Origin of the sequence: Kribbella sandramycini, assembly GCF_013131805.1 — a bacterium.
GTDB classification, from domain to species: Bacteria; Actinomycetota; Actinomycetes; order Propionibacteriales; family Kribbellaceae; genus Kribbella; species Kribbella sandramycini.
The window spans coordinates 1-54,733 of record NZ_JABJRC010000014.1 but is presented as its reverse complement, the minus strand read 5'-3'; the positions used below and the strand labels follow the sequence as shown (position 1 = coordinate 54,733).

Sequence of the window (54,733 nt, the reverse complement as noted above, 5' to 3'; positions counted from 1 at the left end):
ACGACCGCGATCGTCTGCGCGAACGTGTCGGCGTCGACCAGGAAGCGGTTCGACTTGCTCTTGCGGTTCGACCGGTGCGCGAGGGTCATCGCCTCGGCGGCCGCGGTGCCCTCGTCGAGCAGCGACGCGTTGGCGGTCGGCAGACCGGTCAGGTCGGAGACGACAGTCTGGAAGTTCAGCAACGCCTCGAGGCGGCCCTGGGAGATCTCCGGCTGGTAGGGCGTGTACGCCGTGTACCAGGCCGGGTTCTCGACCAGGCGGCGGACGATCACCGACGGGGTGAACGTGCCGTAGTAGCCCTGGCCGATCATCGAGGTGGCGACGTTGTTCCGGGCGGCGAGCTGGCGCAGCTCGGTCAGCGCGTCCACCTCGGAGGCCGGCTCCGGGAGCCGCAGCGGCTCCGAGATCCGGATAGAGTCCGGGACGGCGGCGTCCACGAGCGCGTCGACGTCGGCGTACCCGAGCAGCTGGACCATCCGGGCGACCTCGTCGGGGCGCGGCCCGATGTGCCGGTCGGCGAAGATGGCTGAGATTTCGGTCATCAAAGAGGCTCCGTTGCTAGTCGCTTCCGGTGGCCTCCCCCTCTGTCACGCGCGAACGCGCGCTTCAGAGTCGCCTGACGCACCCGGTCCATGGGCCTGAGAGGTTCCGGGGAGGAATTGCCCCTTCGGCGCCCGATTGCACGGGTCTCTCCCGAGTGCGGTGAACAGCTAGAGAGCAGCGTACCTCAGCCGGTCATCCGGGCCCGGCGGCGGGCAGCCAGCTCGTCGCTCGCGTGGGTGTCGGTCTCGTCCTCGCCGTGGCCGTCGGCGCGCTCGGTCGGCAGCTCGGACAGCGAGCCCTCGACCTCACGCCAGACGCCGCCGAGCGCGATACCGAAGACGCCCTGGCCGCCGGCCAGCAGGTCGATGACCTCGTCCGGCGAGGTGCACATGTACACCGAGGCGCCGTCGCTCATCAGCGTGATCTGGGTCAGGTCGTCGATCCCGCGCTTGCTCAGGTGGGCGATCGCCGTCCGGATCTGCTGCAGCGAGATCCCGGCGTCCAGCAGGCGCTTGATCACTTTCAGCAACAGGACGTCACGGAAACCGTAGAGCCGTTGCGTACCCGAGCCGGTCGCGGGGCGAACGGACGGGGAGACCAGGCCGGTGCGGGCCCAGTAGTCGAGCTGGCGGTAGGTGATCCCGGCCGCGGCGCAGGCCGTCGGACCGCGGAACCCGACATCCTCCGGCATCGGCCGCAGATCGTCGTCGAAGAGCAGACCCTGCACGCCGGCAGTGGCGGCCGCCGCGGCTCGTGCTTCGGACGTGGTCTGCGCCGTCAGATCCGTGTCGCCGGTGCGTGTCACGCCTGAGCCTCCCTGGATACCGACTGGAACGAGTTACCTCCGTGGAGTGACAGCACCCCACAACTCCTTCACGGTAAGCCGCCGACCAGAGAGGGTCAACGACAACCGCTCCGAGCCGCTAGCGTGTCGCGACTCCCACACGAATCGTTACCTTCCCGGTCTTGCCGGTACCCAACGCTGAAACCGGCTCAGCTTTTGTCGAAGTCCTCGGGGGTGACCTGGTCGAGGAACTCGCGGAAGCGCTCGACCTCCTCTTCCTCCTCGACCTCGTCGGCGCCGCCCTCGCTGTCCGGGACCGGGATCCCGGCCTCGGCGAGGATCTCCTCGGTGCAGAAGACCGGTGTGCCGGTGCGCAGCGCGAGGGCGATCGAGTCCGACGGGCGGGCGGAGATCTCGGTCTTGTCGTCGAAGACCAGGACCGCCTCGAAGACGCCGTCGGTCAGGTTCACGATCCGGACCTGGCTGAGAGTGTGCCCGAGCAGCCGGATGGTCTCGGCGAACAGGTCGTGGGTCAGCGGCCGGGGCGGCTCCATCCCCTGCTGGGCGAAGGCGATCGCACTCGCCTCGGCCGCGCCGATCCAGATCGGCAGGTACCGCTCGCCGCCGACCTCCCGGAGCAGCACGATCGGCTGACTCGAGGGCATCTCAACCCGGACTCCGACCACGTCGACTTCGCGCACTACTCCACCCTACTCCGGGTCGTTCAACGCGGCAGCCTGGACCGGACCAGTGCTGTATGCAACCGAACCGTGAGCGCTGCGAGCTGCTCGGTCTGCTCGGTCCGGCGCGGCCCGGTGACCTGCTCGATCAGGCCGACCTCGCGATCGGCCGCCGTCCGGAACGGGCGCAGGTGCCGCGGCTCGATCCCGTACGCCGCCAGCTCGGCCGCGGCCTGGGCGACGACGATCGCGTCCCCGCCGTAATGCTTGCCGTCGGCCACCACCAGGCCGTGGCTCTCCAGCTCGCCGAGCAGCTCGGCCGAGACGCCGGCCGCGGCCAGCAGCTCGGCGCGGGTCAGCCGCAGTTCGATGCCGGTGGCACCGAAGTCGTCGGCCCGCGGACCGGCGGACGGCGCGCTGGGCGCGACCGGCGGACCGGCCACCGCCGGTCGCAGGCCGCGGTCGATCGCGCCGAGATGCTCCTTGATCACCTTCAGCGGCAGGTACTGGTCGCGTTGCGCGGTCAGCACGTAGCGCAGCCGCTCGACGTCGTCCGCGCTGAACTTGCGGTAGCCCGACGCGGTGCGCGCCGGGCTCACCAGCCCTTCGGCCTCGAGGAACCGGAGCTTGGAGATCGTGACGCCGGAGAACTCGGCGCGCAGGATCCGCAGCACCTCGCCGATCGAGAGCTCAGGCTTGGCCACTGGCGTAGTAGACCAGCCGGTACTTGCCGATCTGGACCTCGTCGCCGTTGTTCAGCTGGACCTCGTCGATCCGGTCCCGGTTCACGTAGGTGCCGTTCAGGCTGCCGACGTCGCGGACCTTGACGCCGTAGCCGTCGCGGCGGAACTCGGCGTGCCGGCGGGAGACCGTCACGTCGTCGAGGAAGATGTCGCTGTCCGGGTGCCGGCCGGCGGTGACCACGTCGACGTCCAGCAGGAAGCGGCTGCCCGCGTTCGGGCCGCGCTGGACGATCAGCAGGGCGGACCCGGCCGGCAGCGCGCCGACGGCGGCCTGGTCGTCGGCCGACAGCGGCTCGCCCTGATCGAAGCGCTCGGTCTCGGGCTCGACCGAGATCGGCGTCAGCATCGCGGTGTCGGTGACACCGGGAGCCGGCGTCGCGGCGGCGGGTCGGTCCGCGCCAGGGAGCATCGCTCCGCACTGCGAGCAGAACCGGCTGCCCTCGGAGTTCTCGTGCCCGCACTGGTTGCAGAACGGCATGCTGTGATCCTCCCGATCGCCGTTAGGCGACGTTGATTGCGTAGACCCCGTGATAACAGTGTGGACCCGGGCCCCAACCCTCGATCAGCGGTTGAGGCCCGGTAAACCTATCAGCCGGTGCTCAGCTCGGGTCGAGCTGGCCCTGGTAGGTCTCGGCGTCCATCAGGGCCTCGACCTCGGCGGCGTCCTCGACCTGGATGTCGAGCAGCCAGCCCTCGCCGTACGGGTCGGTGTTGACCAGGTCGGGCTGGTCGGCCAAGGCCTCGTTCACCGCCGTCACGGTGCCGTTCACGGGGGCGAACAGATCGCTGACGCTCTTGGTCGACTCGAGCTCGCCGCAGGCGTCGCCGGCCCGCACCGCGCTGCCCACCTCGGGCAGCTGCACGTACACGATGTCGCCGAGCGCGTCCTGCGCGAAGTCGGTGATACCGATCCGCACGGGGGCCTCGCCGTCGGCCTTCACCCACTCGTGCTCGGCCGTGTACTTCAGGTCTTCGGGGTACACCTTCGTCCTCTTTCTGGAAAGTCTCGCGCGAAGTTACTTGGTCGGGCTGGGCGCCGGGCGAGCGTAGCGATGCTCTTCCAGCGGGTGCAAGGCGGTGATCGAGACACTGGTCTGCTCGGTCACCTCGGCGGTCCCCCCGACCTGCGGACCGGTCACCTCGCTGACCAGGCCGCCGGGGAAGTTGGCCGCCTCGGCCAGGTTGTGCGACTCGCCGATCGCCTCGATGACGTACGGCGAGTTGAGCTTCTGGCCGTCGACGCGGATCCCGGGGGTGTCGTCGATGAAATCGGTGCTGGCCACCACCCGGGCCGAGCCGTTGATCTGGATGGCCTCCGCGCCGGCGTCGCGCAGCTCCTCGATGGCGTCCAGCAGGTTGCCCGACGTCATCTTGCCCTCGGGGTCGTTCAGCGTGATCCGGACGCCGGGGCCGACGGCCGGCAGCGTGCCGGCCAGGATGCCGAGCGTGCGCACCTGGGCCTCGGCCTGGGCGCGCGCCGTCTCGGCCTTGTCCGCACTCGAGGACAGCGAGTTCTTCCGCTCCTCCAGCTCGGTGATCTCGCTCTCCAGCCGGCGGGTGTTCTGCCCGAGCCCGTCCAGGATCGCGATCAGGTCCTCACGGCGGGCGTTCTGGTAGCCGTCGTCGGCCCGGTTCACCCGCACCTGCACCACCGCCACACACGCGACCAGCGCCAGCACCACCGCAACGATCGCCTGCCCGCGCGACGGCTTGAACCCCGCCTTGAGCCGGTTCAGCGCCAGGTTCGGCGTCCGCGCCTTCTTCACCGCCGGCATCGGCGTCGGCGCCACCGGATGCGGCTGCTCCGCAGCCTCATCGGGCTTGGCCGCGGCCGGCGCCTCGTACCGCGGCGGCTTCGCATGCTCCGCTTTCGGCCGGGCCGGCGCCACCGGCTCCACCGCGGGAGTCGGCTGCTCCGGTTCTGCTGCCTTCTCCGGGGGGCCGGGTTCGGCGGACCACCAGTTGGCTGCGACGGTGGGATCGTCGTCGGGGGGTTCGGGTTTGTCGGTCATGTCAGGCCCTGAAGACGTGCCGGCGGATGGCGGCCATGTTGGTGAAGATACGGATACCGAGGACCACGACGACGCCGGTGGACAGCTGGGAGCCGACGCCGAGCTGGTCGCCCAGGTAGACGATGAGCGCGGCGATCAGCACGTTCGAGACGAACGAGACGACGAAGACCTTGTCGTCGAAGATCCCGTCCAGGAACGCGCGGAGGGCGCCGAAGACGGCGTCCAGCGCGGCGACCACCGCGATCGGCAGGTACGGCTGCGCCCACTCGGGGACGTCGGGGGCGACCAGCAGGCCGATCACCACACCGATGACGAGTCCGAGGACGGCGATCATCTCTTACCCACCTTCGCGTATCGCAGCGCGATGGTGGCATCGGCCGGCACCAGCAAGGAGTCCTCCGTCGTGGTCGTCATCCGGACATCGAAGTTGCTGACCAGGTACTGCACCCACTGGCCGCCCGAGCTCTGCGCGAACCGGGCCGGCAGGGTCGCGGAGTCCCCGATCGCGAGCACCGTGTACGGCGGCGTCAGCGAGCTGTAGCCGACCGTGATCGCACTGCCCGCGCCGCGGATCGCGGTCATCGACGTGAGCCGGTGCCCGTTCACCGAGATCGCCTCGGCGCCCGCCGTCCAGAGCCCGTTGACGAGCTGCTGGATGTCGACGTCGAGCAGCCGGCCCTCTTTGCCGGCGTCCTTGGCGTCGTCGACGACCACCTTGACCCCCGGCCCGGTGACGGCGATCGCGCCCGTCCGCAGCTCCAGGTCGTCGAGTTTCTGCTGCAGCGCGGCGCCCTGGCTGGTGTTGGCCAGCCCGCCGGCCTGCAGCCGGCGGACCTCGTCGGCCAGCTGGGTCTGCCGGGTGCGCATCCCGTCGAGGCGGTTGTCGGCCTGGTTGATCCGGGTGATCAGCTCCCGGCGCTGCTTCTCGGCCTCGGGCGCGCCGGCGAAGTTCTGCGAGGCGGCGACCGCGAGCAGGAAGCCGAGCACGATCGCCGCGGCGCCGAGCAGCACCCGGTGCCGCGGCCGGACGCGCTTGCCGTCCTGGCTCGGGCGGGTCCGCGCGGCGGCGGCGTACCCCTCGTCGATCGGGTGTGCCATCAGGTTGTTCAGCAGCGACATCGAGGCGTCGACGCGCCGGGGCTGCTGCTTCGGCGGTGCGGGTGGTGGCGATGCGCTCACGGGCTACCCGGGATCCTTGAGCGGTTTCACGGTCTGGATCAGGTGCCGCAGCTGGGCGAAGTACAGCGCGCCGGCCCAGTAGTACAGCGCGGTGCCCCAGATCGCGAACGCCCAGCCGAACACGCGGGCCAGCAGGTTCAGCGTGCTGTCGCCGTCGCCGAGCAGGAGCAGCGGGAACGCATAGAGCAGGCAGAAGGTCGCGGACTTGCCGAGGAAGTGCACCGGCAGCGCGTTGAAACCGCGGCGATGCAACGCCGGCAGCGTGAACGTGAGCAACAGGTCACGCAGCGGCAGCGCGATCGCCAGCCACCACGGGATGATGTCGCGCAGCGCCAGCCCGAGCACGGTCGCGAAGATGTACAGCCGGTCGGCGACCGGGTCGAGCATCTGGCCCAGCCGGGTCGTCTGGTTCATCCGGCGGGCGATCTGCCCGTCGGCCCAGTCCGTGAACCCGGAGATCGCCAGCACCAGCAACGCCCAGCCGTCTTCCTGCGGCCCGAGAACCAGCCACAGGAACAGCGGCACACCCAGCAACCGGAGGAAGCTGAGCGCGTTCGGGATCGTGACCACCCGGTCGGACACTTCCAAGTCCGGCACGCGCCCCCTCCTCTCTCACCCTGACACCGGTGGTAACTGTACTTGGGCCTTCGGTCCGGGCCATGCCCGGCCACGCTAGGGGCATGCCCCGACTTTCCTCTCCTCACCTGAACGCTTCTCAGTCTGAGCCGCTACGCATGCTATGAACCGGTGACCCGATCGATATCCAAGGGTGATGCTGGTTTTCGGAGGTGCGGTGTGAAGTTCCTGGTCCTGATCTACGGCAATCCGGAGTCGCGGGCGGTGTGGGACGCGCTGTCGGACGAGCAGAAACAGGAGGGCATGGCCGGGTATGCCCGGTTGCACGAGGCGCTGGCCGAGCGGAGCGAGCTGCTCGCGTCGGAGTCGCTGGACGACCCGGGCGCGACCAAGCAGGTCCTGGTACGGGACGGACGGCCGCTGACGACGGATGGGCCGTTCGCGGAGGTGAAGGAGCAGCTGGCTGGGTTCTACCTGCTCGACTGTGAGTCGATGGAGCGCGCGGTGGAGATCGTCGCGCTGATTCCGGAGGCACCGTACAGCGTGGTCGAGGTGCGGCCGGTGCGCGACTTGTCGGCGTACATGTGAGTGCGCTGGAGGAGGTGCTGCGGGCGGAGGCGCCTCGGGTGTTGAGTGCGCTGACACGCCGGTACGGCGATTTCGACGCGTGTGAGGACGCCGTACAGGAGGCGTTGCTCGCTGCGGCACAGCAGTGGCCGAAGGACGGCGTACCGGACAACCCGCGGAGCTGGCTGATCACGGTCGCGTCGCGGCGGCGGATCGAAGTACTGCGGAGTGCGGCGGCCCGGCAGCGTCGGGAGGAGGCTGTGGCGCTGGAGCCGGTGCCTGAGGTCGCTGCGGTCGACGACTCGTTGACACTGCTGATGCTGTGTTGTCACCCGGCGCTGACCGCGCAGTCGCAGGTAGCGCTCACGCTGCGGGCAGTGGGTGGGCTGACGACCGGTGAGATCGCGCGGGCCTTTCTGGTGCCAGAGGCAACGATCGGGCAGCGGATCAGCCGGGCGAAGGCGAAGCTGCCCGGTGCGTCATTCAGCTTGCCGCCTGCCGACGAGCTACCGGCGCGGCTGGCGGCTGTGCTGCATGTGCTCTATCTGATCTTCAACGAGGGCTACACCGCTTCGTCGGGTGATGCGTTGCACCGGGTCGAGCTGAGCGCGGAGGCGATCCGGCTGACCCGCCAGCTGCACAGCCAGCTCCCTGCGGAAGGGGAGGTCGCGGGGCTGCTCGCGCTGATGCTGCTGACCGATGCCCGGCGTCCGGCCCGGGCTACTGCCGAAGGGCACCTGGTGCCGCTGCCCGAACAGGACCGCTCCTTGTGGGACGCCGCAGCGATTGCCGAGGGCACCGAACTGGTCACCGCGACACTGCGCGCCGCGCCTGTCGGGCAGTACCAGCTACAGGCCGCGATCGCCGCCGTCCACGCGGCCGCTCGCCAGGCCGAGGACACCGACTGGCGCGAGATCCTGATGCTCTACGAGTTGCTCGAGGCCACCGCCCCCGGCCCGATGGTCACCCTGAACCGGATCGTCGCGGTCGCGATGGTGCACGGGGCAACCCGGGCCTTGGCCCAACTGGACGCCCTGCCCTTCGAGCACTACCGCGTCAACGCCGTCCGCGGGCATCTCCTCGAACTCGCCGGCGACGCGCCCGCGGCCCGGGAGGCGTATGCGATGGCGGCCCGGCAGACGGCGAGCGCTCCGGAGCAGCACTACCTCCAGTCACGCGCCGACGCTTTGTAGGGTCGCGGCGGTCTCCGCCCAGAGCGCGCGCTGCTTCTCCTCGGAGCGGCCGGGCTCGGGGCAGGTCAGCGGCCGGCCGTCGCGGGCGAAGTACCCACCGGTGACGCCGTCGTACGCCGGATCGATCGCCAGCGCGGTGATGATCGCGGCGCCGCGGCGCGGGTCGCCGATCCGGGCCGCGGTGAGGATGCGCTGGAGAGCGCCGGCAAAGGGCAGCTCACGGCCGAGGCCGGTGGTGTTGAAGCCGGGGTCGCAGCAGTTCACGCCGACTCCGGGGAGGCGGCGGGCCAACTCCTGGCTGAACATGATGTCCAGCAGCTTGGTCCACCCGTACCAGGCGCTGGAGCCGCGGCGCGTGTAGTCGTCGGTACGCCGGAGGTCGGACACCGGGTCGAGCGCGCCGGAGTGCCGCGAGGCCTGCGACGCGACCGTCACCACGCGCGTCGTCGGGCTCAGCAAACTGGTCAGCAGCCACGGCGCCAGGTAGTTGACCGCGACCATCTCACTGAAGCCCTCCCCGGTGATCCGCTGCGAGAACGCGTGGACGCCCGCGTTGTTGATCAGCACATCCACCGCCCGCCCTTCGGCGATCGTCTCGCCGGCCCGCCGCACCTCCCCCAGATTCGACAGCTCAGCCGCGCAGAACCCGACCGGACCATCAAGCTCCCGCCGCAGCTCCGCCACCTTCGCCCGGCTACGACCCACAACCGTCAGCTCCGCGCCCCGCCGCGCCAACTCCCCCGCAACCAACCGCCCCAACCCTTGCGTAGCCCCGGTGATCACCACGTGCACGACCTTCTCCTTTCCCTGAGGTACCTCACTAAATTACCATTTGCTGAGGCACCTCACGATTGGATCGGTTCATGGTCGACGCGACCCAGGTCGGATTGCAGTACCTCCAGCTGGCTCACCACATCCGCCGTACGGTCGACGACCAGCTCGCCGCCGACGGCGTTTCCCTGTCCCGCCTCAAACTCCTCCAGGCCATCGACCGCCTCGAACCCGTCAACCAGGCCCGCCTCGCCGAAGAGCTCGCCCAGGCCCCGCGCTCCATCACCCAGGCCCTCGAATCCCTCCAGCGCGACCACCTCATCCGCCGCCACCCCAGCCCCACCGACGCCCGCTCCAACCTCGTCACCCTCACCCCCGCGGGCCGCACCACTCTCACCACTGCCCTCGCCACCGGCAACACCGCTCTCCACAACCTCTTCACCCACCTCTCCCACCCCCAACTGACAGCCCTCCGCTCCGCCCTGACCACTCTCGAATCCGCCCTCCTTCAGTCGTAGGTGGCTTGGAGGTGCCAGGTGGTTCGGTGGAGGGTGAAGAGCCAGGCTCGGGTGTCGGGGGTGGTGAACTGGAAGCGGGCCTGGCGGGTGGCGGTTTCGGCGTCCCACCAGCGTTCGTCGCAGGGCCAGGGGCCGGCCCAGGCGGTGATCGGGTGGAGTTTGTTGCTGTCGGCAACTCGGGGGCCGGGGGCGAGGCGGAAGGCGGCGGGGGCGGCGGAGAGGTCGCCGCGGGCGGTGACCTCGACCTTGGCGCCGGCGGCGTCGTAGACCTCGGCGGGGAGCGGGTCGGGGAAGATCGTGGTGGGGGCGGGCGTGGGCCAGCGGGTGGAGCCGGCCAGCGCGCCGGGCCAGGGCTCGTCGGGTGCGCGGGCCGGCACCGGGCGGTCGCCCCACGGGACCAGCGTCTGCCGCTCGCCGAACCCGCGCCCGCCGCCGATCACCACCGACACGACCGCGCCGTGCCCAAGCATGCTCTGCACCCGCGACAACGCCCGGTGGACCCGCTCGTCGGGGCCGCCGCCCCACAACCCGTCCGCCTGCGCGCCGATCGGGTCGACCTGGGCGGGGACGAGCCGGACCCGGGTGACCGGCGAGGTGAGCCCGCTGGTCGCCGTACCGCTGCCCTGTAGCTGCCAACGCACCCGATCGACCACATCCGCCGCGGTGAACCAGCGCGGATGCAGCCACTCCCGCTCGTGGATCCGCCCGGACTCCGTCCCGATCTCGACCCGCAACGTCGTACAGACCCCGCCGAGCTCGGTCAGCCGATCGACCAGCTCATCGGCCATCGACCGGACGGCGAACGCCACCTGGTCGACCCGGTCCACGGGCGGCTCGAAGTCGAGCACCCGGGCGAGCTCCGGCGGCACCTCCCGCGCCACGACCGGCCGGTCGTCCACCCCGCGGGCGAGCCGGTGCGCGAACGCGCCCTCCGGCCCGAAGCGCGTCAGCACGTCGGCGGCGGGCAACTGCGCGAACGCGCCCAACGACCGCAGCCCGAGCCGCCGCAACAGGCCGGTCAGCGTGGGCTGTTCGAGGACGTCGACGCTCAGCGGCGCCAGGAACCCCGGCGACTCCCCCGGCGGCACCACCAGCACCCGCGTCTGCTCCGAACTCCCCCGCGCCGCCTGCTCGGCCGCGAACGGCCCATCCGCGATCCCGACCCGCCCGCCCGGTACGTCGTACGTCTCCAACCGGTCCAACAGCTTCGCCGCGGCCGCCGCCTCACCCCCGTAGAACCGCGCCGGCCCGCGCGCCTGCACCGCGCACATCCCCGGCCGGATCACCTGCACCCCCGGCGTCAACGCCTCCAGACACTCCACCACCGGCTCGAACGCCCGCGCATCCGCCTGCTGGTCGTACTTCAGCACCACCAGCTCCGGACACCGCGCCTGCGCCTCCCGAGCCCGCTGCCCCCGCCGCACCCCCTCCCGCCGAGCCGCCGCCGAAGTAGCCAGCACCCGCCCCTTCTCCAACACCACCACAGCCCCCACACCCCCCGCCGCCACCACCGGCCAATCCGGCACCCAAACCACCATCACCCGCACCAACCCACGCATCACCCCACACACCTCGAACCCGAGGTGGAAGGTGGAGTGGGGTGGGGGTGCATGTCAGCTGACTGCTTTGGTTTGCCAGGTGGGGGTTGGGGGGTGGGGGGCTGGGTTGTGGTGGGGGGTGAGGGGGATTTGGTGGTGTTGGGGGGTGGTGGTGCGGCGGGTGGTTACGCGGATGGTGGCTTGGCGGGTGGTGAGGAGGCCTTCGCCGGTGCCCAGGCCGGTCCAGGCGCTGGATTCGAGCTCGAGGCGGGCTTCGCTGCCGGGCCAGGGGGTGGTGGAGATGAGGACGGCGCCGCGGGTGCGGAGGCGGGCGGCGAGGCGGGCGGCTTCGCCGGGGGTCACTTCGCCGGGTGGGCGGACCACGACGACGGTGAGGGCGTCGACGAGGGCAGCGACGACGCTGAGCCATTCGGGGCCCGGGTCGGGGACCAGGACCAGGCGGTCGAGGTCCACGCCGAGGCCGCGCGCCGCCTCGGCGCCGAAGGTCGGGACGCCGACGACGCCGCACCAGGCGCCTTCGGCAGACGGGCCGGCCATCAGGGCCATCACCAGGGCGGTCGAGCCACGGACGGAGTAGACCGCTCCGGCGCGCAGCGCGGCGCCGCCGAGCAGGCCGGTCACCAGCGGCGAAGTCGGCAGGTCGCGCTCGACGGCTGCCGTGTCGAGCGCCTGCTGCAGGCGCGCCTCGGTCGCCCGCGGGCTGGCCCACCGCGCCGCAGAGCCCCCCGCCCAGCCCGCTGACAGCTCCCGAACACCCAGCAGCGTCCGGCTGCCCTCCGCCCGGCCCTCAGGCTCCCGGCTGCCCGGCTGCGCCGGCGCTTCCCCAGCGGCACCCTGCGACTTCGCCCGGGCCAGGAAGGCCCGAGCCTCGTCCAGCGCCGTGATCCCCGTCATGACCCCATGTTCGAACACCTGTTCGACTGTGTCAATCCGGCCGTCCACAACCCCCCGAACGGCTAAGGTCCAGACCATGAGCACCGCGTACGACGCCGTTGTGTTGCACCACGAGCGGCTGGCCGACTGGCTGGGTGGACGAGCGGAGCAGGAGGCGCTGCAGGCCTTCTACGCCGCGCACCATCCGGAGTTCACGTTGATCACGATCGATGGGGTCAAGCTGGGCCTCGACGAGCTGATGCGCTCGCTGAGCGGCGCGCACAACGCGGTGCCCGGCCTGAAGATCGGGATCGAGCAGTTCGAGGTGCTGGCCACCGCACCGGAGGCGACGGTGTGCAGGTTCCTGGAGCGGCACTCACCGGAGTCGGCGCGCTGGACGACCGCCGTGCTGAGCGCGGACGGGCAGTGGCTGAGTGTCCAGGAGACTCCGGTCCTCTGAGGCACACATAGGGTGGTGGCATGCCGAGGACTATTGCCACCAACACCAAGGTCGACCTCGAAGGACTGCTGGAGTTCATCCGGCCGCGACACCACATGTTGCTGATCACCACACGGGCGGACGGGACGCCGCAGGCGTCGCCGGTTTCGGGTGGGGTCGACGCGGAGGGGCGCATCGTCATCTCGTCGTACCCGGAGCGGGCGAAGAGTACGAACGTCGAGCGCAACCCGCAGACCAGCGTGGTCGTGCTGTCCGACCAGTGGGACGGCGCCTGGGTCCAGGTCGACGGCCAGGGTGAGGTCATCCAGTTGCCGGAGGCCGTCGAGCCGCTCGTCGACTACTACCGGTCCATCTCCGGTGAGCACCCGGACTGGGACGAGTACCGCGAGGCCATGCGCAAGCAGGGCAAGTGCCTGATCCGCATCACGCCGACCCGCTGGAGCCCGCTGGCCACCGGCGGTTTCCCGGCCCACCTGGCGGACTGACCAGCTCGCTGCCCGAAATCGTCAGCGGGCGGTACGGCGTTCCATCGTCTCGGTGATGCGCTTCATGGCGCCCTCGAGGTGGTCGCGCAGGGCCAGCTCGGCGCCGGCCTCGTCGTGGGCGACGCAGGCGTCGAGGATGGCCTGGTGCTCGCGGCGGGTCTGCTCGATGCGGGCCTTCGTCCGGCGCGAGCCGAACCGGTAGCGCTCGCTGTTCTGCCAGACGGGCTCGATCGCGCGCGGCAGCCAGCGGGAGCCGCCGGCACGGTAGATCGCGAAGTGGAACTCGGTGTGCGCCTGCCGGGAGGCGATGTTGTCGCCCAGCTTGGACAGCCGGACATGCTCGGCCAGCGCCGTCCGGGCGGCGTTCGCGTCGGCCTCGGTGAACCGCGTGGCCGCGGCGCGCACAGCCAGCGACTCCAGCGCCAGCCGCGTCTGGTGGGTGTCGCGCAGGTCCTCCACGGACAGCTCGCGCACCCACGCGCCCTTGTGCGGCACGATCTCGACCAGGCCGAGCGCGGCCATTCGCCGCAGGCCCTCGCGGATCGGCATCTGGCTCATGTCGAGTCGTTTGGCGAGCTCCTCGAGCCGCAGCGCCGTCCCGCTGGGCAGCTCACCGGACAGGATGAGCTCGTGCAGCTCGGCGGCGGCCTCCTCCGCGAGAGTACGACGTCCGGTCGGTCCCCCAGGAGTCAGCTCGAGTCGTCGGGTCATCAGGTGCGGGCTGCCTCTCTCCACGCATCAGTTACTGCTTGGGAGGTAACCGTACGGCAGGCCGGGCCGGTTGCGGGCCTTCGCCAACAGATTGCTCAGCGGAAAGTTCAGTCGAGGGCTGTCAGATCGAGCAGGAACCGTGTACTGGAGGCCGATTGCGCCAGCACCTCGTGCACCCGCCCGGCCGGTAGCAGCTCGACCTCCGGCCGCAGCCCGGCCGGTGCGATATCAGCCAAAGCCTGACCGACGTCGCCAGGCGCCAGCGTCGTCCGCTGCAGGTTGACCGGTAGCACTCGCAGGTCGCGGCCGATCAGCTGATGCAGGTCCAGCGTGGTGAACTCACCGGCTTTGTAGCCCAGTACGGCGAGCCGCCCGCCCGGTGTGATGTGTCCGAGCACCCCACTGGTCACCGGCCCACCCAGCGTATCGATCGCAACGTCGCACCACGGCAGCTCACGCCCCACCTGCCCCAGCTCATCCACACGGACAATCTGGTCGACCAGCCCAGCCACGTGGTCCACGGACTCCGAAACCCCGGCCAAACCGACCACCTTCGCCGCACCGGCCGCCCGCGCCGCGATTGCGCACAGCCGGGCAACCAGCCCAGTGATGCCGGTCACCACGACCGTCTGCCCGTCCCGCACCTCACCAACCCGCCGGACGGCGGCATGCGCGGTCAACGCGGGTGTCAGCAACGCCAACGCGGTCGCCGGCTCCATCGACGCCGGTACGACGTGCACAGCGGCATCCGGGACGACGGCGTACCGGCCCCACAACCCGGCCCGTGTCACACCGACGCCTTCACCACGAATCACCACACCGGCACCGGCTTCGGCCACGGAGGAGCTGACCACTACGCCGTACCCCTCGGAGCCCGGGACGAACGGCGCGGCGGGCTGCTTGCCGCCCAGCACCGTCCGGTCCTGCGCGGTGACCGCGCCCAGCCGCATCTCGACCAGCGTCTCCCCCGGGCCGGCGGTCAGCTCGATCGCCTCGGCCGCCAGCTCCGGCCCAGGTCCGTGCCGTCGCAGCACGGTGCCCTCCTGTGACCTCATGTCCCTACCCCGTTCCCCACATTTGATATCTGATCACATCTTGCTCCGACAGGCGCCGCCGTCTCACCCCGCGGTGACCTCCTTGGCCAGCGGCACGGTCAGCTCCCCGGCCGCGAGCGCGCGCTCGGCGGCCACCGCGTCACTGCCCATCGGGAACGGCCAATCGCTCCCGGCCAGCACATGCTCCGCGCCGAACGTCTTGTCGAGCAGCTCACGGACGCCGTCGTCGTGCACGAGATCGTCGACGTAGAAGCTCCGCAACGCCGCAGGCACGGACTGCGACAGCGGAGCGACCCCCGGCCGGGATGTGTCCACACCGCGCTGCCAGCGCCCAGCCACCGCTGCTGTCACCCCGCCCCCATGACACAAACAGAACCGAATCCCCGGGAACCGCCCCGGCACATCCGCGAAGACCAGCGCGGCCGCGGCCAGGCCGGTCTCGTACGGGTTGCCCAAGAGGTTCGACAAGTAGAACGAGCCGAGCCGCTTGTCGTCACTGTGTCCGGGATGAATGAGCGTGAACGCCGCCAGCTCGTGCAGGACCTGCCAGACCGGATCCAGACCCGAGTAGTCCGTCGTGCCGAGCGCGAAACCGCTGAAAACGCCCTCCCGCGCGAGTGCGGCCGCGACCTCCGGCGCCGCCGGGTCATGCAGCGGCAGCTGCCCCAACACGCGCAGCTGCGGAGTCGCCAGCTCGCGAAGCCCTTGGTTGACCAGCTCGGCCCACTCGAGACCGGCGTCGTACCTGAACAGCGCCGGCGGTACGGAAACTACCGCGCCATCCAGCCCCTGGCCGGCGATCCACTGCAGCAGTGCAGCCGGGTCGGCCAGCCGCTTGAGCGGCAGCCGGTGGCCGTCGATCACCAGCGAGCCGCTGTCGACCGACAGGCCGAACTCACCTCGATGCGCCGCCGTCAGCACGGTCGGCGGTATCAGGTGGGTGTGGACGTCCCAGCCGGGCATGTCAGCGCGCGTCTTCGTCGTTGTCGTAGAACGACGGTCGCTCCGGGTAGTGCGGCCCGTCGTACACCTCCAGCAGCACGGAGTCCTCCTCGGCGAGCGTCGGCCCGTGCACGCAGCCCTTCGGGTTCCAGTAGAAGCTGCCCTTGGTCAGCGTGACCCCGGTCGGCACGTACACGTACCGCCCACTCAGACAGAACATGAACTGGTTCGAGGCGTGCTTGTGCTCACTAGGGATGCCGGCGCCCTTCTCGAACCGCACCAGCGCGATCGACGCCTCGGTCTCCGGGTCGCGCCACAACATCTTGTGCGACAGCCCGGCCAAGGACTTCTCGACCCACTCCAGATCGTCCGTCTGCAGCAACAGCTCCCGCAGCGGCTCATCGAAACCGCTCATGGGACCTCCCGGCCAGTGACATGGGTGTAGAGCTCTTCGGCGACTCCGGGCCGCATCGGCACCACCGCAGCCACATGCCCGTCCGGCCGCAGCAGTACGACACTGTCCGCCGGTACGCCGTACCGGTTCGTCGCAACGCTGCCCGGGTCGAACAGGGCCCGGTCCCGCAGCCCGGAGTCGTGCGGCGCGTCCCACCGGGAGATCGCGTAGTGCTGCAGGGCGGGTGACTCGTTCCGCGGGATGTCCGGCCGGCGACGCACATCCGTGAAGTACAGCGCGACGAACGACTCCCGACAGAGGTCGTGGATCGTGACGCGCCCCTCCGGCCCCTGCAGCGACAGGTCCGGAGCACGGTCGCCTGCCCGCACCGCGGGCGGCTCAGCGGTCGTGGCCACCATAGACCAGTCCCCCATACCTTCAACATCCAACCGCACGCCGAGCAGCGTCCGCGTGTACGCCGTCGCCCAGTCACTCGTGTCCGCGGTGACCGCGCCACGCTGGTGGGACATGTACTTGCGGGCCGCTTCGGCCATCTCACCCGAGCCGTTGACAGCCACTGGCCGCTGCTCCTGCTCGTAACCGTCCAGCAGCGCGGGATCGGCCCAGCCGCGAAGCACCCAGGCCAGCCGCCACGGCAGGTTGGAGGCGTCCAGCGCGCCGGTGTTCAGACCCAACGCCCACATCGGAGTGATCAGATGGGCCGCATCACCCATCAGAAAGACCTTGCGATCCCGAGTCCACTCGTCGGCGACCCGGTGATGCACGTTGTAGATCACCGTGCCCAGCAGGTCGATCCGGTCCACCTCGCCGATGAACTGTTTCACCTTCACCAGCAGGTCTTCGTCGCCCGGCTGGTCGGCACCCGGCGCCAGCGGGAACAGGAACCGCCAGTTGTCCGGCTGGCGGATCAGCACCATCCACTCGGTCCGGTCCGCGAAGTAGGCCAGGTACGGGTAGTCGCGGGCGTTGTTGACATCCAGATCGACGGCAACGTCGATCAGCATGTACCGCTCGGGCAGCGTCTCCCCAACCACCTGAACACCGAGCGCATCCCGCACTCTGCTCCGGCCGCCGTCGCAGGCGAGCAGCTGAGACGCCTCCAACGTCTGCGGCCCCTCCGGCGTCTCCAGCTGCAGTACTACCCGATCATCGAGCACCTCGAACGACGTCAGCCGATGGTTCGTCCGGACGGTGTGCCCGGCACGCTCCAGACCGGCGGCCAGGATCGGCTCCATCCGCTGCTGCGGCAGGTTGATGACGAACGGGAACTGCGTGTCGTTGGTCAGCTCGGCCAGCCGCACCGACGCCCGCGGCGTGTTGGTGGCCCGGTCGATGTCCCCGATCTCGTCGATCCGGACCGCCGCCGCGAGGATCTCGTCGACGACGCCGTACCGGTTCCAGATCTCCAGGGTGCGACTCAGCGTCGTACCGGCCTTGGTGTCCGACGACAGCGTCGCGTCCTCCTCGATCAGGACGAACGGGACGCCGTAGTGCGCGAGACCGAGCGCCGTGGTGAGGCCGATCGGCCCGGCGCCCACGACGACAACAGGGAGCTGGTCAGCAGTCACAGGTCACCTTTCGGGAAGGCCCGCTCCCGGGTCAGCATCGAACCGGTCATCGTGGCCGCGTCGGACAGCAGGAACAACAGCGGGCCGACCACGTCGTCCGCCGCGCCGATCCCTATCGTCTCGCGCCAGTACTCGGCGTCCGCACCGGCGTTCGCACTACGGAACTGCTCGGTGTCGATAACCCCCGGCGCGACCACGTTCACCCGCACCCGATGCTCGGCCACCTCGGCCGCCAGCGACTTCCCGAAGGCGACCAGGGCCGCCTTGCTCGCCGCGTACGCCGAAGCGCCCGCGAAGCCCGTCGTCGCCAGCCCCGACGTGAACACCACCACCGACCCGGACCGCTGCGCCACCAACTGCGGGACGACGGCCTGACAGACCCACATCACGCCGTCCAGGTTCACCTGCAGCGTGCGACTCCAAACCGCCGGGTCGAGCTCCACCACCGCAGACCGCGGCTGGACCGCCGCGCCGGCGACCAGCCCATCGATCCGACCGTACTTCTCGACCACTGCGGCAACAGCTGCCACCACAGCCGCCCGGTCCGCCACGTCCACCGGATAGAAGTCGACAGCCGGGTCGGACGGCGCGACGACGTCGAAGACCACCGCCGTACCACCACAAGCGACGTACGCCGCAGCCAGTGCCGCACCGATGCCCTGAGCGCCACCGGTGATGATCACGACCTCACCGGTCGCGTCGAAGCGCACTCTCACGGCGCGTCTTTCTGCTGTGCGGAACCGCCTTCGGCCCGCCGCGTCATGGTTTCGGTGATCCGCTGGAACGCACCGGTCAGATGCTCATGCAGTGCGGACTCCGCACCGGCCGCATCCCGCGCAGCGCACGCGTCGAGGATCGCCTGATGCTCCTTGCGGTTCTGCTCGATCATCGCGTCGGTCTGGCGGCTGCCGAACCGATAGCGCTCGCTGTTCTGCCAGACCGGTTCGATGGCCCTGGGCAACCACTGCGAGCCGCTGGCCCGGTAGATCGCGAAGTGGAAGTCGGCATGCGCGTCCCGCGCACCGGCCAGGTCCTGCGCCTTCGACAACCGCAGGTGGTCGGCCAGCGCCCCCGCAGCCTTCTCGACGTCGGCATCGGTGAACCGCTCCGCGGCCGCCCGAACCGCCAGCGACTCCAGCGCCAGCCGAGTCTCATGGGTATCGCGCAGATCAGCCAGCGACAGGTCGCGCACCCACGCACCGCGATGCGGAATGATCTCGACCAGCCCGAGCGCCTCCAGCCGGCGCAGCCCCTCCCGGACCGGCATCTGGCTCATCTCAAGCCGATTCGCCAGCTCCACGAGCCGCAGCGGCGTACCGCTCGGCAGCTCACCGGACAGGATCAGCTGATGCAGCTCAGCAGCCGCATGCTCAGCCAGCGTCCGCCGCCCACCACGCCCGCCACCCGGCAACAGTTCCAATGGTCCACTCATACCTTCGTCACCCGATTACGCAGTTCGCCGAGTTTGTCGGAGCGCGTGACGACCACGTCGCCGTCCTGCAGGAACACCTGCGGCTCCCGTGCGTTGCCGATCCCGGACGGCGTGCCGGTCAGCAGCAGGTCCCCCGGGCGCAGTGTCATCCCGAACGACAGCTCGCTGATCAGCGTCGCGACGTCGAACGCCATCTGCCGCGTGGACGCGTCCTGCCGGAGCTCGCCGTTCACCAGGCACTGCAGCCGGACGTCCTGCGGGTCGCCCAGCTCGTCGGCCGTGACGATCCACGGCCCCAACGGCATGGTGTCGTCGATGCTCTTACCCTTCAGCCACTGCCCGCCGTGCGCCCGCTGCAGATCGCGCTGCGAGACGTCGTTGGCCAGCAGGTAACCCCAGACGTGGTCCAGCGCCTCGGCGACCGGGATGTTCTTCCCGGTCCGGCCGATCACCAGCGCCACCTCCGCCTCGTAGTCCCACTTCGCCGAGAGCGCCGGATCGAACGTGATGTCGTCGTACGGGCCGATCACCACATCCGGACCCTTGGTGAAGAACGTCGGGTGTTCGGGCGGGTCGACGTCCTGCCCCTCGCGTTTGCCCTTGCTCTCCTCGAAATGGTCCCAGTAGTTCCACCCGGTGCAGAGGATGTCCCGCCGGAACCGCCGCAGCGGCGCCCGCAGCAGCCCTTCGTCATAAGGGATCCGCTCGCCGGTCAGCGATGTCCCGGCCACGATCGCCTCGGTCAGATCCGTTGCCGCCAGCAACTGGATCGCGTCGCCGTCGAGCACGCCGGGCCGCTCCCGGCCGGCGTGCTCCACCATCACGTACCGCATCTCAGGTCCATTCGACGCCACGCATGAGCAACACCCCCAGGTCAGGCGATCACGGCGATCGCGTTGATCTCGATCAGGTAGTCGGGATGCGCGAGTTTGCTCACCTCGACCATCGTCGAGGCAGGTAGCGGCGGCGCGAAGAACTGCGCCCGGACCGCGTGGATCTTCGCGAAGTCCTCCATGTTGCGGACGTACACGTCGACCCGGCAGACATCCGCGAGCGTGCCGCCCGCGGCCTCGACCGCGGCCGCGACGTTCGCACAGACCTGCCTGGTCTGCTCGGTGATGTCGCCGACGCCCGCGATACTCCCGTCCGGACGGCGGGCGGTCATCCCGGAGACGAACACCAGCCGCCCGGTCGCCTCGATCGTGGTCGCCTGGGAGAACACGCCGTTCGGGCTGTGCAGCTCGGTCGTCGACACCTGCGTCTTCGGCATCAGTTCAACACCCCTCCGGCCGGGATGACGGCGCCGACCGCGCGTGCCGCGGCCAGCAGCCCATCCAGGCCCGACCTCTCGATCAGGACGCCGTTGCGTCGTTGCTGGGCCGCGCGTTCGGCCTCGATCTCTCCCGGCAGGTAGAGCCGGTCGACCCCCGGAGCGGTCGCGCTGCCGCGGACGCGCGCCGCCAGGCCGGAGGACCGGCGGCGGAAGCTCTCCGCGCCGCCGAGCAGCTCCGGGTCGATCGCGAGGAACAGGTGCGCGCAGTCGTTCGGCCGGTCCGGCTCCCGGTACAGCGGCCGGACCTGGTCGCCCCAGCCGCCGCCGCTCAGGACGCCGGTGAGGACATCGATCATCAGCGCCAGCCCGAACCCCTTGTGCCCGGCGGCCGGCAGCAGCATGCCGAGCACGGCCTCCTCCGCGTCCGTGGTCGGGGTGCCGGACGAGTCGGTGGCCCAGGTGTCCGGGATCGGCCGCCCGGCCGAGGCCGCGAGCCGGATCTTGCCCAGGGCAACGGCCGACAACGCCATGTCGAGCACGATCTCCGCACCCGCCGTGGTCGGCACCGCGATCGCCAGCGGGTTGTTGCCGACCAGCCGCTCCGCGCCGCCGGGCGCGGGCATCAGCGGCGTCGTGTTGGACATTGCGATACCGATACACCCGGCTAGCGCGGCTTGCATGGCCCAACGGCTGGCCGCGCCGAAGTGATGCGCGTTGCGGACCGAGACGAGCCCGATGCCGTACCGGCCGGCGCGCTCGATCGCATGTCCCATCGCCTGCGGGCTGGTCAGCTGGCCCATCCCGCCGCGGGCGTCGACGACCAGCGCAGCCCCGGCGTCCGAGATCACATCCAGCTCGCGCTCGCGCGTCACGCCGCCGGCGTTCAGCCGGTCGACGTACATCGGCACGAGCATGATGCCGTGCGAGCTGACGCCGCGCAGGTCCGCCTCGACGAGTGCGACCGCGATCCGGGCGGCGTCGTCCGGATCGAAGCCGACGGCGCTGAAGACGGCCGAGACGGTCGCCTCCAGCCAGGCCGGCCGGACCAGGACGCGCCGATCGGCGTCCGACGCCTGGGCGGTCACCGGTTCTCCTCGGCCCACGGCACCAGCAGGTGCTCGAGCCAGACCAGGCCGTAGAACAAGACGATGCTCATCAGGCTGAGCAGCGTGATGCCGGCGAAGGCCAGCGAGGTGTCGGCGCTCGCGCCGGACTGGGTGATCACGTACCCCAGCCCCTCGGTGGCGCCGACGAACTCGGCGATCACCGAGCCGATCACGGCCAGCGAGATCGCGACCTTCAGCCCGGTGAAGATCTGCGGCAGCGCGAATCGCAGCCGCAGCTTGAAGAACTCCTGCGTCCGGCTCGCGTTCAGCGAACGCATCAGCTCGACCAGCTCGGCCGGCGTCGACTTCATCCCCTGCGCGGTCGAGATGACCACGGGGAAGAAGCAGACCAGCAGCACCATCAGCACCTTGGGGCCCTGGCCGAAGCCGAACCAGATCACCAGCAGCGGCGCGACCGCGATCTTCGGGATCGAGTTCAGCATCAGCAGCAACGGGTAGACCAGCCGCTCCAGCAGCACCGACCGCACGATCAGCAGCGCGATCGGGACGCCGACCACGATCGACAGCAAGAACCCCTCGACCGTCTCCAGGAACGACACCCACAGCTGTTCCAGCAGGTAGGCCGGCTGCTCGAAGAAGGTCAGCGTGACGTCCTTCGGGGTCGGCAGCAGGTACTCCGGGATCGAGAACGCGATCACGGCCAGCCACCACAGGGCGATCGCCCCGATCAGACCGATCACCGGCAGCACGACCGCGGCCACCGGCGAATGCGCGACCCAGGACCGCTTCGCCGTCACCGCGACCGCACCTTGTCGGTCGGCCGCACGTCGTCCGGCGCGGTCTTCTCGGCGAGCAGGCCGTGCAGACGGCCGCTGATCCGGGCGACATCCTCGAGGTGCGCGTTCGGGCCGAGGGTGCGCGGCCGCGGGATGTCGATCTCGACGATCTCGCGCATCCGGCCCGGCCGCGGCGTCAGGACGACGGCCCGGTCGGCCAGCACGACGGCCTCCTCGATCGAGTGCGTGACGAAGACGATCGTGGTCGACAGCTCCATCTTGATCCGCTGCAGCTCCTCGGACAGCTCCGTCCGGGTGAGCGCGTCGAGCGCGGAGAACGGCTCGTCCATCAGCATCACCTGCGGGCTGCGGATCAGCGAGCGGCACAACGACACCCGCTGCTGCATCCCGCCGGACAGCTCATGCGGCAGCCGGCGTTCGAACCCCTGCAGCCCGACCATCTCGAGCAGGGTGTGCGCGAGATCCCGGTACGTCGTCCGGTCGCGCGCCTGCCGATCGAGCTCGACCGGCAGCAACACGTTCGACAGCACCGAGCGCCACGGCAGCAGGGCCGGGCGCTGGAACATGAACGAGACGTCGGCGCGCGGCCCGGTGACGGGCTCGCCCGCCACCTCGACCGTGCCGGACGTCGGCGGCAGCAGCCCCGCGATCAGCCGGAGCAGGGTGGACTTGCCACACCCGGACCGGCCGATCAGCGTGACGAACTCACCGGCGTGGACGTGTAGGTCGATCTTCTCCAGGGCCGTGATGCGGCCCTCGCGTCCGTCGAAGACCTGCCCTACGCCGTCCAGCCGGATCATCTGTTCCCTAGCTCTTCGGCGCCAGGCCGACAGTGACGACGTCGGCCGGCTTGAGCGTGCCCGGAGTGAGCGTGTCGGCCTCGGCAAGGGTGTCGAGGACCTTCTGCACGCGCTCCTCGTCGACGGCGCCGATCGTGTCGCCGGAGGTCGGCTGCACGTACGGCTTCATCAGCTCGAGCTCCTTGGTGGCGACGGCGACATCCGTCGTCGGCACGTACTTCTTCAGCGTCTCCGCCGCGGCGGCCGGGTCGGCGATGGTGTCCTGCAGGCCCTTGAGCAGCGCGGTGGTGAACTTCTTCACCTGGTCCGGGTGGTCCTTGGCGACATCGGACCGGGTCAGGATCGCGTTGCCGTAGAGCTGCGGCAGCTTCTCGCCGTACGGCAGCACGACCGCCTTGCGGCCCTGCCCGTCGGCCTTCTCGACCAGCGGCACGCCGACCACGAACTGGCCGATCGCGTCCACCTTCTTGGTCGACAGCACGGCCGGCAGGTTCTGCGGCGGCGACGGGATGAAGGTGACCTTCTTCTCGTCGATGCCGACGGCCTTGGCGTAGACCGGGAACATCACCTGGTTGGTGGAGCCCGGCTGGTCGCCGACACTCTTGTCCATCAGGTCCTCGGGTTTGGTGATGCCGTAGCCCTGCAAGGACACGATCGCCGCCATCGACCGCTGCTGGATCATCCCGACCGTGGTCACCGGCAGCTTCTGCTTGCCCAGGGTGATCGCGATCGCGGTGAAGTCGCCGATGCCGTAGTCGGCCTGCCCGCCGGCCACCTGCTTCATCACCTCGACGGTGCCGTTGCCCTTCGTGATCGTGACGTCGAACCCGGCGTCCTTGAAGTAGCCCTTCTCCAGCGCGACGTACGCGTAGGCCTCGCGACCGAACTGGCCGAAGGAGGTCAGGTAGTTGACCTTCTGCAAGTCCGAGCCGGAGCTCTTGTCGTCCCCGCTGCCACACGCGCTGACCAGGGCGAGCCCCAGGACCGCCGTCAGCGCGACGGCGGAACGCCTCAACCTCATATCGACCTCTCTCATCCGATATTTGATCAAACATCAAATATGGAAGGGTGGTCAATCGGCAGGCGGGGACTTCACAGTGACTTTACCCGCACTGCGCGTTTCCCACAGGTCCTGCCGGTGCCACCCGTCCTGGAGCCGTTCCCCTAGACCTGCCCGTACCGGACCGGCCTCCCGCCCCGACCACAGACCGTACCCGCCCGGACGACGGATCGCGACGCCACCGAGGGCCGGATCGCGGCGGCGCTGGTCAAATTTGCGTAAACCCTCAACTTCTTGTGACGCCGAGCACCTTCCCGGGCAGGGTTCCCTCCGGCGAGGGAGGTCCGGACCCCTGGGGTTTGACACCATGAGGGGGTGCTGAACGCCTTCGCGTCCCTGGGCCGGGCGTCGACGTACCTGCGCTGGGTCTATCTGCTGATCGGCGCGGCGCTGGTGCTGGCGTTCCTGATGGTGGGCGGCGCGCTCAGCTCGCTCGCCACCGAGCTGCAGCTGCCGGCCGCCCTGCGCACGGCGGCCGTGGTGCTGCTGATGGCCGGCCCGCCGCTCGTCCTCGGCCTGCTGCCGGCGGTCCGCGAGGTCGAGGGCATCGCGGTCTCGTCGCTGCTCGGCGTCGTGTTCGAGGAGCGGCCGCTGGGCCCGGCGCGGAGCTGGGCGCAGCGCCGCCGGACGGCGTTCTGGTTCGCCCTGCACCTGGTCGCGGGCGGTCTGGTCGGCGTCCTCAGCACGGTCGTCTTCGGCGCCGGGCCGGTGTTGCTCGCGGCCCCGTTCCGCGCGACCGGCCGGCACGAGATCGTCCCCGGAGTCGAGTACGACGTCACCGGCAGCTGGAAAGACGCCTGGATGCCGCTCGGCGTGCTGGCCGCGCTCGCGGCGCTGTTCTTGATCTCGGCCGGCGTCGGCGCGCTGCTCGCCCACCTGGCGCCGCGCATCCTCGGCCCCTCCCCCAGCGAGCGCCTCGAACTACTCGAACGCCGGACGGCGACCCTTGCCGAGCGCAACCGATTGGCCCGCGAACTGCACGACAGCGTCGGCCACGCGCTCAGCCTGGTGACGATCCAGGCCGCCGCGGCGCGCCGGGTGCTGGCCAGCGACCCGGAGTTCGCCGAGACCGCGCTCGGCGCGATCGAGACCTCGGCCCGGGCCGCGCTCGCCGACCTGGACCATGTCCTCGGGCTGCTCCGCGACGACCGCCGTCCAGGCTCGGGGACCGCGCCGCAGGCCACCCTCGAGGAGCTGGACCGGCTCGTCGAGGCCAGCCGCGCGGGCGGCATCACGATCACCGTCGAGCGGTCCGGCGAGCTGGAGCTGCTGCCCGCGGCCGTCTCCCGGGAGGCCTATCGGATCCTCCAGGAGGGGCTCACGAACGCGATCCGGCACTCGGGTCGCGCCCACGACGAGCTCAGCGTCGGCCTCGCAATCCGGCTGGACCACTCCGGTCTCCGACTGACCGTGACCAACCCCGTCAGCGGGGCGTCGGAGCACCCCGGCGGCGGCCGCGGCCTGGCCGGCATCCGGGAAAGAGTCGCCGTACTGCGGGGCACGGTCGCAGTCGGCCGCACCGACGCCGGCTGGCAGCTTGCCGTGACGCTGCCGGTCGCCATGACGACGAAGAACGAGGGAGTGACATGACGCTGTCCGTGGTCGTGGTCGACGACGAGCCGCTGATCCGCAGTGGTCTACGCGCGATCATCAACGCCGAGCCGGATCTCGAGGTCGTCGGCGAGGCGAGCGACGGCGCCGAGGTGCTGCCGGTGGTCCGGCGGACCGGGGCGGACGTCGTCCTGATGGACGTGCGGATGCCCGCGGTCGACGGCATCCAGGCGACCCGCCTGCTGCTCGACAGCCTGGACCCGGCGCCGCGCGTGCTCGTCGTGACCACCTTCGAGAACGACGACTACGTGTACGACGCGCTCCGGGCGGGCGCCTCCGGCTTCCTGCTGAAGCGGACGCCGCCGGACGACATCATTGCCGCGATCCGCACAGTCGCCGGGAGCGAGTCGCTGCTGTTCCCGGAGGCGATCCGGGCGCTCGCACTGGCGCACGCCGGCGCCCAGCCGGCCCAGCCCGGCGGGCTCGACGCCTACCAGCTGACCGAACGCGAGCAGGAGGTGCTGCGGCTGATGGCGCGCGGCCTGTCGAACGCCGAGATCGCGGCCGAGCTCGTTCTCGGTCTGCAGACGGTCAAGACCCATGTCGCGAACGTGCTCGCCAAACTCGGCGCCCGCGATCGCACCCAGGCCGTCATCAAGGCCTACGAATCAGGTTTCGTGCCGCTGCACTGATCAGGTGGTCGCGGGGTCGACACGCTCGTCGGCCAGCACACAGGCGTTGTGCAGCGGGTCGACCGCGTCGGCCTTGAGCGCGACGCGCTGCAGTAACCGGCGGAAGCTCTCCCGCTCGGCGTCGTCCAGGCTGCCGAGCACTTCGTCCTCGGTGGCGGACAACCGGCGCTCCAGATCGCAGAGCGTCTCGCGGCCTTGCGGCGTCGGCACGATCAGCCGCGCCCGCCGGTCGGCCGGATCGGGCTGCCGCTGGACCAATCCCGCCTTCTCCAGGTCGTCGAGCAGGTAGGTCATGACGGTCCGGTCGACGCCGAGCTGAGCGGCCAGATCGAGCTGGCGTTTCGGGCCCTCGGCATTCGTCGTCGCGAGCACCTGATAGCCGCGCGGGCCGCCGGGCACATCGGCGAGCGCCTCCCCCGAGGCCTTCGCATACCGCCGGAAGACGACGCCGAGCGCCCACCCCAGGTCGGACTCGACCGGGGCGCCGCTGGCCACCCGCGGCGACATACCGCGGGTCCGCTGAGCCTCGACATCGGGCGAAGTACTGGTCACCCGACCAGTCTACGTGGTCTACACCACGCGGAATACGATCTGACTTGAATATGTTCTGTTTTACAGACTATCTTGATGGAAGTTCATCTGAGCTGCCACTTAAGCCCTTCGAGGAGAGTACGAACATGACGACCTTGCTGCGTGTCGACGCCAGCATCCGGCTGCACGGATCGGTGAGCCGCGCCCTCGCGGACAGCGCCGAAGCGGCCTGGCGGGCCGAGCACCCGAACGGCGTGGTGGTCCGCCGCGACCTCGGCCGCGACCCGCTGCCCGCGACCGCCTGGCCCGCCCTGGCCAAGGCCCAGGTCGGCGAGGAGCCGGCCACCGCCGCCGAGCGCGACCTGCTGACCGAGTCCCGCGCGCTGGCCACCGAGCTGAGCGAGGAGCTGAAGAACGCCGACGCCGTCCTGCTCGCGGTCCCGCTCTACAACTACGGCATCGCCCAGCACGTGAAGGCGTGGATCGACCTGCTGCTGCTCGACCCGGCGTACCTGCGCGGGCCGAACCCGCTGGAGGGCCGCCCGGTCATCCTCACACTGGCCCGCGGCGGCGGCTACCAGCCCGGGACGCCGAAACACGGCTGGGACCACGCGACCGGCTACCTGGAGCGGATCTTCGGCGACGTCTTCGGGATGCAGGTCCGGATCGCGGCCGCCGAGCTCACCCTGGCCCCGGTCACCCCGGGGATGGAAGAGCTGATCGACCTGTCCAAGGTCTCCGAGACCGAGGCGCTGACCGCCGCCGAGGAGCACGCGATCGTGGTCGCGAAGGAGCTGGTCGGCAAGGCCGCCTGACCACCGCCGTCGACGCGATGCCGTGCTAGCCGGCGTTGCGTCGCCAGGTGGTGAGCGTGACCGAGAGGGTCGCGAGCATCGGGTCCGGGAGGACGGCGATGCGATTGGCCAGCTCGCCGGGTGCGATGTGCCGAGCGCTCGGCGTCATCAGCACCAACTGCTCCACCGCGGTGTGATCGAGCCGCATCGGCTCTTCGATCACCGTGCGTCCGGTTTCGGTGAAGGTCCCGGCGAGCGCTTCCTGGAGGCGGCGCTCCTTCTCCTCGTCGACCGACACCATGCCGAGGACGCCGACCAGCTCGGCCAGATGGGCCTGATTCGGGGTGACCACCAGCAGGACGCCGTCCGGGCTCAGGATCCGGGCCATTTCGGCGGCGTTGCGGGGTGCGAACACGTTCAGCACCAGGCCGGCCGCGCCGTCCAGGACCGGTAGTTGCTGCCAGGCGTCGCAGACGACCGAGCCGATCCGCGAGTTCACCTTGGCCGCGCGACGAGCGGCGTACCGGGAGACGTCGAGGGCCAAGCCGCGGCGGCTGCTGCCAGGGCCTACGACGCCGGCCAGATAGTAGCCCGTGCCGGCGCCGACCTCGACGACCAGTTTATCGCCGTCCGGCCGGAGGCTGCTCGCGCTCTGCAGGATCAGCGCGTCCCGGATCGGGGCGTAGTGGCCGCCGCCGAGGAAGACCGTCCGGGCGCCGATCTGGGCGGCGGTGTCGCCCTCGATCCCTTTCGATGCCGAGGGCAACAGGTTGAGGTACCCCTGTTTGGCCAGGTCGTACGCGTGCGCCTGGGCGCAGCGCGCCGTCCGGCCGGTCAGCGCGAGCGGCTCCGCGCAGACGGGACAGCGCAGTACGGCGACCAGGTCGGGATCCACCGCCCTATTGTCGTCAGACGATGTCGCGGCTGGTGATCCGGGCCCAGGCGGCGGCGTAGAACACGGTCAGGTAGCCCGCCTGGAGCAGCAGGTTCTTCCCGATCGCGCCCCAGTACGGCGGGTCGCGGAGCAGGTCGGCGAACGACGTCCAGCGGAACATCAGCAGCCAGGGGTGGATCACGTCGATCTGCGGGATCGCGGTCAGGATGCCGAGCACGATGAAGGTGCCGAAGGTGGCGGCCATCGCGGCCAGCGGCGTCGAGGTCAGCGACGAGACGAACAGGCCGATCCCGGCCAGGCCGAGCAGCGACAGCGCGATCACCACCGCGATCCCGAGCGCCCGGAGCAGCCCCTCGCCGAGCGGGATCGTCGTCCCGGACAGCAGCAGGACGTCGCCGACCGGGAACAGCGCGAACCCGACGATCAGCCCGGAGAGCCAGATCGTCAGCGTCGCGGCCAGGCAGAACACGATCAGTGCAACCATCTTCGCGGCGAGCAGCCGGGACCGCCCGGCGGGCGCGGTGAGCAGATTCCGCAGGGTTCCGAGGCTGGACTCACCGGCCAGCGACTCCCCCGCGATCACGGTCACCGCGGTCGGCAGGAAGAACGGCAGCGACAGCCCGAGGCTGGCCACGATCAGGAACAGCCCGTTCCCCGCGACCTGGCCGATGAAGCCTTCACCGCCGCCCTCGGAGCCGGACAGTTTGATCGCGATCCCGATCAGCAGCGGAACGCCGGCCAGGACGGCGAGCAGCACCCACGTCCGGGCGCGGCCGAAGACGAGCTGCAGCTCGGAGCGGAACAGGGCCAGCGGGTATCTTCCGGGCCGGGCGGCCGGCGCGACCGGCTCGGCGACGGCACTACTGGGCGACATCGAAACCCTCCCCGGTGAGCGCGACGAAGGTCTCTTCGAGGCTGGGCCGCTCCAGGCCGAAACCATGGATGCGGACGTCGGCCGCGACCAGCGCCGCGGCGAACTTCTCGATCGGCAGCTCGACGGCGTCGCCCTCGACGGTTTCGTCGGTCGTCTTGAGGTCGGTGACGCCGAGACTCTTCAGCGTCTCGGCCGCGATGCCGAGATCCGGCGTCCGGACGACGAGCCGCGGCCGCAGCTCGGCGCGCAGCTCGGCCACCGACGACTGCCGGATCAGTTTGCCCCGGCTCATCACCGCGGCATGGGTGCAGACCTGCTCGACCTCGGCCAGCAGATGGGTCGACGTGAAGATCGTCGTCCCGTCGCCGGCCAGATCCTGAATCAGGTGCCGGACCTCGCGGGTGCCCTGCGGGTCGAGCCCGTTGGTCGGCTCGTCGAGCACCAGCAGTTCACGGCGCTGCATCAGCGCGACCGCGATCGCCAGCCGCTGCCGCATGCCCAGCGAGTACGCGCGCACCTTCTTACCGGCCGCGTTCGACAACCCGACTCGCTCCAGCGCCTCCCCCGCACGCGCCTTCCGCGTGCGCGGATCCGCCGTACTGTCGGCCGCATCGAACCGCAGCAGGTTCGCCTGCCCACTCCAGAACGGGTAGAACGCCGGCCCCTCCACCAGCGCGCCCACCCGCGGCAGAACTCGCAGCTGCGCCTTCGGCATCGGCTCGCCGAGCAACTGCACCTCACCCGCCGTCGGCGCAATCAACCCCAGCAACATCCGGATCGTGGTCGTCTTCCCGGACCCATTAGGCCCGAGAAACCCGAACACACTCCCCGCCGGCACTTCCAGGTCCACCGAGTCGACAGCCACCTGCCCACCCCGGAACCGCTTGGTCAGCCCCCGCGTGACGAGCGGACTGCCCGCGGCCGGCTGCTGTTGGGTTTGTGTCACCTCAGCGGGGCGCCTTCGCTGCGGCGTCCTGCAGGGTCTGCGGGGTGACGAGACCGGCGAAGACGCGGCCGTCGTCGGTGAGGAGGACGTTGACCATCTTGCTGGTGACGATCTTGCCCTTGCCCCAGGAGCCCTGGACCTGCTGGGCGCCGGCCAGCAGCTGGTCGAGCGGGCCGTTGGCGCCGGTGAGTTCGGCGCCGCGGACGAGGACGACGGCGGACCAGCCCTCGCCGATCACGGTCGGCTCGTTACCCGCCTTGAGGTTGGGCTTGCCGGGGACCGCTTTCGGGTCGATCGGCTTGGCCGGGCGGTCGGGGCGGGTGGTCGGGGTCTTCGGCTCGGTGACCTTGACGCCCTTGGGCGGGGTGAAGGCGAAGGTGCTCGCGGCGGGGACGTCGAACGAGACCTGGCTGAAGCCGACCTGGACGGCCGGGTCCTTCCCGGTGCGCGGCAGGACAGTCACCTGCAGCGGCACCCAGGTCTTCGAGTCGACCGCCAGCGTCACGGAACCGACCGTCGTCTGGTCGGCGCGCGGGATCAGCCGCAGCTTGTAGGCGTCGCGCCCGGCGACCTTCTCCGTCCCGCTGACGTCGACCTTCGTACTCGGGTCGATCGCATCCAGGAACTGCTTGGCCACCGACTGCGGGTCATACGACTTCGGCGTCCCGGCGGCGGGTTTGCCGGGCTGGTGCGCCGGGAGGTTCAGCTTGACCGCCTCGCGCTCGGCGGAGTCGTAGGCCCAGGCGGACTTGCCGTCCATCGTCCAGACCCGCTCAGCCATCGTGTCGAGCACCGAGACGCGCGCCTTGTCGGGCGCGGCGAACGCGACCCGCGCGGTGTGCTTACCGCTGAGCAGCTCGGTGACGGCGCCACTCGGCGAATCGCTGCCGCCGGCGACCCCGGGCAGCGCGGGCAGACCGAGATCCGCCGACGACTGGACCGTGCCGCTCAGGCCGTCGACCTTCGCGGTCTGCACCTTGGCCAGCAGCTCCTGCGCGGAGATCCCCGGCAGCTTCGGCGAGGCATCCGCGACCACCGGCCCCAGCGTCCCCACTCCGGCGACCACTGCCACTGCCGCGACCGGAACCAACCACCGTCGACTGCGCTGCGTTGCACCCATGCTGTCAAGCCTCGCACCACCGGCAGCCCCAGCCAAGGGCCCTCAGGGTGAGTTCACCCGAAAGAGTGAGTACGGCGTACGACCGTGGTCGTACGCCGTACTTCGGATCAGCGGCTCTGGAGGGCGTCCAGGGCGACCGTCATGGCGGCGGCGACGCGGAAGTCGAGGCGCTGGTCCTGGACGGAGACGCGGTAGCGGTCCCGGATCGACATCTTGCGCTCGACCGACAGGATCGGCCGGCCGTCGGCGCGGTCGGTGAAGTCGAAGTGGAAGATGAACGGCAGCGGGATCTCGCCGATGAACGGGACGAAGTCCCAGACCCGGCGCAGGATCGCGATCCCGGCGCTGCGCTCGGTGCCCGCGGCGTCCAGGCCGTTGCCGCTGAGCAGCCAGCTGGACCGCAGCAGGCTCTTGCCGAACTCCTTCTTGAACCAGCCGATCGGCTGACCGGCGGCGTCGAACACGTCGTACCCCGCGCCCAGGTCGATCCGCTTGCGCGCCTTGAACGAGAAGACCACCTGCGTCTTCGCGTCGTCGGTGTAGAACGTGACCTCTTCCTTGAAGGCCATCCGCTTCTGCTGCGCGAACGCCAGCAGCTGCCCGTCCGACCCGTCCGGGTTGGTCGCGATCAGCTCGTACTTGTTGGCCATCAACGTGATCCGCTGCTTCATCGAGAACGCGGGCACGTACATGGATCCCCCACCGGGTGACTCAGTCATGCGGAGGAGTCTGGCATCTCCCCCGGCTCATCCCGCCACTCGGCTCCACAAGCCGCCGCCCCGACCCGCAGCCCGCGCGCCACTCCGGCCGCCGCGACCGACTCCTCGACCACCCGGACGGCGATCCGCCCGGCGCCCTGCAACACGAGGTCGCGGACCAGCTCGACGCCGACCTCCACCCCGTCCGCCTCCGACGACACCGGCCGCCACAGCACACCGAAGTCCGCCGCGGGCCGTTCGCCCAGCTGCACCACCAGCACGTCGGGATCATCCAGGTAGTCGGCTGGGTTTCCACCGACGATCACCCGAACGGTCTGCTCGCTCCGCAGCGCCTCTGCGGTCGCCGCCGCGGCTTCGGCGTCCGCCACGATCGACGTCGGCTCAGCCCCGGGCAGGCCGCGGTTTCCCCATGACTCCTGATGGACCGCCCACGCCAGCGGTCTGCGCATCGCCCAGCCGCTCTGCACGAGCTCGGGCGCTTCGGGGAACTCCTCCACCGGCCCGACACACAGATAGCCGACCAGCTCGACATGGGCCGGCAGGCCCAGCACGGCCGCCACCTCACCCGGCTCGAAGAACGAGACCCAGCCGACGCCCAGGCCCTCGGCGCGCGCCGCCAGCCAAAGATTCTGGACGGCGATCGCCGCAGAGAACCACACCGTCCGCGGATCCGCGTGCCGCCCCAGCACATGCCGCCCGCCGCGCCCCGGATCGCAGGTCACCGCCACATTCAGCGCCGACTCCAGAATCGCCTCGACCTTCAACCCGTCGAACCGCTCCCGCCGCCCCGCCGGCAGCGACCGCGCAAACGCGTCCCGCTGCGCCGCCGCCAGATCCCGCACCTTCCGCCGCGTGGCCACGTCGCGGACCACCAGAAAGTCCCAAGGCTGACTCAACCCCACACTCGGCGCCCGATGCGCGGCCCCCAGCACCCGCTCCAACACGTCATCCGCCACCGGCAAATCCACAAACCCCCGCCGAACATCCCGCCGCTCCCCCAGCACCCGATGCACCACCGCCCGCTCCCCCGGCGAGTAAGCCGGCGCAGCGCCCAATTGCCCGACCGCTACCGTCGCACCCGCGGACATCCGTTTGGTGACGATCAGCTCGGCGCCGGTGGTCAGTACAGCGGCTTCGGCGACGCTCGGCGTACCGGCGAGGCGCTCGACGACTGTGCTCGGGGTGGGGGCGTTCTGCTTGCTGAGTTCGGATTTGGGGACGGTTTGGAGTTCGGCGTTCAGGGTGGCCGCGAGACGCTGGACGGCGGGCTCTTGGTGGCGGCCTTCCACGGTGATGAGGATGCGGACTCGACCGCCGCCGGCTTCGGCGACCGCAGCCGAGACGAGATCGCGCAGTTCGCGGTACGACGTCCCGGAGCGCAGGCCGACGCCGACGACCAGGTTCACTTCTCGAGCCCGGCGTGGACGCGAGCGGCCGCGACGAGACGGGCGGGGACGTCGGGGCTCGCCGTCCAGTGCAGGTGCAGGTACGACGCGTGGACGCGCGGGCGGGCGACGCCCTCGGTGCCGGCCGGCAGGTACCAGGCCGGGTCGACGGCGTCGTCGAGGGTGACCGCCGTCCGGTGGAACTCGTGGCCGCGGACCCGGCGGCCCTCGTCGAAGAAGGCTGTCGTGGTGGCGGCGATCGCCGTCCGGTAGCCGAGCGTCAGACTGCCCGTCATCCGCGCGGCCGCCGGGAGGACGCCGGTCATCGGGTGCCCGTCGAGCTCGCGGCACAGGTACAGCAGCCCGGCGCACTCGGCGATCACCGGCAGCCCGGCCGCGATCTCGCTCGCGACCTGCCGCCGCAGCGGCTCGTTCGCCGACAACGCCTCCGCATGCAGCTCAGGGAAACCGCCGCCGAGACACAGCGCTGAAGTTGCCTCAGGCAACGGATCGCGCAGCGGGTCGAACCGGACGACGTCCGCGCCGGCCGCGGTCAGCAGCTCGGTCGTCTCGGTGTAGTGGAACGAGAACACCGGCCCGCCCGCCACCGCGACCACCGGCCGCCCCTCCTCGGCCGGAGTCACCTCGGCATCCGCGTCCCACGCCGTCGTCACCAGCTCACCCGCACCGCGGGCCGCCGCGACGAACGCCTCCAGATCAACCCCCTGCCGGACCAGCTCCGCGGCCGCATCCACCGCCAGCTCGGCCTGCTCGCGCTGCTCGTCGGCCGGCACCAACCCGAGATGCCGGCTCGGCACCGTCACCCGCGTGTCCCGCCGCAGAACGCCGAGCACCGGCACGCCCGTCGGCGCGACCCCCGCACGCACCTCGGCCTCATGCCGATCCGACCCGACCTTGTTCAGGATGACGCCGACGATCCGCACTTCGGTGTCAAAGGCAACGAACCCCTGGACGACGGCGCCCACACTCCGCCCGGCCGCCGCCGCGTCGACCACCAGCACCACCGGCGCCCGCAGCAGCTTCGCCACATGCGCCGTCGACGAGAACCCCTCCGTCCCGAGCGCGCCGTCGTACAGCCCCATCACGCCCTCGACCACCGCGACATCCGCGCCCTGAGCCCCATGCGCGAACAGCGGCGCCACCCGCTCCTCGCCACTCAGCATCGCGTCCAGATTCCGCCCCGGCCGCCCCGTCGCGACTGCGTGGAACCCCGGGTCGATGTAGTCCGGCCCCACCTTGAACCCGGCCACCACATGCCCGGCCCGCCGCAGCGCAGCCATCAATCCGACCGCGACCGTCGTCTTCCCAGCCCCCGACGACGGCGCCGCCACCACAACCCGCGGAATCACCACTCGATACCCTTCTGGCCTTTCTGGCCGGCGTCCATGGGGTGCTTGAGTTTGGTCATCTCGGTGGCGAGGTCGGCGGCCTCGAGGAGGGCGGGGTGGGCGTTGCGGCCGGTGATGACGACGTACTGGTGGCCGGGGCGGTTGACGAGGGTCTCGACCACCTCGTCGACGTCGATCCAGCCCCATTTCATCGGGTAGGTGAACTCGTCGAGGACGTACAGGTCGTGGGTCTCGGCGGCGAGCCGGCGCTGGATCTCCCGCCAGCCCTCGAGCGCGTCGGCGGCGTGGTCCTCCTCGGTGCCGGCCTTCCGCGACCAGCTCCAGCCCTCGCCCATCTTGTGCCACTCGACCGAACCGCCCTGACCGGTCGTCTCGTGCAGTTTGCCGAGCGCCTTGAAGGCCTCTTCCTCGCCGACCTTCCACTTCGCGCTCTTCACGAACTGGAAGACCCCGAGATTCCAGCCCTGGTTCCAGCCGCGCAGCGCCATCCCGAAGGCGGCCGTCGACTTTCCCTTCATCTCGCCGGTGTGCACCATCAGCAACGGCCGGTTCCGCCGCTGGCGCGTGGTCAGGCCGTCCTGCGGCACCACGCTCGGCTGTCCCTTCGGCATCAGGCCGCCCGTTCCGTCACCGCGCGCACGAGGTTGCCCGCGGCAACTTCCCCGAGGTCGAGGTATTCCGCGCCGAGATCGGCCGCGAGCTCACCGGCCAGCCCGAGCCGCACCCCGCGCCGCGGCTCACAGTCGACCACCACGGTCGCGATCCCGCGCTGCGCCAGCCATGCCGCCGCCTGCCGTGCCTTCGCGAACGCGTTCTCCCCGTGCGTCGCCCGGCCGTCGGTCACCAGCACGAGCAGCGGACGCCGCCGCGGGTCGCGGATCGCCGCGATCCGCAGTACGTCGGCAGCCCGCAGCAAACCCTCGGCCAGCGGCGTCCGGCCACCGGTCGGCAACGACTCCAACCGGCGTACGGCGGTCTCCACACTCCCGGTCGGCGGCAGCGCGACCGTCGCCTCCGCGCCGGCGAACGTGACCAAGCCGACCGTGTCACGCCGCTGGTACGCGTCGAGCAGCAGCGAGACGATCGCCGTCTTCACCTCGCCCATCCGCTTCTTCGTCCCCATGGAGCCGGAGGCATCCACGGAGAACAGCACCAGGTTCCCCTCGCGACCCTCCCGCACAGCGAGCCGCACGTCTGTCGGTCGCACGGTGAGCCCCGCACCCGACCGCCCGCGCGCATGCTGGTGCGGAGCGGCGGATCTGATCGTCGCCAGCAGATGCGGCCGCCCCGACTCACGCCCCACCCGAGCCCGGTCACCCACGACCCGACCGACCTCGGTAATAGCCCGCGACCGCCGCCCGGCAACACCCGCGCCCGCAGCCTGCACGCTCAGCAGCCGCGCCTTGTAAGGCTCAGAACTGCCGACAACCTCACCCGCAGGCGCCGGACCGGGCCGTACCTGCTCTTGACTGCTCTGTTCGTCCTGTGATGCTTCTGGTCCGTCAGCCGGCGGCGGGGTGTCGGGGGTGTCACCACCGCCGGGCCCGCCGCCGTCGGGGTCGTCGTCCGGCTCCTCGGGCGGGGTGCTGTTCTGGATGGCTTGTTCGAGCTGGTCCTCGTCCATGCCGGGGGCGTCGAAGGGGTTGCGGCGACGACGGTGCGGCAGCGCGAGTTTGGCGGCGGCGCGGACGTCGTCCACCTCGACGACCGTGCGTCCGGACCAGGCCGCGTGGGCGACCGCCGTCCGCGCGGTGACCAGGTCGGCGCGCATGCCGTCGACGTCGAACGAGGCGCAGATCTCGGCGATCTGCCGCAGCGCGGAGTCGGTCAGGATGACCTCGCCCAGCAGGTCGCGCGCCTTGACGATCCGCTCGGCGAGCTCGCGCTGCGGGCCGTCGTACCGGCTCACGAACGCCGCCGGGCCGGCCTCGTACGCGAGCCGCGCGCGCATCACCTCGACGCGGACGGCCGGATCCCGGCTGGCGACCACGTCGACGGTCAGCCCGAACCGGTCGAGCAGCTGCGGCCGCAGCTCACCCTCCTCCGGGTTCATCGTGCCGACCAGGACGAAGCGCGCCGGGTGCGTCACCGACACCCCGTCGCGCTCGACGGTCGCTCGGCCCATCGCGGCGGCGTCCAGCAGCACGTCGACCAGGTGGTCGTGCAGCAGGTTGACCTCGTCGACGTACAAGAGCCCACGGTGCGCGGCCGCCAGGAGACCCGGCTCGTACGCCGTGACGCCCTCGGCCAGCGCCTTCTCCAGGTGCAGCGACCCGAGCACGCGGTCCTCGGTCGCACCGACCGGCAGCTCCACCAGCCGCGCGGGGCGACTGGCCGCCTCCGGCGCGGCGTGCGGCCCATCCGGACAGTCGGCGGCCGGCTGCGCCGGGTCACACGAGAAGCGGCAGCCCGGGACGACGTCGACCGGCGGCAGGATCTCGGTCAGCGCGCGGACGGCGGTCGACTTCGCCGTCCCCTTCTCGCCGCGGATCAGCACCCCGCCGATCGCCGGGGAGATCGTGGCCAGGATCAGCGCGAGCTGGAGGTCTTCCATCCCGACCACGGCGGTGAACGGAAAACCGGTCGGGGGTGGCGCAGGCCGCATCGGCGTCCCTTCGTCAGCGGGTGTCCACGCCCGCTTCGGCAGCTGGTACGCCGCACCGCGGCGGACAGAACGTGAAGTTCCTGGCTCCCGGTCGCCCGGTCACAGTGGCGGGACCGCCCCGGACTCCCGGTCTCCCGGTCACCGGCGTTCCTCCACACCTGTCCCCGCCATCCTGGCACACCCCGCCGCCCCCGGCCGCGACCAGGTTCACACCTACGCTGAGCACATGATCAAGGCCTGCCTCAACGGTGACCGCACCCGCGCCGACCACCCCGGCGTACCGATCACTCCCGCCGAACTGGCGACGGCCGCCGCGGCCGCCGTCCAGGCCGGCGCCGACGCCATCCACATCCACCCGCGCGGCGCCGACGAACGCGAGAGTCTGCACTGGCCCGACATCCGCGCCGCCGTGGACGCCGTCCGCGCCGCCTGCCCCGGCGTACCGATCGGCGTCTCCACCCGCGAGCCGATCGTCCCCGACCTGACCGAGCGCCTCCGCCTGCTCGCCGAGTGGAGCCCCGGCCCCGACTTCGCCAGCGTCAACTTCCACGAACCAGGCGCCGCCCAAGTGGCCGACCTGCTCATCTCCCGCGGCATCGCCGTCGAAGCCGGCCTCTTCACCCCCCAAGCCGCCGCCACCTATCTGGCCTGGTCCGGCCCCACCCTCCGCATCCTCGTCGAAGCCATCCCCGGCATCTCCCCCACCCCCGACCCCGCCCAGCAGATCCTCGCCGCCCTCCCCGCCGACACCCCAGCCCTCGTCCACGGCGAAAACGACTGGGCCTGGCCCACCCTCCACTGGGCCCGCACCCACAACTACGACACCCGCCTAGGCTTCGAAGACACCCTCACCGGCCCCACCGGCCAACCCGTAACCACCAACGCCGACCTCTTCGGCTGGCTGTCGGCAACGACATGAGGTAGTCCCAAGCAACAGGCCCGGTCCGCTCAGCCGAAGGAGCGTCTGCCCGGATCGGCACACCTCCTCATGTCCTTACCGACGCCTGTGGACAACTCCAGCCCCGCTGCCGCGCGATCCGGCAAGCTCAACCGGTGGATTCCCTCGTCGATGTCCTGGCCCGGCTCGGTGGTTCGGCCTACGCAGCACAACTGCTTCAGCTGACCACCGAGCGGAAGCTGCGTGCCGCGGTCAGGCGAGGCGAGCTGGAACGCGTCGCCCGTGGGCACTACGCGCTGCCGTCGCTCGGGCCACACCGCCTCGCGGCGCTCGCCTACGACGGCGTCGCCTCCCACCTGAGCGCGGCTGAGCTACTGGGGTTGCCGCTGCTCAAGGCACCTGACAAGCCACACGTCACAGTCCCCGTCACGCGGCGCTCCCGGCGCGGCCGTCCCGCGGTGCTGCATTGGGCACCGGTCATGCCGGACGAACGCTACGCCCGGATCACCACGATGCTGCGCACTGTCCTCGACTGCTCACGCATCCTGCCGTTCGGCGAGGCACTCGCCGTCGCCGATGCGGCTTTGCGGACCGGTCACGTGAGTGCGAGCGAACTCGAAGCAGCCGTGGTCAGCATGCGTGGAGTCGGTCGTCCGCTGGCAGCGCGAGTCGCCGCAGCTGCAACACCGTTGGCGGAAAGCTTCCTGGAGTCGATGCTGCGGAGCTTGCTGATCGATGCCGGCATGACCGGGCTCGAGCCTCAGGTCGTCGTCCAGGACGGCGGCTTCGTCGCTCGCGTGGATCTCGGCCACCGCGCGCTACAGATCGCCATCGAGGCCGAGGGGTACGCCTTCCACGGCTCCGCCGCCGATTTCGCCGCCGACTGCCGTCGGTACGACGATCTGGTCGCTGCCGGCTGGCTCGTGCTGCGCTTCACCTACCAGCAGGTCATCTCGGATCCCGTGTGGGTGGTCGACCGAGTAATGGCGGCGATGTCGCTAAGAACAGGAGGACTGGCGCTTGGCGGGGCCGACACCGGCCATCCGGAGCGGCCGAGCTGGGCGGCCTAGCAGCTACCTCATGTCCTTACCGACGACAGGAACGCCAGGACGACGTCGGTGTAGTGGTCTGGTTCTTCGAAGTGGGGGAAGTGGCCGGAGCGGGTGAAGGTGATGGTGCGGCCTGCGCGGGCGGTGTTGCGGTAGGCGGCGACTGATACCGGGTCGGTGGCGGGGTCCTGGATGCCCTCGATGAGGAGGGTTGGCTGGGTGAGGCGGGCGAGGAGGGGGAGTTTGGAGGTGTAGAGGTCTCTCAGGGTGGTGAGGTGGCTGTCGGAGCGGGACCACATTTCGTCGGTGAAGCCGGCGGCGCGGCCGAGGGCTTCGAAGGCGGGGCGGTCGGCGGGGTCGAACCAGGAGAAGTTCTGGAAGGTGTCGCCGAGGCCGAAGGCGAGTTCGTAGGTCTTGTCGTCGGCGGTCAGGCGGCGTGGGAGGGCGGCCAGGGCGCGGCAGCGGGCGGCGGAGGCCGGGGCGCCGGCCTCGTCGTACCAGCGGGCGAAGAGCGGGAGGCGGTGGCGGTCGTTGGCGTCGAAGTCCCAGCAGGGGCAGTCGAAGACGACGGCGGAGACGGCTTCGGGGTGGCGGACGGCGTACTCGGTCGCGTAGTTGCCGCCCGCGGAGTGGGCGATGACGGCCCAGCGCTCGATACCGAGCCGGCGCCGCAGCTCCTCGAAGTCGGCGAGCAGCACCTCCATGGTGATCTCGACGTCGGCCGGGTCGGAGCGCAGGACGCCGCGCTGGTCCGGCGCGATCACCCGGTACGCCGATCCGAGTCGCTCACCTTGGCACTGCGTCCAGTGATACCCACCGCCGTGACCGTGGATGAACAACACCGGCGGCGAGTCGGCCACGCCGTACTGGGCGACGTACAGGTTCGTGCCGTTGATCTCCATCAGCGGTACGCGGACAGGCGTTTGGCGAGGGCGTAGGCGGCGTCCTGGTCGGGGAGGGCGCGGATGCCGGTGAGGGGGGTGACGGTGACGTAGCCGGCGTGGAGGAGGGCTTCGTCGGTGCCGGCGGGTGGGTTGGGGTCGGCGGGGCGGGTGGTGATCATGGGCTCGCCGGTGGGGGCTGTGGTGGCGATGAGACGTTCGCGGGTGATGGGGGTGAGGGTTGCGTGGCGGACGCCGGCCAAGCGGTCGAGGGGTAGGTCGGGGACGTTCAGGCTGAGGACGGCGCCGACGGGCTCGGTGGCGATCCAGGCGAGGGCCTCGCCGGCCATAGTGGCCGCGGTGGCCCAGTGGGCCGGGGCGGCGCCTTCGATGCTGACCGCGACTGCCGAGATGCCCTGGCCCGCCGCGGTGAGGGCTGCCGCGACGGTGCCGGAGTGGAAGATCGGGACGCCGATGTTGTGACCGCGGTTGATCCCCGACAGGACCAGGTCCGGCGCCGGGCCGAAGGCGCCGACAGTGGCCAGGGTGACGGCGAGCGCCGGTGTCCCGGCGACGCCGCGGTAGCTGACGCCGTCCTGCTCCTCGACGACGGTCCGGATCGGCCGGTTGACCACCCCGGCGCGGGCCGAGCCCACGCCGCTCTGGTCGTCCAGCGGGGCGACGACGACCACGTCGTGCCCGAGTTCGGCGATCACCGGCGCGAGCGCGCGGATCCCGGGGGCCTGAAAGCCGTCGTCGTTCGTGATCAGGATCCGCGCCATATCGACAACCCAATCAGCCGCGGTCCTCGATGTCACCCTCCGTCTCGAGGACGGCGTTCCGCAGCGTCTCCAGCGCCTCGTCGGACGGCGCCGCCCAGAGACCGCGCTGCGCGGCCTCGAGCAGCCGCTCGGCGATCCCGTGCCGGGCCCAGGGGTTGGACTTGCGGAAGAACTCGGCCATCTCCGGGTCCGCGACGTACTCCGTGGTCAGCGTCTCGTACATCCAGTCGTCGACGACGCCCGCGGTCGCGTCGTACCCGAAGAGGTAGTCGACGGTCGCGGCCATCTCGAAGGCGCCCTTGTAGCCGTGCCGGCGCATCGCGGCCATCCAGCGCGGGTTGACGACGCGGGCCCGGAAGACCCGCTTGGTCTCCTCCTCCAGCGTCCGGGTCCTGACCTGCGCGGGGACGGCGGAGTCGCCGACGTACGCCTTCGGGTTGGTCCCGGTCAGGTGCCGGACCATCGCGATCATGCCGCCGTGGTACTGGAAGTAGTCGTCGGAGTCCATGATGTCGTGCTCACGGGTGTCCGCGTTCTTCGCCGCGACCTGGATCCGCGCGTACGCGCGCTCCATCGAGCCGCGCGCCTCGGCGCCGTCCAGCCCCTTGCCGTACGCGTACCCGCCCCAGACCGCGTACACCTCGGCCAGCTCGGCGTCGGTGCGCCAGTTCCGCGCGTCGACCAGCGGCAGCAGACCGGCGCCGTACGAACCGGGTTTCGACCCGAACACGCGCGCCGTTGCCGACCGCACGTCGTTGCCCTCGGCAACATCGGCGTCGACGTGGGCGCGCAGGTAGTTGGACGCCGCGTCCTCGTCCAGCGCCGCCACCGTGCGCACGGCCTCGTCGAGCAGCGCGACCACATGCGGGAAGGCGTCCCGGAAGAATCCGGAGATCCGGATCGTGACGTCGATCCGCGGCCGGCCGAGCTCCTCGAGCCCGACGACCTCGAACCCGGTCACCCGCCGCGACGCGTCGTCCCAGACCGGGCGGCAGCCGAGCAGCCACAGCACCTCGGCCAGGTCGTCGCCCTGGGTGCGCATCGCCGACGTGCCCCACACGGTCAGACCGACCGAGCGCGGCCACTCCCCCGTGTCGGCACGGTGCCGGGCCAGGAGCGAGTCGGCCAGCGCGACACCGACGTCCCACGCGTTCCGGCTCGGGATCGCCTTCGGGTCGACGGCGTAGAAGTTCCGCCCGGTCGGCAGCACGTTGACCAGACCGCGCGTCGGCGACCCCGACGGGCCGGCCTCGACGAAGCGGCCGTCGAGCGCGCGCAGTACGTTCGTCAGCTCGTCGGAGGTCCGCGCCAGCCGCGGCACGACCTCCTCGGCGGCGAACGTCAGCGAGGCTTCGACACTCGCGGACGACCGGCCGATCACCTCTTGCACGACGACCGGGACCTTGGCCGCGTCCCAGCTCAGCGTTTCCATCGCGACGACGAGCTTGCGCGCGACCGCCTCCAGGATGTCGACGCCGTCCGCGCCGCTCACCGCCGGCAGGTCGGTCAGCGTCGCCAGATCGCTCAGCTGGGCGCCCAGCCCCGGGTTGGCGAGCAGCTCGGCCTCGTCGACGCCGAAGGTGTCGCCGAGCGCCGTCCGCAGCCCCGGGATCGAGTACGAGCCGCCCCACAGCTGCCGCGCCCGCAGGACGGCGAGCACCAGGTTGACCTGCGCTTCACCGGACGGCGCGCCACCCAGCACGTGCAGCCCGTCGCGGATCTGCACGTCCTTGATCTCGCACAGGTAGCCGTCCAGGTGCAGGACGAACTCGTCGAAGTCGTCGTCCTCGGGCTTCTCGTCGGTGTGCAGGTCGTGGTGCAGTTGCGCGGCCTGGATCAGCGTCCAGATCTGCGCCCGCAGCGTCGGCACCTTCTCCGGGTCGAGCGCCTGCACCGTCGCGTACTCGTCGAGCAGGTACTCCAGCTTGGCCATGTCGCCGTACGTCTCGGCCCGCGCCATCGGCGGCACCAGGTGGTCGACGACGGTCGCGTGGACGCGGCGCTTGGCCTGCGTGCCCTCGCCCGGGTCGTTGACGATGAACGGGTAGACCATCGGCAGGTTGCCGAGGACGGCGTCCGGCGCGCAGTCGGCCGCCATACCGATGCCCTTACCCGGCAGCCACTCCAGCGTGCCGTGCTTGCCGAGGTGGACGACGGCGTGCGCGCCGAACCCGCCTTCGGACTGCGCAGCCTCCAGCCACCGGTACGCCGCCAGGTAGTGATGCGACGGCGCCATGTCCGGGTCGTGGTAGATCGCGACGGGGTTCTCACCGAACCCGCGCGGCGGCTGAATCATCAGTACGACGTTGCCGAACCGCAGCGCGGCCAGTGCGATCGCCGGCTCTGGCCCTGAGGTGTCGACGTACAGCGAGCCGGGCGCCTCCCCCCACGCCTCGGTCATTGCCGCCTGCAACGTTTCTGGGACGCCGCCGAACCACTCCGCGTACGTCGACAGCGGGATCTTCGCCACCGCCGTCGCGAGCTGCTCGTCGGTCAGCCAGTCCACATCGTGCCCACCGGCCGCGATCAGCCGGTGGATCAGCCCGTCGGCGCCGTCCGCGCCCTGTAGCTCGCTGAGGTCCAGCCCGCCGAGGTCGTAGCCCGCGGCCGCCAGTTGCCCCAGCAGGACCACTGCGGACGCCGGGGTGTCCAGACCGACCGCGTTGCCGATCCGGGCGTGCTTGGTCGGGTACGACGACAGCACCAGCGCGAGCCGCTTCTCGGCGACCGGGACGTGCCGCAGCCGCGCGTGGGCGACGGCGATGCCGGCCAGCCGCGCGCAGCGCTCGGCGTCCGGCGCGTACCGGGCCAGGCCGTCGGCGTCGTACGACTTGAACGAGAACGGGATGGTGATGAGCCGGCCGTCGAACTCCGGGATCGCGACCTGGGTGGCGGCGTCCAGCGGGCTGATGGCCGCGTCGCTCGCCTCCCACTGCTCGCGGGTCGAGGTGAGCGCGAGCCCTTGGATCAGCGGGATGTCGAGGGATGCGAGCGCACCGGCGTCCCATGCGTCGTCCGCTCCGCCTGCACTGGCGTCAGCGGCGACCGAACCGCCCGCTGCGAGCAGCGTGGTGACCAGTACGTCGCATTTGCGCAGCAGCTCGAACAGCTCGGCATTTTCGGCGCTGTTCGGGTCCAGACCGCGCAGGGTGCCGCAGTACACGGCCAGCGGCTGTGCACCGGCTGCTTCGACTGCTGCGGCCAGAGTGTCCACGAAGGCGGTGTTTCCGGCGATTTCGTGCGCCCGGTAGTAGACGATGCCGACAACCGGCCGCTCGTCCGCGACGAACGTGCCGCGGACGCCGTACGTCGGGAGCGCACGCGGCGGGTCGAACTCGTCGCCGGTGAGCAGAATCGTGTCGCGGAGGAAGCCCGCTAGGTTCCGCAGGTTGTCGGAGCCACCTTCCCGCAGGTACGCCAGCGCCTCGGTCACCGCGCCCGCGGGCACAGTCGAGAGCGACATCAGCTCGGCGTCCGGTGCGGCCTCGCCACTGACCACCACGGCCGGCTTGCCCGAGGCGAGCACGGCGTCCAGCCCCTCCTCCCAGGCGCGCTTTCCGCCGAGCAACCGGACCACTACGACGTCAGCAGCGTCCAACAGCCCGTTCAGAGCCTCCAGCTCGAGCCGGGCCGGGTTCGCCACCTTCCACCCCGCACCCGCCTCCGCAGCCGCAAGCAGGTCGGTATCGGCAGTCGAGAGCAGCAGGAGGTTCGCGGGCATGCGCGACCGGTCCTTCCTCGGGGTGTCCACGCCCCGTCCGGAGGTGCGCCGGCAGCAGTTCCTGACTCCCCGCAGCGCGGGTCACAGTGGCGGGACCGCCCCGGACTCACACCGGGTTCCTGCACAGCCGTCGCTTGACGCCTGGACTCTATCCGACCCCCTCCCTTGGCAGGATGCGGCACATATCACCCTGCACAGGAGAGGCGGCAGAAAGTGGCATCGTGGCGGGACACTGCCTCGGAAGAGGCGCAGGAAACACTCGACGGGCTGTTCAGCACCGCGCTGGACCTCGCCGAGCAGCAGATCGGCAAGCAGGGCGGCTTCGCGCCGTTCGCGCTGCACGTCACGGCGGAGGGTGACGGATCGATCGAGATGGCCGACGAGCCCGACAGCGACAAGGCGCTGGAGATTCTGTGGTCGGGAGCCCGCGAGCAGCGCGACAAGTTGGCCGCGGTGGCAGTCGTGGTCGACGTATCGCTACCGGACGACGGGTGGGCGGACGGGATCCGGGTGGAGGCCGAGCACCGGGAGGGCGTCGCGTTGATCGTGGTGGCGCCCTACCGGCGCAAGCGGCTGCGACGGAGTGTCGAGCTCGGACAGTTCCGCTCGGTGCCGGGCGAGCAGCGCGTCTGGTGACTCAGCGGTGGAGTTCGTAGTGGGCGGCTAGTAGGTCGGTGGCCCAGTCGGACTGGTGGGAGCGCCAGACGGAGTGGATGTGGTTGGCGTCGCTCTGGGTGTTGTCGTATTCGGCCAGGAAGGTTGGGCCGGCGATCGAGTAGTAGTGGCGGTGGCCGGGGCCTGGGGTGGTTTCACCGGCCCAGGCGAAGGTCAGGTGCTCGAGACCGTGTTGGGTGAGGTCTTGCCAGGTTTGGAGGCCGATCGGGCCGGCGGCGCGGCCGACGTACTGGCCGATCAGCAGGCTGAGCAGCTGGCGCTGATCGGCGGTCATGTCGCCGTAGGCGAGGCCTCGGTGCAGGAGCGACGGGTCGGCGACCGGGTCGTGGCGGGTGAGGATGTCGTCGGGTGCCTCTGGGGAGACGACGGCGACTGCGCGTTGACCGGAGTCGAGCGCGTCGAGCAGTTGGAAGCCCAGGTCGGTCTCCCCCGCCAGAAAGCGGCGGCCGGTCTGTGGGCCGGAGCGGACCTCGGCCGGGTTGGAGCCGATGAACGACGGGGTGAACGAGATGGCGCCGTCGACGAGTGCTACGTGGACAGCCAGGTGATGTCCGTTCAGCCGCCAGGCCCAGGGCTCGAAGCCGGTGGGGTCACCGAGAATGCGTAAGAAGTAGCGTTCGCCGAGGACGGAGCCCTCCCAGTCCCCCGAGGCGGGCAGCTCGGGGATGCCGCGCAGAATCACCTCAGCGTCCAGTACGGCGAGCACATCCACCGCACCGCGTTCGCTGAGCCCGAGTGTGATCAGTCGGAGCGCCAACTGCTGTTGCGCCGGGTTCAACTCGGCCAGCGGCAGCCCAGGCCGGTCTCCCGGCAGGTAGGTCCACTCCTGATGGTCCGGGGTGTCGAACGGCGCCTGCAGCTTGCTGACCTGCTCCGGGCGCAGACTGCGCAGCAGGTCGATGGCCGCTTGCCGGGTCTGCTCTACAACCACGCTGCGCGCTCCAAGTCTGTGGGCTCGTACTCCGTCGACCAGCGCTCGAACGGCCGGTCCAGCTTGTAACGGTAGTCCGGCTGCCGTAACAACACCCGAGTCTCGGCGTTCCCCGGGTTCCGCAGCGTTTCGAAGTACTTCACCGACCAGTGGAACCAGCGCATGCAGAACAGCCGCATGGTCAGCCCGTGCGAGACCAGCAGCACGTTGCGCGGCGCGTCTGCCTGCTCGAAGTCCCGGTGCATCGTCTCCAGGAAACTCGACACCCGGTCGTAGACGTCCGACCCCGACTCGCCGTGGGTGAAGCGGTAGAAGAAGTGCCCGTACGAGTCCCGCAGCCGCTCCTGGCGCTCGATGTCCTCGGTGTCCTGGAAGTTGGCCCAGTCCTGCTCACGCAGCCGCGGCTCCTCCCGGGCGATCCCGATCAGGTCGTCCAGGTTGAGCCCTTTCAGCGTCTCCAGCGCTCGCAGGTACGGCGACACGTACACCCGGATGGGCTCGTCCTCGAACAGCTCCCGCAGCTCCCGCCCGGCCTTGGCCGCCTGCTCCCAGCCATGCGCGGTCAGCGCCACGGAATGGTCCGGCACGCGCTCGTAGATGGACTTGTCCAAGTTGGCCTCGGACTCACCATGTCTGATCAGCGCAATCCGCACCGGTCGCCGGCTCAACCCCATGTGCGCCCCTTCCTGACTGCAGCCAGCATCGCCGCCACTCCGACCGCGGCGAATCCGACTCGCCGGGCCAACACCGCAGTACGCCGTACGTCGCCGACAGCCGGCGTCGGACCATCGCCCAGCGTCCCGCGGTCCTCCTGGTAGCTGCCGTAGCTGTTGGTACCGCCCAGCGACAGGTCGAGCGCGCCAGCGAAGGCAGCCTCAACCGGACCGGCGTTGGGACTCGGGTGCTGCGGCGCATCCCGTTTCCAGACCCGGCGAGCCGCGGCAAAGCGCCCAGCAGTCACACCGGTCAGCACAGCGCACACCCGGGCCGGTAGTAGGTTCACCAGGTCGTCCAGCCGCGCCGACGCCCAGCCGAAGTTCGCGTACTTGGCCGACTTGTAGCCGACCATCGCATCCAGCGTGTTGATCGCCCGGTACGCGAGCAGCCCGGGGACGCCGAGCGCACCGCCCCACAGCAGCGGCGCGACACAGGCGTCCGAGGTGTTCTCGGCGATCGACTCGACCGTCGCCCGAGCGAGCTCGTCAGCCTCCAAATCGGTCGCGTCCCGCGCACACAGATGGCTGAGACGCTGCCGAGCACCCGGGATGTCCTTCTCGTCCAGCAGCGTCGCCATGGTCTCGGCCTCGCGCTCCAGACTCCGAGCGCCCAGCACGGTCCAAGTCGCCGCCGCGGTGACGAGGGTGTGCGCGATCGGCCGGTCCCGGGTCAACCGCTCCGCGGCCACGCCGACGACCGCCGTCGTACCGACCAGCGCAGCTGTGTACGCCGCCCCGGCCGCGCGCGAGTCGGCGTACCAATGGGACTCCAGCCGGGACGCTGTCCGGCCGAAGCCGGCGACCGGGTGGAACCGCCGCGGATCGCCGAGAACCCGATCGGCGGCGAAGCCGAGCAGCAACCCGAAAGTTGTGGACACCCTGGCAAGTCTGCCAGGAAAGATATGTGCGAGGGTGACGGGTATGGGTATCGCGGAACTGCTCCACGCGGTCGACGGGAGCGGCGAGTTCGGGGTGTGGCTGGGCGGTCTGGACGGTAAACCGGTCTTCGAGCATCGGTCCGATCGCACGCACTACTCGGCCAGCACGATGAAACTACCGGTCGCGATCGCGCTGCAGCGCAAGGTCGCCGCGGGTGAGCTGACGCTCGACCAGCCGGTCACCGTGCACAACGACTTCGCTTCCGAGGCCGGTGGCCGCTTCGGCGTCGATCCGGCCGAGGACGAGGCGCCCGCGACCTGGAGCCGGATGGGGACCGACGTCCCGCTCGGCTGGCTGACGGCCGAGATGATCACGCTGTCCAGCAACCTCGCGACCGACCTGGTCCTCGAACGCGTCGGGATCGCCGCGGCGCATGCCGTCCTCGCCGAGTACGGCGACGGCCGCAGCGCGATCCGGCGCGGGATCGACGACCGCGCCGCCCAGGCGGCCGGGATCAGCAACGAGATGAGCCCGGCCGGGCTGGCCGGCGTCCTCGTCGCGGTCGGCAACCAGGAGGATGCCTACCTGCGCGATCTGCTGGCGGCCAACCAGTGGAACGGCGAGATCCCGGCCCGGCTCCCGGCCGGCACTCGCGTCGAGCACAAGAACGGCTGGGACGTCCGGATCCGGCACGACGGCGGCGTCGTCCGGCCGCCGGACGCCGATCCGTTCGTTCTGGTGGTCTGCACGACCTCCGACCTGCCTGACGCGCGCGCTCAACAGCTGATCGCGGAGATCGCGCTGGTCGCCTGGGAACACCGGCACGACCTGGGAGCGATCCGATGAAGCTGACCACGCATCTGATCTCCGCTCCCCTGCACACCCCGTTCGTGACCGCGCTGCGGACGGCGACGCGCGCCGATTCGCTGCTCGTCGAGCTCAGCGACGGCCCGCTGAGCGGCTGGGGTGAGGCACCGCAGGTCTGGAAGGTGACAGGTGAGTCGCGGGCCGGCGCCCAGGCGTGTATCGAGGGGCCGATCGCGGCCGCGCTCGAAGGTCTCGGCCCGGACGACTTCACCGAGGCCCTGCGCCGGATCGAGAATGCGACCGCCGGCAACTTCGGCGCCAAGGCCGCCGTCGACGTCGCCCTGCACGACCTCGTCGCCCGCCGGCACGGGGTCAGCCTGCACGGCTTCCTCGGTTCCACGATCGACACCGTCCAGACCGACGTCACGCTGTCGGTCGGCGATCCGGACGCGCTCGCCGACGCCGCGACCGCACGGGTCGCTGACGGGTTCGGCGTCCTGAAGCTGAAGGTCGGCACCGACGCGGTCGCGGACGTCGAGCGCGTCCGCAGGGTCCGGGCGGCGGTAGGCCCCGGGCCGCGGCTGCGGCTGGACGCGAACCAGGGCTGGTCGCGCCGCGACGCCGTCACGGCGATCCGCGCCCTGGAGGACTGCGACCTGGAGCTGGTCGAGCAGCCGGTGGCTGCCGCCGACCTGGAGGGGATGGCGTGGGTGACCGACCGGGTCGGGACGCCGATCCTCGCGGACGAGTCCGTGTACGGCGTCCGCGACCTGGTCAACGTCATCCGCCTCGGGGCGGCCGACCTGGTGAACGTGAAACTGGCCAAATGCGGCGGCCTCGCAGCGGCTCGTACGCTGCTGGAGCTGGCGCGCGCCCACGGCGTCCGGACGATCGTCGGCTCGATGATGGAGAGCCACGTCGGCGTCGGCGCGGCGGCCGCGCTGGTCGCGGCGTACCCGACATCGGCGGTGAACGATCTGGACGCCGCCTGGTGGCTGCGCGACTCCCCGGTGGTCGGCGGGATCCGGTACGACGGCGCGCTGATCCGCTTGCCGTTTGAGCCCGGCCTCGGCGTGACAGGCTTGATCGCATGAAGCTTGTCGCCGCCAAGGTCCCGATCAGCACCGTGTGGACCGCGCCGGACGCGCCTCGCGACGTCGACGCACCCGCTACCGCCCCGCAGCCCGACGTACCAGCCTGGGCCGCCGCCATGGATACCGAGAGCCGCCTGGGGCTGCATGGACGGACGCTGACGCAGCTGCTGTTCGCGGAGCCGGTCCTCGTCCGGTCGGAGCGGGACGGCTGGTCCGAGGTGCTCGCGCCGTGGCAGCCGTCGTCCGGCGATGCGCTCGGGTACCCGGGGTGGGTGCCGTCGAGCCACCTGGGTGAGCTGCCGGGCAGTGCGACCGATCCGGTCGCGATCACCGTGCCGAACGCGCCACTGCTGGCAGAACCGGCTGCGGGCATTCCGGTGCTGACGCTGTCGTTCGGGACCGTGCTGGCGTCCGTGGAGCGCGACAAGGGGTACACCCGAGTCGCCACCCCGGACGGCGGGAGCGGCTGGCTCCCTGACCACGTACTGCGGCTTGCGTCCGAGCCGTCGACGCCGGACGACCGGCTGCGGCTCGGCCGGCTGTTCCTCGGTCTCGAGTACCTGTGGGGCGGGACGTCGGCGTACGGGCTGGACTGCTCAGGTCTGACACACACGGTCAGCCGCGTGCTGGGGATGCGCATCCCCCGGGACGCCCACGACCAGGCCGCCACGCTGCGGAACATCCCGATCGAGGATGCGAAACCTGGCGACCTGTACTTCTACGCGCGGCCCGGCAAACCGGTGCACCACGTCGGCTTCGTCTCCCCCACCGGGATGCTGCACGCCTCCGAGACCGGGAAGCGGCTGGAGGACGAGCCGATCCCGGCCGACCGGCGCGCAACGCTGGTGGCTGCGGCCCAGCTCGCATGACAACGGCCCGGATCCTGACCAGGATCCGGGCCGCTCTGCACTGACTCAGGCCTTGTTGGCGTCCGACTCCTCGGGCTCCGGGACGACGTCCTGGACCGGCTCCTTGGTCACCGTGTTGCGCGACTTGGCCAGGCTGGCCACGGTCGTGATGCCCAGCGTGATGATGATGAAGCCCAGCGAGAACCAGATCGGGATCTCCGGGGCCCACTCGATGTGGTGGCCGCCGTTGATGAACGGCAACTCGTTCACGTGCATCGCGTGCAGGACCAGCTTCACGCCGATGAAGGCGAGCACGACCGAGAGACCGATCGACAGGTAGATCAGGCGCTTCAGCAGGTCGCCGAGCAGGAAGTACAGCTGGCGCAGACCCATCAGCGCGAACACGTTCGCGGTGAAGACCAGGAACGGCTCCTGCGTCAGGCCGTAGATCGCGGGGATCGAGTCGAGCGCGAAGAGCAGGTCGGTGGTGCCGAGGGCGATGATCACGATCGCCATCGGGGTGACGAGCCGCTTGCCGTTCTTGATCACGGTCAGCTTGACGCCGTTGTACTCGTCGGTCGCGTTCAGCCGCTTCTTCGCGAACCGGATGACGGCGTTCTCCTTGTAGTCGTCATCGTCGTTCTCACCCTGGGAGGCCAGGTGGATCGCGGTGTAGACCAGGAACGCGCCGAACAGGTAGAAGACCCAGGAGAACTGGTTGATCGCCGCGGCGCCGACCGCGATGAAGATGCCGCGGAAGACCAGCGCCAGGATGATGCCGATGAGCAGCGCCGTCTGCTGATACTTCCGTGGTACGGCGAACCTCGACATGATGATCAGGAAGATGAAGAGGTTGTCGACGCTCAAGCTGTACTCGGTCAGCCAGCCGGCGAAGAACTGGCCCGCGTACTCACCACCCGAGAACACCCAGACACCGAGCCCGAAGACGACCGCGAGACCGACGTAGAACGCGATCGCGGTCGCGGACTCCCGGGTCGTGGGTTCGTGCGGACGGCGCCCGATGATGAACACGTCGAATGTCAGCAGCGCGAGCAGCACGCCGACAGTGATGTACCAAACGTAGTCAGCAACGTGCACAGAAACCTCCGGAGTTCAGATGAGTCAGCCACTCCGAAGGTCTCTTCCGCCGACCACCTGGCCGACCGAGGGCACCGGGCGTGGGACCGAACCCACAGACCGTGATGACGATGCCGCCGCGAAGGAATACTCCCCTTCTCCGCGTCCATTCTGACGGTTGTGTATGCAATCCGCCAAATCCGGGACGCCGTGTCCACCTGTCGAAATCATCACAGCCCCACCAGGGAATAATCACACCCCGTGACCGCTTACCGGTGATCACGGGTTCACATCGGCGCCTCGAAGTCCGCACGGTGATCCTGTACCCAGGTCGCGAACGGCGCCGGCGGCCGGCCGAGGACGTTGCCGATCGTGGCGACCTGCTGGGCAAGCGTCAGCGCCTCGTCGCCGGTCAGCAGCGCGGACACCTCGTTCGGATCGACGGCGCCCAGTTCAGCGCGTTACCGGCCAGCACGAGCGGCCGGATCGGGATCAGCTCCAGATCGGCCTCGGCGAACAGGTCCTCGGTCACCCGGTGCTCGACGGCGATCGGGTTCGCCGTCGCCCACGGGACCAGGACGCTGCCCGACGACAGCAGCACGACCCGTTCGACCCGGGCAGCCGCGGCGGCTTTGGCGAAACTGGTCGCACCCGCGGGTTCGGCGTACGCGAAGACCTGACGGACGCCGTCCAGGGCGGGGCCAGCGTCTCGGGCTGGGTGAGGTCGGCCTGAACGACGTCGACATCGGGCGGGAAGTCGGCCTTGGCGAGGTCACGCACAGAGGCCCGGACGGGGATGCCGGCCGCGCGCAGCCCGTCGACGACCTGGCGTCCGACCGCGCCCCGGGCGCCGAGCACGAGAACAGTCATGGGTCGAGCCTGTGGTGTCCTCACGAGTTCGGCACCGGTCAGCCCGGCGGCCTTTCGATTCTCGACATCCCTCAGCGGGCCGGTATCGGACTTCGACGCGCGCTGTACTGCGTCGTCGCAGCCTTGACCGTGCGGAGGACGGGAGTCAGGTTGACCACGGTCACTGCGGAGAGGCCGGCGATGTCAGTCGTCAGGTAGCGGTAGAGGGCCGCTGGGGAGTCGCTGCCGATCGCGGCGAACAGGGACGATGCGCCGGTGGCCGCGGCCACGAAGGCGACCTCGGTGTGCTCGGCCAGTGCGCGACCGGTCGCGTCGAGCAGCGCAGGCGCCGGCGTACGGTCGGGGTCGAGACTTCGCAGGCCACAGCGAGTTGCTCGATCGGGGCGCGGCCGTCACGGCGTAGCTCAGCGAAGAGTCGGCGGTCGATGGCGTCCAATGCGATCGGATCGGCGTCCGGCTCGGGGGTGTGGCGCTGGAGCTCGGCGACCTGGGTCGGCCGGAGCGAGCCGCGCTTCGCGTAGGGGAAGCCGGCGCCGCCGTAGAAGACGTGCAGGACCTCGAAGGCTTCGACATCGAGCACCTGCCGGGTGCGTGGCAGCACTTCGAGGAGGAGCGGGCCGACGTCGTCGCTGTACACCGTGCATTCGATCTCCGTGCCGCCGGCGCACAGGTTGACCCAACTCGTGTCGGGGCGACGGGCGAGCGCCTCGGCGACCTCGCCCGCCGCACACGGTACGGCACGAACCCGCAGCATCCACTGCACTTCACGAACCCGGCTCGGGTGGCTCCAGGCCGTCACCCGGAGGGCGTTCGCCTCACCCAACCGCGCGTAGCGCCGAGCCACCGTCTGATCCGAGACCCCGAGGACCTCGGCCAGCCGCCGAAACGGCGCCCGCGCGTCGAGCAGTAGGGCGTGCAGCAGATCCCGATCGAGCTGGTCGAACGGATCTGCGGTCACAGATGTCGAGAATAAAACACCGGGCGCTAGGGGACGCTGTAGCCGCCGTCTGCGACGATCACGGCGCCGGTGACGAAACTCGACCGTGGGGATGCGAGGAACAGAACTACTTCGGCAATCTCCTCCGGGGTGCCGACGCGGCCGAGGGGTGCGGGTGCGCTCGTCTGGTGGAGGACTTCTTCTGGGACCATCGCGAGGAGGGCGTCGGTACGGACGCCGCCCGCGCAGACCGCATTCACCCGGATGCCGGAGGGGCCGAACTCGACCGCCCAGGAGCGGGTCATCGACTCGAGTGCTGCCTTGGTTCCGCTGTAGGCAGCGGCTACCGGCATGCCGATTCGGGCGCCGATGGATGACGTGTTCACGATGACGCCACCACCGGATGACGCCATCCGGGGTGCGATGGCAGCGGTCAGGAAGTAGGCGCTGCGTAGGTTCACATCGTAGATGCGCTGGAATTCGTCGGGTGTCACGGCCGCGGTCGGGACCATGGGATAGAAGCCCGCGTTGTTCGCCAGGATGTCGACCTCGCCGACCTGCTGCGCCAGCCGATCCACTTCGGTGAGCTCGGCCAGGTCTGCCTGGACGAACGTGGCCTTGCCGCCGCCCGCGGTGATCAGATCCACGGTCTCCGCCCCCTGCTCCGCGCGCCGTCCGGTGACCACGACCTCAGCGCCAGCTGCGGCGAAACTTTGCGCGATCGCGCGTCCGATTCCCGATGTCGCGCCGGTCACGAGTGCCCGGCGTCCCCCCAAATCTTGTGTTGTCATCGCTCGAGGCTATGGGCCCGCGGACCGCCGCGCATCGACGCGCCGAGCACTGCCGACGAACTGCTCACGAGCAGCGCCGGCCACCCCGGAGAAATGACGGTAGATATGCCAAGGGCCACCCCTTTTACGGGGTGGCCCTTAACAGTGTGAAAGTCCGGCGGCGTCCTACTCTCCCACGACCTCCCGATCGCAGTACCATCGGCGCTGAAGGGCTTAACTTCCAGGTTCGGAA

At 70.4% G+C, this 54,733-nt stretch carries 63 protein-coding genes, 1 rRNA gene and 2 riboswitches (1 of these 66 cut by a window edge); of the genes, 14 read left to right on the top strand and 50 right to left on the bottom strand.

Features of this window, described 5'->3' with window-relative positions; translation table 11 throughout:
- The 10 genes from gcvP to clsA form a co-directional block, all read right to left on the bottom strand.
- Positions 1-542, bottom strand: the beginning of a protein-coding gene (gene gcvP / locus HPO96_RS35840) for an aminomethyl-transferring glycine dehydrogenase (protein ID WP_171678920.1). It extends 2,290 nt beyond the left edge of the window; 542 of the gene's 2,832 nt are visible here — the first part of the coding sequence; the start codon lies at positions 540-542; its stop codon lies off the left edge, out of view.
- 74 nt (positions 543-616) lie between these two features.
- Positions 617-706: riboswitch (glycine riboswitch) on the bottom strand.
- Between the two features lie 21 nt (positions 707-727).
- The gene (locus HPO96_RS35835; RefSeq protein WP_238355895.1) at positions 728-1,234 is read right to left on the bottom strand and encodes a MerR family transcriptional regulator; all 507 of its coding nucleotides are present in this window, start codon (positions 1,232-1,234) and stop codon (positions 728-730) included.
- Between the two features lie 302 nt (positions 1,235-1,536).
- Positions 1,537-2,028 carry a bifunctional nuclease domain-containing protein gene (locus HPO96_RS35830; RefSeq protein ID WP_171678919.1) on the bottom strand — a complete coding sequence of 164 codons (492 nt, stop codon included), beginning with the start codon at positions 2,026-2,028 and terminating at the stop codon, positions 1,537-1,539.
- A gap of 23 nt (positions 2,029-2,051) precedes the next feature.
- Positions 2,052-2,711 carry a transcriptional regulator FtsR gene (ftsR, locus tag HPO96_RS35825; protein WP_171678918.1) on the bottom strand — a complete coding sequence of 220 codons (660 nt, stop codon included), beginning with the start codon at positions 2,709-2,711 and terminating at the stop codon, positions 2,052-2,054.
- Complete coding sequence (locus HPO96_RS35820) at positions 2,698-3,228, bottom strand: FHA domain-containing protein (protein ID WP_171678917.1); 531 nt, start codon at positions 3,226-3,228, stop codon at positions 2,698-2,700. Before HPO96_RS35820 ends, ftsR begins: the two co-directional genes overlap by 14 nt.
- Before the next feature lie 121 nt (positions 3,229-3,349).
- A complete protein-coding gene (gene gcvH / locus HPO96_RS35815) occupies positions 3,350-3,733 on the bottom strand; it encodes a glycine cleavage system protein GcvH (RefSeq protein ID WP_171678916.1) in 384 nt (127 codons plus the stop codon).
- 33 nt (positions 3,734-3,766) lie between these two features.
- On the bottom strand, positions 3,767-4,762 hold the full coding sequence (locus tag HPO96_RS35810) for a DUF881 domain-containing protein (RefSeq protein ID WP_171678915.1): 996 nt from the start codon (positions 4,760-4,762) through the stop codon (positions 3,767-3,769).
- Between the two features lies 1 nt (position 4,763).
- Positions 4,764-5,096, bottom strand: coding sequence for a small basic family protein (locus HPO96_RS35805; RefSeq protein ID WP_171678914.1), 333 nt, complete (start codon positions 5,094-5,096; stop codon positions 4,764-4,766).
- Entirely contained in the window at positions 5,093-5,941 is an 849-nt protein-coding gene (locus HPO96_RS35800; RefSeq protein WP_337796944.1) for a DUF881 domain-containing protein, read from the bottom strand. The genes HPO96_RS35805 and HPO96_RS35800 overlap by 4 nt, the downstream gene beginning before the upstream one ends.
- A 3-nt stretch (positions 5,942-5,944) precedes the next feature.
- Positions 5,945-6,538 (bottom strand): cardiolipin synthase ClsA, encoded by a 594-nt coding sequence (clsA, locus tag HPO96_RS35795; RefSeq protein ID WP_171678913.1) that lies wholly within the window; start codon positions 6,536-6,538, stop codon positions 5,945-5,947.
- Between the two features lie 198 nt (positions 6,539-6,736).
- Here clsA and HPO96_RS35790 point away from each other — a divergent pair, with 198 nt between their 5' ends.
- Both HPO96_RS35790 and HPO96_RS35785 read left to right on the top strand, forming a co-directional pair.
- Positions 6,737-7,105, top strand: coding sequence for a YciI family protein (locus HPO96_RS35790; RefSeq protein ID WP_171678912.1), 369 nt, complete (start codon positions 6,737-6,739; stop codon positions 7,103-7,105).
- On the top strand, positions 7,102-8,277 hold the full coding sequence (locus tag HPO96_RS35785) for a sigma-70 family RNA polymerase sigma factor (RefSeq protein WP_171678911.1): 1,176 nt from the start codon (positions 7,102-7,104) through the stop codon (positions 8,275-8,277). Before HPO96_RS35790 ends, HPO96_RS35785 begins: the two co-directional genes overlap by 4 nt.
- Here the strand turns inward: HPO96_RS35785 and HPO96_RS35780 are convergent.
- Positions 8,257-9,069: an SDR family NAD(P)-dependent oxidoreductase gene (locus HPO96_RS35780; RefSeq protein WP_202886828.1), complete on the bottom strand. Its 813-nt coding sequence runs from the start codon at positions 9,067-9,069 to the stop codon at positions 8,257-8,259. The two genes, HPO96_RS35785 and HPO96_RS35780, sit on opposite strands and share 21 nt — an antisense overlap.
- A 71-nt stretch (positions 9,070-9,140) precedes the next feature.
- On the opposite strand from HPO96_RS35780, the gene HPO96_RS35775 reads away from it, so the two are divergent.
- Entirely contained in the window at positions 9,141-9,566 is a 426-nt protein-coding gene (locus HPO96_RS35775) for a MarR family winged helix-turn-helix transcriptional regulator (protein ID WP_171678910.1), read from the top strand.
- Here the strand turns inward: HPO96_RS35775 and HPO96_RS35770 are convergent.
- A complete protein-coding gene (locus tag HPO96_RS35770; RefSeq protein ID WP_171678909.1) occupies positions 9,557-11,125 on the bottom strand; it encodes a DNA polymerase Y family protein in 1,569 nt (522 codons plus the stop codon). The genes HPO96_RS35775 and HPO96_RS35770 overlap by 10 nt on opposite strands.
- 54 nt (positions 11,126-11,179) lie before the next feature.
- Entirely contained in the window at positions 11,180-12,019 is an 840-nt protein-coding gene (locus HPO96_RS39385) for a hypothetical protein (RefSeq protein ID WP_272954786.1), read from the bottom strand.
- Positions 12,020-12,095: 76 nt separating this feature from the next.
- Here HPO96_RS39385 and HPO96_RS35760 point away from each other — a divergent pair, with 76 nt between their 5' ends.
- Positions 12,096-12,458: a hypothetical protein gene (locus tag HPO96_RS35760; protein WP_171678908.1), complete on the top strand. Its 363-nt coding sequence runs from the start codon at positions 12,096-12,098 to the stop codon at positions 12,456-12,458.
- Between the two features lie 20 nt (positions 12,459-12,478).
- Positions 12,479-12,943: a PPOX class F420-dependent oxidoreductase gene (locus tag HPO96_RS35755; protein WP_171678907.1), complete on the top strand. Its 465-nt coding sequence runs from the start codon at positions 12,479-12,481 to the stop codon at positions 12,941-12,943.
- A gap of 21 nt (positions 12,944-12,964) precedes the next feature.
- Here the strand turns inward: HPO96_RS35755 and HPO96_RS35750 are convergent, their stop codons facing one another.
- From HPO96_RS35750 to HPO96_RS35690, 13 genes are all read right to left on the bottom strand, one after another.
- Positions 12,965-13,654 (bottom strand): GntR family transcriptional regulator, encoded by a 690-nt coding sequence (locus tag HPO96_RS35750; protein ID WP_171678906.1) that lies wholly within the window; start codon positions 13,652-13,654, stop codon positions 12,965-12,967.
- A gap of 107 nt (positions 13,655-13,761) precedes the next feature.
- Entirely contained in the window at positions 13,762-14,709 is a 948-nt protein-coding gene (locus HPO96_RS35745) for a quinone oxidoreductase family protein (protein ID WP_171678905.1), read from the bottom strand.
- A 63-nt stretch (positions 14,710-14,772) separates the two neighbouring features.
- Complete coding sequence (locus tag HPO96_RS35740; RefSeq protein WP_171678904.1) at positions 14,773-15,672, bottom strand: amidohydrolase family protein; 900 nt, start codon at positions 15,670-15,672, stop codon at positions 14,773-14,775.
- Position 15,673: 1 nt separating this feature from the next.
- Positions 15,674-16,066 (bottom strand): cupin domain-containing protein, encoded by a 393-nt coding sequence (locus tag HPO96_RS35735; RefSeq protein ID WP_171678903.1) that lies wholly within the window; start codon positions 16,064-16,066, stop codon positions 15,674-15,676.
- Complete coding sequence (locus HPO96_RS35730) at positions 16,063-17,634, bottom strand: FAD-dependent monooxygenase (protein ID WP_171678902.1); 1,572 nt, start codon at positions 17,632-17,634, stop codon at positions 16,063-16,065. The genes HPO96_RS35735 and HPO96_RS35730 overlap by 4 nt, the downstream gene beginning before the upstream one ends.
- The gene (locus HPO96_RS35725; RefSeq protein ID WP_171678901.1) at positions 17,631-18,350 is read right to left on the bottom strand and encodes an SDR family NAD(P)-dependent oxidoreductase; all 720 of its coding nucleotides are present in this window, start codon (positions 18,348-18,350) and stop codon (positions 17,631-17,633) included. The genes HPO96_RS35730 and HPO96_RS35725 overlap by 4 nt, the downstream gene beginning before the upstream one ends.
- The gene (locus HPO96_RS35720) at positions 18,347-19,066 is read right to left on the bottom strand and encodes a GntR family transcriptional regulator (protein ID WP_171678900.1); all 720 of its coding nucleotides are present in this window, start codon (positions 19,064-19,066) and stop codon (positions 18,347-18,349) included. Before HPO96_RS35720 ends, HPO96_RS35725 begins: the two co-directional genes overlap by 4 nt.
- On the bottom strand, positions 19,063-19,899 hold the full coding sequence (locus HPO96_RS35715; RefSeq protein ID WP_171678899.1) for a fumarylacetoacetate hydrolase family protein: 837 nt from the start codon (positions 19,897-19,899) through the stop codon (positions 19,063-19,065). Before HPO96_RS35715 ends, HPO96_RS35720 begins: the two co-directional genes overlap by 4 nt.
- 41 nt (positions 19,900-19,940) lie before the next feature.
- Positions 19,941-20,336, bottom strand: a complete 396-nt coding sequence (locus HPO96_RS35710) for a RidA family protein (protein WP_171678898.1) — start codon at positions 20,334-20,336, stop codon at positions 19,941-19,943.
- Positions 20,336-21,424, bottom strand: coding sequence for an Ldh family oxidoreductase (locus tag HPO96_RS35705; RefSeq protein ID WP_171678897.1), 1,089 nt, complete (start codon positions 21,422-21,424; stop codon positions 20,336-20,338). The genes HPO96_RS35710 and HPO96_RS35705 overlap by 1 nt, the downstream gene beginning before the upstream one ends.
- Positions 21,421-22,203 (bottom strand): ABC transporter permease subunit, encoded by a 783-nt coding sequence (locus HPO96_RS35700; protein ID WP_171678896.1) that lies wholly within the window; start codon positions 22,201-22,203, stop codon positions 21,421-21,423. Before HPO96_RS35700 ends, HPO96_RS35705 begins: the two co-directional genes overlap by 4 nt.
- Positions 22,200-23,003: an ABC transporter ATP-binding protein gene (locus HPO96_RS35695; RefSeq protein WP_171678895.1), complete on the bottom strand. Its 804-nt coding sequence runs from the start codon at positions 23,001-23,003 to the stop codon at positions 22,200-22,202. Before HPO96_RS35695 ends, HPO96_RS35700 begins: the two co-directional genes overlap by 4 nt.
- Positions 23,004-23,010: 7 nt before the next feature.
- Positions 23,011-24,024: an ABC transporter substrate-binding protein gene (locus HPO96_RS35690; RefSeq protein WP_171678894.1), complete on the bottom strand. Its 1,014-nt coding sequence runs from the start codon at positions 24,022-24,024 to the stop codon at positions 23,011-23,013.
- 354 nt (positions 24,025-24,378) lie between these two features.
- Between HPO96_RS35690 and HPO96_RS35685 the strand changes: the two genes are divergently transcribed.
- Both HPO96_RS35685 and HPO96_RS35680 read left to right on the top strand, forming a co-directional pair.
- Positions 24,379-25,653: a sensor histidine kinase gene (locus HPO96_RS35685; RefSeq protein ID WP_337796943.1), complete on the top strand. Its 1,275-nt coding sequence runs from the start codon at positions 24,379-24,381 to the stop codon at positions 25,651-25,653.
- Entirely contained in the window at positions 25,650-26,306 is a 657-nt protein-coding gene (locus tag HPO96_RS35680; RefSeq protein WP_171678893.1) for a response regulator transcription factor, read from the top strand. Before HPO96_RS35685 ends, HPO96_RS35680 begins: the two co-directional genes overlap by 4 nt.
- Here HPO96_RS35680 and HPO96_RS35675 read toward each other — a convergent pair whose 3' ends face one another.
- The gene (locus HPO96_RS35675; protein WP_337796942.1) at positions 26,307-26,858 is read right to left on the bottom strand and encodes a MarR family winged helix-turn-helix transcriptional regulator; all 552 of its coding nucleotides are present in this window, start codon (positions 26,856-26,858) and stop codon (positions 26,307-26,309) included.
- 125 nt (positions 26,859-26,983) lie between these two features.
- Here HPO96_RS35675 and HPO96_RS35670 point away from each other — a divergent pair, with 125 nt between their 5' ends.
- Entirely contained in the window at positions 26,984-27,652 is a 669-nt protein-coding gene (locus tag HPO96_RS35670; protein WP_171678892.1) for an FMN-dependent NADH-azoreductase, read from the top strand.
- 25 nt (positions 27,653-27,677) lie between these two features.
- Here the strand turns inward: HPO96_RS35670 and HPO96_RS35665 are convergent, their stop codons facing one another.
- From HPO96_RS35665 to HPO96_RS35625, 9 genes are all read right to left on the bottom strand, one after another.
- Positions 27,678-28,526 (bottom strand): putative RNA methyltransferase, encoded by an 849-nt coding sequence (locus tag HPO96_RS35665; protein WP_171678891.1) that lies wholly within the window; start codon positions 28,524-28,526, stop codon positions 27,678-27,680.
- A gap of 13 nt (positions 28,527-28,539) precedes the next feature.
- On the bottom strand, positions 28,540-29,400 hold the full coding sequence (locus tag HPO96_RS35660; protein ID WP_171678890.1) for an ABC transporter permease: 861 nt from the start codon (positions 29,398-29,400) through the stop codon (positions 28,540-28,542).
- Positions 29,387-30,346 (bottom strand): ATP-binding cassette domain-containing protein, encoded by a 960-nt coding sequence (locus HPO96_RS35655; RefSeq protein ID WP_171678889.1) that lies wholly within the window; start codon positions 30,344-30,346, stop codon positions 29,387-29,389. The genes HPO96_RS35660 and HPO96_RS35655 overlap by 14 nt, the downstream gene beginning before the upstream one ends.
- Position 30,347: 1 nt before the next feature.
- Entirely contained in the window at positions 30,348-31,466 is a 1,119-nt protein-coding gene (locus tag HPO96_RS35650; protein ID WP_202886827.1) for a LolA family protein, read from the bottom strand.
- A 107-nt stretch (positions 31,467-31,573) separates the two neighbouring features.
- A complete protein-coding gene (locus tag HPO96_RS35645; protein WP_238355879.1) occupies positions 31,574-32,185 on the bottom strand; it encodes an LURP-one-related family protein in 612 nt (203 codons plus the stop codon).
- On the bottom strand, positions 32,182-33,591 hold the full coding sequence (gene bluB / locus HPO96_RS35640) for a 5,6-dimethylbenzimidazole synthase (protein ID WP_171678888.1): 1,410 nt from the start codon (positions 33,589-33,591) through the stop codon (positions 32,182-32,184). The genes HPO96_RS35645 and bluB overlap by 4 nt, the downstream gene beginning before the upstream one ends.
- Positions 33,588-34,943: a cobyrinic acid a,c-diamide synthase CobB gene (locus HPO96_RS35635; RefSeq protein WP_337796941.1), complete on the bottom strand. Its 1,356-nt coding sequence runs from the start codon at positions 34,941-34,943 to the stop codon at positions 33,588-33,590. Before HPO96_RS35635 ends, bluB begins: the two co-directional genes overlap by 4 nt.
- Positions 34,937-35,551: a cob(I)yrinic acid a,c-diamide adenosyltransferase gene (gene cobO, locus HPO96_RS38765; protein ID WP_171678887.1), complete on the bottom strand. Its 615-nt coding sequence runs from the start codon at positions 35,549-35,551 to the stop codon at positions 34,937-34,939. Before cobO ends, HPO96_RS35635 begins: the two co-directional genes overlap by 7 nt.
- A complete protein-coding gene (locus tag HPO96_RS35625) occupies positions 35,551-37,545 on the bottom strand; it encodes a putative cobaltochelatase (protein ID WP_171678886.1) in 1,995 nt (664 codons plus the stop codon). The genes cobO and HPO96_RS35625 overlap by 1 nt, the downstream gene beginning before the upstream one ends.
- A gap of 226 nt (positions 37,546-37,771) precedes the next feature.
- Here HPO96_RS35625 and HPO96_RS35620 point away from each other — a divergent pair, with 226 nt between their 5' ends.
- Both HPO96_RS35620 and HPO96_RS35615 read left to right on the top strand, forming a co-directional pair.
- Positions 37,772-38,464: a 3-keto-5-aminohexanoate cleavage protein gene (locus HPO96_RS35620; RefSeq protein WP_171678885.1), complete on the top strand. Its 693-nt coding sequence runs from the start codon at positions 37,772-37,774 to the stop codon at positions 38,462-38,464.
- A gap of 134 nt (positions 38,465-38,598) precedes the next feature.
- Complete coding sequence (locus HPO96_RS35615; protein WP_171678884.1) at positions 38,599-39,513, top strand: DUF559 domain-containing protein; 915 nt, start codon at positions 38,599-38,601, stop codon at positions 39,511-39,513.
- An 8-nt stretch (positions 39,514-39,521) separates the two neighbouring features.
- Here the strand turns inward: HPO96_RS35615 and HPO96_RS35610 are convergent, their stop codons facing one another.
- Genes HPO96_RS35610 through cobN form a run of 3 tightly spaced genes read right to left on the bottom strand, consistent with a single transcriptional unit; the run spans position 39,522 to position 44,876 of the window.
- A complete protein-coding gene (locus HPO96_RS35610; RefSeq protein ID WP_171678883.1) occupies positions 39,522-40,394 on the bottom strand; it encodes an alpha/beta fold hydrolase in 873 nt (290 codons plus the stop codon).
- Entirely contained in the window at positions 40,394-41,155 is a 762-nt protein-coding gene (surE, locus tag HPO96_RS35605) for a 5'/3'-nucleotidase SurE (protein ID WP_171678882.1), read from the bottom strand. Before surE ends, HPO96_RS35610 begins: the two co-directional genes overlap by 1 nt.
- Positions 41,156-41,168: 13 nt before the next feature.
- Positions 41,169-44,876, bottom strand: coding sequence for a cobaltochelatase subunit CobN (gene cobN, locus HPO96_RS35600; RefSeq protein WP_171678881.1), 3,708 nt, complete (start codon positions 44,874-44,876; stop codon positions 41,169-41,171).
- A 55-nt stretch (positions 44,877-44,931) separates the two neighbouring features.
- Positions 44,932-44,998: riboswitch (cobalamin riboswitch) on the bottom strand.
- A gap of 91 nt (positions 44,999-45,089) precedes the next feature.
- Here cobN and HPO96_RS35595 point away from each other — a divergent pair.
- The gene (locus tag HPO96_RS35595) at positions 45,090-45,512 is read left to right on the top strand and encodes a hypothetical protein (protein ID WP_171678880.1); all 423 of its coding nucleotides are present in this window, start codon (positions 45,090-45,092) and stop codon (positions 45,510-45,512) included.
- Between the two features lies 1 nt (position 45,513).
- Here the strand turns inward: HPO96_RS35595 and HPO96_RS35590 are convergent, their stop codons facing one another.
- The 3 genes from HPO96_RS35590 to HPO96_RS35580 are packed head-to-tail and all read right to left on the bottom strand — an operon-like array spanning position 45,514 to position 48,076.
- Positions 45,514-46,482, bottom strand: coding sequence for a DUF3500 domain-containing protein (locus HPO96_RS35590; RefSeq protein WP_171678879.1), 969 nt, complete (start codon positions 46,480-46,482; stop codon positions 45,514-45,516).
- Positions 46,473-47,156, bottom strand: coding sequence for a phosphoglycerate mutase family protein (locus HPO96_RS35585; protein WP_171678878.1), 684 nt, complete (start codon positions 47,154-47,156; stop codon positions 46,473-46,475). Before HPO96_RS35585 ends, HPO96_RS35590 begins: the two co-directional genes overlap by 10 nt.
- Positions 47,147-48,076 (bottom strand): cobalamin biosynthesis protein, encoded by a 930-nt coding sequence (locus tag HPO96_RS35580; protein WP_171678877.1) that lies wholly within the window; start codon positions 48,074-48,076, stop codon positions 47,147-47,149. The genes HPO96_RS35585 and HPO96_RS35580 overlap by 10 nt, the downstream gene beginning before the upstream one ends.
- Positions 48,077-48,119: 43 nt before the next feature.
- Between HPO96_RS35580 and HPO96_RS35575 the strand changes: the two genes are divergently transcribed.
- The 3 genes from HPO96_RS35575 to HPO96_RS35565 are packed head-to-tail and all read left to right on the top strand — an operon-like array spanning position 48,120 to position 50,847.
- Complete coding sequence (locus HPO96_RS35575) at positions 48,120-48,923, top strand: serine hydrolase (protein WP_171678876.1); 804 nt, start codon at positions 48,120-48,122, stop codon at positions 48,921-48,923.
- Positions 48,920-49,978: a mandelate racemase/muconate lactonizing enzyme family protein gene (locus tag HPO96_RS35570; RefSeq protein ID WP_171678875.1), complete on the top strand. Its 1,059-nt coding sequence runs from the start codon at positions 48,920-48,922 to the stop codon at positions 49,976-49,978. Before HPO96_RS35575 ends, HPO96_RS35570 begins: the two co-directional genes overlap by 4 nt.
- Complete coding sequence (locus HPO96_RS35565; RefSeq protein ID WP_171678874.1) at positions 49,975-50,847, top strand: C40 family peptidase; 873 nt, start codon at positions 49,975-49,977, stop codon at positions 50,845-50,847. The genes HPO96_RS35570 and HPO96_RS35565 overlap by 4 nt, the downstream gene beginning before the upstream one ends.
- 45 nt (positions 50,848-50,892) lie before the next feature.
- Here the strand turns inward: HPO96_RS35565 and HPO96_RS35560 are convergent, their stop codons facing one another.
- From HPO96_RS35560 to rrf, 8 genes are all read right to left on the bottom strand, one after another.
- Positions 50,893-51,924, bottom strand: coding sequence for a TerC/Alx family metal homeostasis membrane protein (locus HPO96_RS35560; RefSeq protein ID WP_171678873.1), 1,032 nt, complete (start codon positions 51,922-51,924; stop codon positions 50,893-50,895).
- 266 nt (positions 51,925-52,190) lie between these two features.
- A complete protein-coding gene (locus tag HPO96_RS35555) occupies positions 52,191-52,331 on the bottom strand; it encodes a hypothetical protein (RefSeq protein WP_171678872.1) in 141 nt (46 codons plus the stop codon).
- Complete coding sequence (locus tag HPO96_RS37735) at positions 52,316-52,504, bottom strand: hypothetical protein (RefSeq protein WP_202886855.1); 189 nt, start codon at positions 52,502-52,504, stop codon at positions 52,316-52,318. Before HPO96_RS37735 ends, HPO96_RS35555 begins: the two co-directional genes overlap by 16 nt.
- On the bottom strand, positions 52,432-52,773 hold the full coding sequence (locus HPO96_RS35550) for an SDR family oxidoreductase (protein WP_202886826.1): 342 nt from the start codon (positions 52,771-52,773) through the stop codon (positions 52,432-52,434). Before HPO96_RS35550 ends, HPO96_RS37735 begins: the two co-directional genes overlap by 73 nt.
- Positions 52,774-52,844: 71 nt before the next feature.
- Positions 52,845-53,042 (bottom strand): hypothetical protein, encoded by a 198-nt coding sequence (locus tag HPO96_RS39975; protein WP_420371485.1) that lies wholly within the window; start codon positions 53,040-53,042, stop codon positions 52,845-52,847.
- Complete coding sequence (locus HPO96_RS35545) at positions 52,964-53,731, bottom strand: AsnC family transcriptional regulator (RefSeq protein WP_202886825.1); 768 nt, start codon at positions 53,729-53,731, stop codon at positions 52,964-52,966. The genes HPO96_RS39975 and HPO96_RS35545 overlap by 79 nt, the downstream gene beginning before the upstream one ends.
- 26 nt (positions 53,732-53,757) lie before the next feature.
- Positions 53,758-54,501 (bottom strand): SDR family NAD(P)-dependent oxidoreductase, encoded by a 744-nt coding sequence (locus HPO96_RS35540; RefSeq protein WP_171678871.1) that lies wholly within the window; start codon positions 54,499-54,501, stop codon positions 53,758-53,760.
- Positions 54,502-54,653: 152 nt separating this feature from the next.
- Positions 54,654-54,733: ribosomal RNA gene (gene rrf, locus HPO96_RS35535) — 5S ribosomal RNA — on the bottom strand; the annotation flags it as partial.

Excerpts from the sequence above, each read along its gene's own strand:
- HPO96_RS35710 (WP_171678898.1), bottom strand. The coding sequence starts at position 20,336 with ATGCCGAAGACGCAGGTGTCGACGACCGAGCTGCACAGCCCGAACGGC.
- HPO96_RS35660 (WP_171678890.1), bottom strand. The coding sequence starts at position 29,400 with ATGTCGCCCAGTAGTGCCGTCGCCGAGCCGGTCGCGCCGGCCGCCCGG.
- HPO96_RS35570 (WP_171678875.1), top strand. The coding sequence starts at position 48,920 with ATGAAGCTGACCACGCATCTGATCTCCGCTCCCCTGCACACCCCGTTC.
- HPO96_RS35650 (WP_202886827.1), bottom strand. The coding sequence starts at position 31,466 with ATGGGTGCAACGCAGCGCAGTCGACGGTGGTTGGTTCCGGTCGCGGCA.
- HPO96_RS35715 (WP_171678899.1), bottom strand. The coding sequence starts at position 19,899 with ATGCGGTACGTGATGGTGGAGCACGCCGGCCGGGAGCGGCCCGGCGTG.
- HPO96_RS35810 (WP_171678915.1), bottom strand. The coding sequence starts at position 4,762 with ATGACCGACAAACCCGAACCCCCCGACGACGATCCCACCGTCGCAGCC.
- HPO96_RS35740 (WP_171678904.1), bottom strand. The coding sequence starts at position 15,672 with ATGCCCGGCTGGGACGTCCACACCCACCTGATACCGCCGACCGTGCTG.
- HPO96_RS35835 (WP_238355895.1), bottom strand. The coding sequence starts at position 1,234 with ATGCCGGAGGATGTCGGGTTCCGCGGTCCGACGGCCTGCGCCGCGGCC.
- HPO96_RS35805 (WP_171678914.1), bottom strand. The coding sequence starts at position 5,096 with ATGATCGCCGTCCTCGGACTCGTCATCGGTGTGGTGATCGGCCTGCTG.
- surE (WP_171678882.1), bottom strand. The coding sequence starts at position 41,155 with ATGGCGCGGATCCTGATCACGAACGACGACGGCTTTCAGGCCCCCGGG.
- HPO96_RS35770 (WP_171678909.1), bottom strand. The coding sequence starts at position 11,125 with ATGCGTGGGTTGGTGCGGGTGATGGTGGTTTGGGTGCCGGATTGGCCG.
- cobN (WP_171678881.1), bottom strand. The coding sequence starts at position 44,876 with ATGCCCGCGAACCTCCTGCTGCTCTCGACTGCCGATACCGACCTGCTT.
- HPO96_RS35610 (WP_171678883.1), bottom strand. The coding sequence starts at position 40,394 with ATGGAGATCAACGGCACGAACCTGTACGTCGCCCAGTACGGCGTGGCC.
- HPO96_RS35755 (WP_171678907.1), top strand. The coding sequence starts at position 12,479 with ATGCCGAGGACTATTGCCACCAACACCAAGGTCGACCTCGAAGGACTG.
- HPO96_RS39385 (WP_272954786.1), bottom strand. The coding sequence starts at position 12,019 with ATGACGGGGATCACGGCGCTGGACGAGGCTCGGGCCTTCCTGGCCCGG.
- HPO96_RS35565 (WP_171678874.1), top strand. The coding sequence starts at position 49,975 with ATGAAGCTTGTCGCCGCCAAGGTCCCGATCAGCACCGTGTGGACCGCG.
- HPO96_RS35575 (WP_171678876.1), top strand. The coding sequence starts at position 48,120 with ATGGGTATCGCGGAACTGCTCCACGCGGTCGACGGGAGCGGCGAGTTC.
- HPO96_RS35775 (WP_171678910.1), top strand. The coding sequence starts at position 9,141 with ATGGTCGACGCGACCCAGGTCGGATTGCAGTACCTCCAGCTGGCTCAC.
- HPO96_RS35585 (WP_171678878.1), bottom strand. The coding sequence starts at position 47,156 with ATGGGGTTGAGCCGGCGACCGGTGCGGATTGCGCTGATCAGACATGGT.
- HPO96_RS35625 (WP_171678886.1), bottom strand. The coding sequence starts at position 37,545 with ATGCGGCCTGCGCCACCCCCGACCGGTTTTCCGTTCACCGCCGTGGTC.
- HPO96_RS35735 (WP_171678903.1), bottom strand. The coding sequence starts at position 16,066 with ATGAGCGGTTTCGATGAGCCGCTGCGGGAGCTGTTGCTGCAGACGGAC.
- HPO96_RS35750 (WP_171678906.1), bottom strand. The coding sequence starts at position 13,654 with ATGACCCGACGACTCGAGCTGACTCCTGGGGGACCGACCGGACGTCGT.
- HPO96_RS35690 (WP_171678894.1), bottom strand. The coding sequence starts at position 24,024 with ATGAGGTTGAGGCGTTCCGCCGTCGCGCTGACGGCGGTCCTGGGGCTC.
- HPO96_RS35695 (WP_171678895.1), bottom strand. The coding sequence starts at position 23,003 with ATGATCCGGCTGGACGGCGTAGGGCAGGTCTTCGACGGACGCGAGGGC.
- HPO96_RS35550 (WP_202886826.1), bottom strand. The coding sequence starts at position 52,773 with ATGACTGTTCTCGTGCTCGGCGCCCGGGGCGCGGTCGGACGCCAGGTC.
- HPO96_RS35680 (WP_171678893.1), top strand. The coding sequence starts at position 25,650 with ATGACGCTGTCCGTGGTCGTGGTCGACGACGAGCCGCTGATCCGCAGT.
- HPO96_RS35670 (WP_171678892.1), top strand. The coding sequence starts at position 26,984 with ATGACGACCTTGCTGCGTGTCGACGCCAGCATCCGGCTGCACGGATCG.
- HPO96_RS35820 (WP_171678917.1), bottom strand. The coding sequence starts at position 3,228 with ATGCCGTTCTGCAACCAGTGCGGGCACGAGAACTCCGAGGGCAGCCGG.
- HPO96_RS35540 (WP_171678871.1), bottom strand. The coding sequence starts at position 54,501 with ATGACAACACAAGATTTGGGGGGACGCCGGGCACTCGTGACCGGCGCG.
- cobO (WP_171678887.1), bottom strand. The coding sequence starts at position 35,551 with ATGCCGAAGGGACAGCCGAGCGTGGTGCCGCAGGACGGCCTGACCACG.
- HPO96_RS35645 (WP_238355879.1), bottom strand. The coding sequence starts at position 32,185 with ATGACTGAGTCACCCGGTGGGGGATCCATGTACGTGCCCGCGTTCTCG.
- HPO96_RS35720 (WP_171678900.1), bottom strand. The coding sequence starts at position 19,066 with ATGAGTGGACCATTGGAACTGTTGCCGGGTGGCGGGCGTGGTGGGCGG.
- HPO96_RS35760 (WP_171678908.1), top strand. The coding sequence starts at position 12,096 with ATGAGCACCGCGTACGACGCCGTTGTGTTGCACCACGAGCGGCTGGCC.
- HPO96_RS35620 (WP_171678885.1), top strand. The coding sequence starts at position 37,772 with ATGATCAAGGCCTGCCTCAACGGTGACCGCACCCGCGCCGACCACCCC.
- HPO96_RS35745 (WP_171678905.1), bottom strand. The coding sequence starts at position 14,709 with ATGAGGTCACAGGAGGGCACCGTGCTGCGACGGCACGGACCTGGGCCG.